General features: G+C 61.1%; 51 protein-coding genes and 3 pseudogenes (1 of these 54 only partly in view). 26 read left to right on the top strand and 28 right to left on the bottom strand.

The features are described 5' to 3' along the window. Positions 1-1,944: the 3' portion of a hybrid sensor histidine kinase/response regulator gene (locus tag HDE75_RS24960; RefSeq protein WP_183682268.1), read on the top strand. It extends 1,143 nt beyond the left edge of the window; the window shows 1,944 of its 3,087 coding nt (coding positions 1,144-3,087); its start codon lies off the left edge, out of view; the stop codon is at positions 1,942-1,944. Between the two features lie 8 nt (positions 1,945-1,952). Here HDE75_RS24960 and HDE75_RS24955 read toward each other — a convergent pair whose 3' ends face one another. Genes HDE75_RS24955 through modA form a run of 4 tightly spaced genes read right to left on the bottom strand, consistent with a single transcriptional unit; the run spans position 1,953 to position 4,907 of the window. After that, on the bottom strand, positions 1,953-2,774 hold the full coding sequence (locus tag HDE75_RS24955; RefSeq protein ID WP_221291996.1) for a TOBE domain-containing protein: 822 nt from the start codon (positions 2,772-2,774) through the stop codon (positions 1,953-1,955). Continuing rightward, positions 2,774-3,457: a sulfate/molybdate ABC transporter ATP-binding protein gene (locus HDE75_RS24950; protein WP_183682265.1), complete on the bottom strand. Its 684-nt coding sequence runs from the start codon at positions 3,455-3,457 to the stop codon at positions 2,774-2,776. The genes HDE75_RS24955 and HDE75_RS24950 overlap by 1 nt, the downstream gene beginning before the upstream one ends. 5 nt (positions 3,458-3,462) lie before the next feature. Next, positions 3,463-4,134: a molybdate ABC transporter permease subunit gene (gene modB, locus HDE75_RS24945; RefSeq protein ID WP_183682262.1), complete on the bottom strand. Its 672-nt coding sequence runs from the start codon at positions 4,132-4,134 to the stop codon at positions 3,463-3,465. Positions 4,135-4,148: 14 nt separating this feature from the next. Continuing rightward, positions 4,149-4,907, bottom strand: a complete 759-nt coding sequence (modA, locus tag HDE75_RS24940) for a molybdate ABC transporter substrate-binding protein (protein ID WP_183682259.1) — start codon at positions 4,905-4,907, stop codon at positions 4,149-4,151. Between the two features lie 152 nt (positions 4,908-5,059). Here modA and HDE75_RS24935 point away from each other — a divergent pair, with 152 nt between their 5' ends. After that, a complete protein-coding gene (locus tag HDE75_RS24935; RefSeq protein WP_183682257.1) occupies positions 5,060-6,292 on the top strand; it encodes a putative DNA modification/repair radical SAM protein in 1,233 nt (410 codons plus the stop codon). Between the two features lie 5 nt (positions 6,293-6,297). Next, a complete protein-coding gene (locus HDE75_RS24930) occupies positions 6,298-7,743 on the top strand; it encodes a UdgX family uracil-DNA binding protein (protein WP_183682443.1) in 1,446 nt (481 codons plus the stop codon). 55 nt (positions 7,744-7,798) lie between these two features. Here HDE75_RS24930 and HDE75_RS24925 read toward each other — a convergent pair whose 3' ends face one another. After that, positions 7,799-8,812, bottom strand: a complete 1,014-nt coding sequence (locus tag HDE75_RS24925) for a bile acid:sodium symporter family protein (protein ID WP_183682254.1) — start codon at positions 8,810-8,812, stop codon at positions 7,799-7,801. Positions 8,813-9,100: 288 nt separating this feature from the next. Between HDE75_RS24925 and HDE75_RS24920 the strand changes: the two genes are divergently transcribed. After that, positions 9,101-9,562, top strand: coding sequence for a hypothetical protein (locus HDE75_RS24920; protein ID WP_183682251.1), 462 nt, complete (start codon positions 9,101-9,103; stop codon positions 9,560-9,562). A gap of 106 nt (positions 9,563-9,668) precedes the next feature. On the opposite strand, the gene HDE75_RS24915 is transcribed toward HDE75_RS24920, so the two are convergent. After that, positions 9,669-10,592 carry an AraC family transcriptional regulator gene (locus HDE75_RS24915; protein WP_183682249.1) on the bottom strand — a complete coding sequence of 308 codons (924 nt, stop codon included), beginning with the start codon at positions 10,590-10,592 and terminating at the stop codon, positions 9,669-9,671. A gap of 121 nt (positions 10,593-10,713) precedes the next feature. Here HDE75_RS24915 and HDE75_RS24910 point away from each other — a divergent pair, with 121 nt between their 5' ends. Beyond that, the gene (locus HDE75_RS24910) at positions 10,714-11,682 is read left to right on the top strand and encodes an alpha/beta fold hydrolase (RefSeq protein ID WP_183682245.1); all 969 of its coding nucleotides are present in this window, start codon (positions 10,714-10,716) and stop codon (positions 11,680-11,682) included. Continuing rightward, positions 11,675-12,304: a LysE family translocator gene (locus HDE75_RS24905; RefSeq protein WP_183682243.1), complete on the top strand. Its 630-nt coding sequence runs from the start codon at positions 11,675-11,677 to the stop codon at positions 12,302-12,304. The genes HDE75_RS24910 and HDE75_RS24905 overlap by 8 nt, the downstream gene beginning before the upstream one ends. 73 nt (positions 12,305-12,377) lie before the next feature. Here HDE75_RS24905 and HDE75_RS24900 read toward each other — a convergent pair whose 3' ends face one another. The 4 genes from HDE75_RS24900 to HDE75_RS24885 form a co-directional block, all read right to left on the bottom strand. After that, on the bottom strand, positions 12,378-12,737 hold the full coding sequence (locus tag HDE75_RS24900; RefSeq protein ID WP_183682240.1) for a BON domain-containing protein: 360 nt from the start codon (positions 12,735-12,737) through the stop codon (positions 12,378-12,380). A 240-nt stretch (positions 12,738-12,977) separates the two neighbouring features. Continuing rightward, positions 12,978-14,345: a sigma 54-interacting transcriptional regulator gene (locus tag HDE75_RS24895; protein WP_183682238.1), complete on the bottom strand. Its 1,368-nt coding sequence runs from the start codon at positions 14,343-14,345 to the stop codon at positions 12,978-12,980. After that, positions 14,342-14,887 carry a hypothetical protein gene (locus HDE75_RS24890; RefSeq protein ID WP_260174366.1) on the bottom strand — a complete coding sequence of 182 codons (546 nt, stop codon included), beginning with the start codon at positions 14,885-14,887 and terminating at the stop codon, positions 14,342-14,344. Before HDE75_RS24890 ends, HDE75_RS24895 begins: the two co-directional genes overlap by 4 nt. After that, positions 14,884-16,296 (bottom strand): HAMP domain-containing sensor histidine kinase, encoded by a 1,413-nt coding sequence (locus HDE75_RS24885; protein WP_183682235.1) that lies wholly within the window; start codon positions 16,294-16,296, stop codon positions 14,884-14,886. The genes HDE75_RS24890 and HDE75_RS24885 overlap by 4 nt, the downstream gene beginning before the upstream one ends. A 290-nt stretch (positions 16,297-16,586) precedes the next feature. On the opposite strand from HDE75_RS24885, the gene HDE75_RS24880 reads away from it, so the two are divergent. After that, entirely contained in the window at positions 16,587-19,457 is a 2,871-nt protein-coding gene (locus HDE75_RS24880; RefSeq protein ID WP_183682232.1) for an insulinase family protein, read from the top strand. On the opposite strand, the gene HDE75_RS24875 is transcribed toward HDE75_RS24880, so the two are convergent. Further along, positions 19,454-20,353, bottom strand: coding sequence for a LysR family transcriptional regulator (locus HDE75_RS24875; protein WP_183682228.1), 900 nt, complete (start codon positions 20,351-20,353; stop codon positions 19,454-19,456). The two genes, HDE75_RS24880 and HDE75_RS24875, sit on opposite strands and share 4 nt — an antisense overlap. A 138-nt stretch (positions 20,354-20,491) precedes the next feature. Here HDE75_RS24875 and HDE75_RS24870 point away from each other — a divergent pair, with 138 nt between their 5' ends. Then, entirely contained in the window at positions 20,492-21,235 is a 744-nt protein-coding gene (locus HDE75_RS24870) for an SDR family oxidoreductase (RefSeq protein WP_183682202.1), read from the top strand. On the opposite strand, the gene HDE75_RS24865 is transcribed toward HDE75_RS24870, so the two are convergent. Then, positions 21,232-22,125 (bottom strand): LysR substrate-binding domain-containing protein, encoded by an 894-nt coding sequence (locus tag HDE75_RS24865; protein ID WP_183682199.1) that lies wholly within the window; start codon positions 22,123-22,125, stop codon positions 21,232-21,234. The genes HDE75_RS24870 and HDE75_RS24865 overlap by 4 nt on opposite strands. A gap of 117 nt (positions 22,126-22,242) precedes the next feature. Here HDE75_RS24865 and HDE75_RS24860 point away from each other — a divergent pair, with 117 nt between their 5' ends. Beyond that, positions 22,243-23,502, top strand: a complete 1,260-nt coding sequence (locus HDE75_RS24860; protein WP_183682196.1) for an MFS transporter — start codon at positions 22,243-22,245, stop codon at positions 23,500-23,502. Here the strand turns inward: HDE75_RS24860 and HDE75_RS24855 are convergent. Then, positions 23,499-24,158, bottom strand: coding sequence for a helix-turn-helix transcriptional regulator (locus HDE75_RS24855; protein ID WP_183682192.1), 660 nt, complete (start codon positions 24,156-24,158; stop codon positions 23,499-23,501). The genes HDE75_RS24860 and HDE75_RS24855 overlap by 4 nt on opposite strands. A 124-nt stretch (positions 24,159-24,282) precedes the next feature. Here HDE75_RS24855 and HDE75_RS24850 point away from each other — a divergent pair, with 124 nt between their 5' ends. Genes HDE75_RS24850 through HDE75_RS24830 form a run of 5 tightly spaced genes read left to right on the top strand, consistent with a single transcriptional unit; the run spans position 24,283 to position 31,005 of the window. Further along, on the top strand, positions 24,283-24,756 hold the full coding sequence (locus HDE75_RS24850) for a DUF2165 family protein (RefSeq protein WP_183682189.1): 474 nt from the start codon (positions 24,283-24,285) through the stop codon (positions 24,754-24,756). Positions 24,757-24,767: 11 nt separating this feature from the next. Continuing rightward, entirely contained in the window at positions 24,768-25,886 is a 1,119-nt protein-coding gene (locus tag HDE75_RS24845; protein ID WP_183682187.1) for an efflux RND transporter periplasmic adaptor subunit, read from the top strand. A 12-nt stretch (positions 25,887-25,898) separates the two neighbouring features. After that, a complete protein-coding gene (locus tag HDE75_RS24840; protein WP_183682184.1) occupies positions 25,899-29,000 on the top strand; it encodes a MexW/MexI family multidrug efflux RND transporter permease subunit in 3,102 nt (1,033 codons plus the stop codon). A gap of 9 nt (positions 29,001-29,009) precedes the next feature. Further along, on the top strand, positions 29,010-30,404 hold the full coding sequence (locus HDE75_RS24835; protein WP_183682181.1) for an efflux transporter outer membrane subunit: 1,395 nt from the start codon (positions 29,010-29,012) through the stop codon (positions 30,402-30,404). 25 nt (positions 30,405-30,429) lie between these two features. Continuing rightward, the gene (locus HDE75_RS24830; RefSeq protein WP_183682177.1) at positions 30,430-31,005 is read left to right on the top strand and encodes a DUF1349 domain-containing protein; all 576 of its coding nucleotides are present in this window, start codon (positions 30,430-30,432) and stop codon (positions 31,003-31,005) included. 13 nt (positions 31,006-31,018) lie between these two features. Here HDE75_RS24830 and HDE75_RS24825 read toward each other — a convergent pair whose 3' ends face one another. Both HDE75_RS24825 and HDE75_RS24820 read right to left on the bottom strand, forming a co-directional pair. After that, complete coding sequence (locus HDE75_RS24825) at positions 31,019-31,384, bottom strand: hypothetical protein (RefSeq protein WP_221291994.1); 366 nt, start codon at positions 31,382-31,384, stop codon at positions 31,019-31,021. A gap of 29 nt (positions 31,385-31,413) precedes the next feature. Continuing rightward, the gene (locus tag HDE75_RS24820; RefSeq protein ID WP_183682172.1) at positions 31,414-32,823 is read right to left on the bottom strand and encodes an MFS transporter; all 1,410 of its coding nucleotides are present in this window, start codon (positions 32,821-32,823) and stop codon (positions 31,414-31,416) included. A 116-nt stretch (positions 32,824-32,939) separates the two neighbouring features. Here HDE75_RS24820 and HDE75_RS24815 point away from each other — a divergent pair, with 116 nt between their 5' ends. The 4 genes from HDE75_RS24815 (at position 32,940) to HDE75_RS24800 (ending at position 36,870) form a co-directional block, all read left to right on the top strand. Beyond that, positions 32,940-33,935 carry a LysR family transcriptional regulator gene (locus tag HDE75_RS24815; RefSeq protein WP_183682168.1) on the top strand — a complete coding sequence of 332 codons (996 nt, stop codon included), beginning with the start codon at positions 32,940-32,942 and terminating at the stop codon, positions 33,933-33,935. After that, positions 33,914-34,831, top strand: coding sequence for a transcriptional regulator GcvA (gcvA, locus tag HDE75_RS24810; RefSeq protein WP_183682165.1), 918 nt, complete (start codon positions 33,914-33,916; stop codon positions 34,829-34,831). Before HDE75_RS24815 ends, gcvA begins: the two co-directional genes overlap by 22 nt. A 120-nt stretch (positions 34,832-34,951) precedes the next feature. Then, a complete protein-coding gene (locus HDE75_RS24805) occupies positions 34,952-35,842 on the top strand; it encodes an alpha/beta fold hydrolase (RefSeq protein WP_183682162.1) in 891 nt (296 codons plus the stop codon). 161 nt (positions 35,843-36,003) lie between these two features. Further along, complete coding sequence (locus HDE75_RS24800) at positions 36,004-36,870, top strand: hypothetical protein (RefSeq protein ID WP_183682159.1); 867 nt, start codon at positions 36,004-36,006, stop codon at positions 36,868-36,870. 7 nt (positions 36,871-36,877) lie between these two features. Here the strand turns inward: HDE75_RS24800 and HDE75_RS24795 are convergent, their stop codons facing one another. From HDE75_RS24795 to HDE75_RS24780, 4 genes and pseudogenes are all read right to left on the bottom strand, one after another. Beyond that, the gene (locus HDE75_RS24795) at positions 36,878-37,933 is read right to left on the bottom strand and encodes a bifunctional nicotinamide-nucleotide adenylyltransferase/Nudix hydroxylase (RefSeq protein WP_183682156.1); all 1,056 of its coding nucleotides are present in this window, start codon (positions 37,931-37,933) and stop codon (positions 36,878-36,880) included. Further along, positions 37,930-39,645, bottom strand: a complete 1,716-nt coding sequence (locus HDE75_RS24790; RefSeq protein ID WP_183682153.1) for an NAD+ synthase — start codon at positions 39,643-39,645, stop codon at positions 37,930-37,932. Before HDE75_RS24790 ends, HDE75_RS24795 begins: the two co-directional genes overlap by 4 nt. Before the next feature lie 110 nt (positions 39,646-39,755). Further along, positions 39,756-40,686 (bottom strand): annotated as a pseudogene (locus tag HDE75_RS24785) (alpha/beta fold hydrolase). A gap of 228 nt (positions 40,687-40,914) precedes the next feature. After that, entirely contained in the window at positions 40,915-41,568 is a 654-nt protein-coding gene (locus HDE75_RS24780; protein WP_311735162.1) for an ArsR/SmtB family transcription factor, read from the bottom strand. A 53-nt stretch (positions 41,569-41,621) separates the two neighbouring features. Between HDE75_RS24780 and HDE75_RS24775 the strand changes: the two genes are divergently transcribed. Next, positions 41,622-42,119: a DUF2938 domain-containing protein gene (locus tag HDE75_RS24775; protein WP_260174362.1), complete on the top strand. Its 498-nt coding sequence runs from the start codon at positions 41,622-41,624 to the stop codon at positions 42,117-42,119. On the opposite strand, the gene HDE75_RS24770 is transcribed toward HDE75_RS24775, so the two are convergent. Continuing rightward, on the bottom strand, positions 42,116-44,575 hold the full coding sequence (locus HDE75_RS24770; protein ID WP_183682150.1) for a DUF3772 domain-containing protein: 2,460 nt from the start codon (positions 44,573-44,575) through the stop codon (positions 42,116-42,118). The genes HDE75_RS24775 and HDE75_RS24770 overlap by 4 nt on opposite strands. Positions 44,576-44,677: 102 nt before the next feature. Beyond that, positions 44,678-45,319, bottom strand: coding sequence for an NAD(P)H oxidoreductase (locus HDE75_RS24765; protein ID WP_183682148.1), 642 nt, complete (start codon positions 45,317-45,319; stop codon positions 44,678-44,680). A gap of 104 nt (positions 45,320-45,423) precedes the next feature. Here HDE75_RS24765 and HDE75_RS24760 point away from each other — a divergent pair, with 104 nt between their 5' ends. Further along, positions 45,424-46,344: a LysR family transcriptional regulator gene (locus HDE75_RS24760; RefSeq protein ID WP_183682145.1), complete on the top strand. Its 921-nt coding sequence runs from the start codon at positions 45,424-45,426 to the stop codon at positions 46,342-46,344. A gap of 3 nt (positions 46,345-46,347) precedes the next feature. Here HDE75_RS24760 and HDE75_RS24755 read toward each other — a convergent pair whose 3' ends face one another. Both HDE75_RS24755 and HDE75_RS24750 read right to left on the bottom strand, forming a co-directional pair. Further along, positions 46,348-46,992 carry an NAD-dependent epimerase/dehydratase family protein gene (locus HDE75_RS24755; RefSeq protein ID WP_183682142.1) on the bottom strand — a complete coding sequence of 215 codons (645 nt, stop codon included), beginning with the start codon at positions 46,990-46,992 and terminating at the stop codon, positions 46,348-46,350. 30 nt (positions 46,993-47,022) lie between these two features. Continuing rightward, a complete protein-coding gene (locus tag HDE75_RS24750) occupies positions 47,023-47,184 on the bottom strand; it encodes a hypothetical protein (RefSeq protein WP_183682139.1) in 162 nt (53 codons plus the stop codon). Here HDE75_RS24750 and HDE75_RS24745 point away from each other — a divergent pair. The 3 genes from HDE75_RS24745 to HDE75_RS24735 all read left to right on the top strand — a co-directional run bounded on the left by HDE75_RS24745 (position 47,183) and on the right by HDE75_RS24735 (position 49,130). Further along, a complete protein-coding gene (locus HDE75_RS24745) occupies positions 47,183-48,100 on the top strand; it encodes an alpha/beta fold hydrolase (RefSeq protein ID WP_183682136.1) in 918 nt (305 codons plus the stop codon). The two genes, HDE75_RS24750 and HDE75_RS24745, sit on opposite strands and share 2 nt — an antisense overlap. A 131-nt stretch (positions 48,101-48,231) precedes the next feature. Next, positions 48,232-48,750, top strand: a complete 519-nt coding sequence (locus tag HDE75_RS24740; RefSeq protein WP_183682132.1) for a phospholipase D family nuclease — start codon at positions 48,232-48,234, stop codon at positions 48,748-48,750. 29 nt (positions 48,751-48,779) lie between these two features. Next, entirely contained in the window at positions 48,780-49,130 is a 351-nt protein-coding gene (locus tag HDE75_RS24735; protein WP_183682129.1) for an immunity protein Imm33 domain-containing protein, read from the top strand. Positions 49,131-49,143: 13 nt separating this feature from the next. Here HDE75_RS24735 and HDE75_RS24730 read toward each other — a convergent pair whose 3' ends face one another. Then, on the bottom strand, positions 49,144-49,446 hold the full coding sequence (locus HDE75_RS24730; RefSeq protein ID WP_183682126.1) for a helix-turn-helix domain-containing protein: 303 nt from the start codon (positions 49,444-49,446) through the stop codon (positions 49,144-49,146). Continuing rightward, positions 49,446-50,732 (bottom strand): type II toxin-antitoxin system HipA family toxin, encoded by a 1,287-nt coding sequence (locus tag HDE75_RS24725; protein ID WP_183682124.1) that lies wholly within the window; start codon positions 50,730-50,732, stop codon positions 49,446-49,448. The genes HDE75_RS24730 and HDE75_RS24725 overlap by 1 nt, the downstream gene beginning before the upstream one ends. A 274-nt stretch (positions 50,733-51,006) precedes the next feature. On the opposite strand from HDE75_RS24725, the gene HDE75_RS24720 reads away from it, so the two are divergent. The 3 genes and pseudogenes from HDE75_RS24720 to HDE75_RS24710 all read left to right on the top strand — a co-directional run bounded on the left by HDE75_RS24720 (position 51,007) and on the right by HDE75_RS24710 (position 54,119). Continuing rightward, positions 51,007-53,211 carry an OsmC domain/YcaO domain-containing protein gene (locus HDE75_RS24720; protein ID WP_183682121.1) on the top strand — a complete coding sequence of 735 codons (2,205 nt, stop codon included), beginning with the start codon at positions 51,007-51,009 and terminating at the stop codon, positions 53,209-53,211. 73 nt (positions 53,212-53,284) lie between these two features. Continuing rightward, positions 53,285-53,611: pseudogene (locus HDE75_RS24715) on the top strand (integrase core domain-containing protein); the annotation flags it as partial. A gap of 25 nt (positions 53,612-53,636) precedes the next feature. Continuing rightward, on the top strand, positions 53,637-54,119 hold the full coding sequence (locus tag HDE75_RS24710; protein ID WP_311735161.1) for a TnsD family Tn7-like transposition protein: 483 nt from the start codon (positions 53,637-53,639) through the stop codon (positions 54,117-54,119). On the opposite strand, the pseudogene HDE75_RS26890 reads toward HDE75_RS24710, so the two are convergent. From HDE75_RS26890 to HDE75_RS24700, 3 genes and pseudogenes are all read right to left on the bottom strand, one after another. Further along, a pseudogene (locus HDE75_RS26890) lies at positions 54,111-54,233 on the bottom strand (arsenical resistance protein ArsH); the annotation flags it as partial. The gene HDE75_RS24710 and the pseudogene HDE75_RS26890 overlap by 9 nt on opposite strands. Continuing rightward, positions 54,224-55,618 (bottom strand): reverse transcriptase domain-containing protein, encoded by a 1,395-nt coding sequence (locus tag HDE75_RS24705; RefSeq protein ID WP_183682115.1) that lies wholly within the window; start codon positions 55,616-55,618, stop codon positions 54,224-54,226. The gene HDE75_RS24705 and the pseudogene HDE75_RS26890, both read right to left, overlap by 10 nt. Next, the coding region (locus tag HDE75_RS24700) for a hypothetical protein (RefSeq protein ID WP_221291993.1) at positions 55,615-55,992 on the bottom strand (378 nt) is incomplete at its 5' end. The genes HDE75_RS24700 and HDE75_RS24705, both read right to left, overlap by 4 nt.

The raw sequence follows: 55,992 nt of genomic DNA, 5'->3' as shown, positions 1-55,992 counted from the left end.
GCCAAGAGCGATTTCGTGGCCAATATGAGCCATGAGATCCGCACGCCCCTGAATGCCGTGCTGGGCATGGTGTATTTGCTGGGCAATACCAGGCTCGATACGGAACAGCGCAAATACCTGACCATGGTGCGCGTAGCAGGCCAGTCGCTGCTGGGCATCCTGAACGACGTACTCGATTTCTCGAAGATCGAGGCGCGCCGCATGGACTTGTCGCCGATCGAATTCGACCTCGATGAGCTGATGAATACCCTGGCCACCACCATGACCATGAATGCGGGCGAAAAGGAGCTGGAGCTGGCGATTGCCGTCGAACCGGACGTGCCGCGCCGCCTGGTGGGCGATGCCCAACGGCTGCAACAGATCCTCGTCAACCTGGCCGGCAACGCCATCAAATTTACGGAAAGCGGCGAAGTGGTGGTGGCCGTCAGCCTGGCGCAGGACGAACCGGGCCAGCAAAACCGTTCATGGCTGCGCTTCGAAGTACGCGACACGGGCATCGGCATGACGGCGCAGCAGCAGGAACAATTGTTCACCGCTTTCTCGCAGGGCGACCAGAGCATCACCCGCCGCTTCGGCGGCACTGGCCTGGGCCTGGCCATCAGCAAGCACCTGATCCACATGATGGGTGGCGAGATTGCCGTCACCAGCAGCGAAGGCAAGGGCAGCCGCTTCTGGTTCAGCGTACCGTTCGAGGTGCTGGCCCAGCCCGAAGCCGAACGGCGCACACCGGCGCTGGGACAGTTGCGCGTGCTGGTGGCCGACGACAACCGCACCAGCCGCGAACTGATCGTCAAGCTGATCGAGGCGTGGGGCTGGAATGCCGACCAGGTCGATTCCGGTTTCGCCGCCATCGCGCTGTACCGCGAAAGGCTGGCCCAACAAGAACCCTACGATGTAGTGCTGGCCGACTGGCATATGCCGGTGATGGATGGCCTGGCCACGGCCAAGGCCATCCGCGAGGCCGCGACGGGTCAGCGCCAGCCCATCGTGGTAATGGTCAATGCCTTTGCCCGCAACCACCTGGAAGAAATCTCCAGCGCCGCCGAAGCAGACGTGGTGCTGATGAAGCCGATCACCGGTTCCAGCCTGTTCGACGCCCTGCACCAGGCCTTGAGCGCCAAAGGCGACGACGGCGAAGCGCGCCTGCATGCGCAGCCGGCCGGCACGGCGCTGGCTGGCGTGCACTTTTTGCTGGTCGAGGACAATCATTTGAACCAGGCGGTGGCGCGCGGCATCCTGGAACACATGGGCGCGACGCTGGACGTGGTGGGCGATGGCTTGCAGGCGGTGGAGCAGCTGCGCGTGGAAGCACAACGCTATGACATCGTGCTGATGGACATGCAGATGCCCGTCATGGACGGCTTCAGCGCCACCCACATCATCCGCACGGAGCTGCGGCTGACGCTTCCCGTGATCGCCATGACGGCGGGCGTGCTGGCCTCCGAGCGCGAGCGCTGCATGACGGCCGGTATCACGGACTTCATCGCCAAGCCGGTGGTGGTGGAAGAGATGATGGAAGTGATCACGCGCCACCTGCCGGAACGTCCGCATGCGCCCGCCATGGAAAAAACTGCGGCGGCGCCGGCGGATGAAGAGGTGTTTTCCATGGCGCCCTTGATGCGCGTGATGGGACACGACGCCAAGGGCAGGGGCGTCTTGCGGCGCATGGTGGAAGATGCACTGCACAAAGGCATGGCGCCCGTGCGCGATGCCGAGACTGCCTTGCAGGAAAACCGCCACAGCGACGCTGCGCGCCTCCTGCATGGCTTGCGCGGCTCCGTCGGCACCCTGGGCACCAAGCGTCTCATCCGCGCGGCCTTTGCTGCCGAAGAAGCCATCCATACGGAACGCGTCGATGAAGTGCCAGTACTGCTGGCCAGTGTGAGGGAAGAACTGGAACGGGTGCTGGTGGCGGGACGGGAGTGGCTAAGCCGCCTGGATTAAAACCAGGCTTAAGCAGGTACGCCTAAAATTACACTCGACGCCTTGAAAATCGCCGTCAGCTTGCCGCCTTCGGTAATTCCCAGGTCGCTGCTGCTTTGATTGGTGACGATGGCGGCGATGGTGCCACCACCGGGCAGGTCCAGCACTACTTCCGTATTCACGGCGCCCGTCTGCACGCGCGTGACGCTGCCAATCAGCTGGTTGCGGGCGGAGAAGCGGGCGCCTTCGCTGTCGGCGACCAGGATCACCGAGGACGCCTTGATCAGCGCGAACGCTTCCACGCCCACCGCCAGGCCCAGGCTCTCGCTGCTGCCCTGCGTGACGATGGCGACGATGTGCTGGCCACCCGGCAGTTCCAGGATCACTTCATCGTTGACGGCGCCCGTCTTGAGCTGGGCGACCTTGCCCAGGAATTGATTGCGCGCGGTAGTTTTCATGGCCATTCTCCGTATGAGTAAAAGATCGTCGGCGATGCCTTCCGCCTGGCTGCCCAGCTGGCGCAGATAGCGTGCATGCTCGCGTTCGATGATACGGAAATTATCGACCAACTGTCGCCCGCGCTGCGTCAGGTGCGTGCCGCCACCGCCCTTGCCGCCCGTCAGGCGCTCGACCAGCGGTTCCCCGGCCAGGTTGTTCATGGCGTCGATCGCGTCCCAGGCCGCCTTGTAGCTCATCTTGACGGCCTTGGCCGCCTGCGTGATGGAGCCATGTTCGGCGATGGCGCCCAGCAGTTCCACCCGGCCCGTACCGCCCAGGTTCTCGCCGCCTACCGTCATCCATACCGAGCCTTGCAGGCCGATTTCCGCTGTCTTGTTTTCTATATCCGCCATCAGGCCGCCTTATTTTCTGCACTGTCGATCTGGCCGTCGCGCAGGTAAAGCACATGTTCGCCCAGGATGCGCGCGTCTTCCGGATCGTGGGTGATCAGGATGATAGGCACTTCCAGGCGCTGCTGCCACTGGCTCAGCTCCAGGCGCATTTTGACACGCAAGGCAGGGTCGAGGGCGGCAAACGGTTCATCGAGCAGCAGCGCTGCCGGATCGGACACCAATGCCCGCGCCAGCGCCACCCTTTGGCGCTGGCCGCCAGACAACTCGTCGGGATACTGGTGCGCCAGTTCCTGCAAGTGAAACGCATCGAGCCACTGGTCGACTTTTTCCAGCCGGGTGCGCGCATGCGGATTGAACCAGCCCCGGCGCAGGCCGAAACCCACGTTCTGGCGCACCGTCAAATGAGGGAACAGCGCGTAATCCTGGAACAGGTACGCCACGTTACGCTGCTGCGGCGCCAGGTTGATGCCGGCGGCGGAATCGAACAGGGTGCGGCCATTCAAGCGGATATGGCCTTCGCTGGGCGTAAACAAGCCGGCGATCGCCTTTAAGGTCATGCTCTTGCCGGCGCCGGACGGGCCAAAGACGGCGATGCGCTGGCTGCTGGACGTGCATTGCACGTGCAGGTTGAAACTACGTTTGCCGGAGCGCAGGGTGGCGCGGATGTCGAGGTCGAGTTGCATAGGCTTTATTTGTGTACGATGCGCCCCGGCGCCAATCGGCCTGCCGCCAGCAGCACCACGATGCAGACGGCAGACGTGATCAGCACCAGCATATTGGCGGCATCATCCTGGCCCGCCTGCACCGCTTCATACACGGCCACCGACAGGGTTTGCGTCTTGCCGGGGATGCTGCCAGCGACCATCAGGGTGGCGCCGAATTCTCCAAGCGCGCGCACGAAACCGAGCAGCACGCCGGCCAAAATACCGCGCCAGGCCAGCGGTAACGTCACGCGGAAAAAGATGCCCATTTCAGAGATGCCCAGCACGCGGGCCGCCTGTTCCAGCTGCCCATCGACCGCTTCAAACGCAGCGCGCGCCGGCTTGAAGACCAGCGGAAAAGCCACCACCGTGGAAGCGATCACGGCGCCCTGCCAGGTGAAGATCAGGTTAATGCCGAAGTGTTCCTGCAGCCAGATGCCCAGGGTGCCGCGCCGGCCCAGCAGCACCAGCAGATAGTAGCCCAGCACCGTGGGCGGCATCACCATAGGCAGGGTCAGTAGGGCGTCGAGCAAGTCGCGCCCCGGGAAGCGGGCGCGCGCCAGCAGATAGCCGGTGCCGATGCCCAGCAATAAATTAAGCGCCGTGGCCCACGCCGCCACCTTCAGCGACAGGGCCAGCGCGGTCCAGGCGATATCCATGCAGAGTATCTAGATTATGGTTTCTTGAAGCCGTATTTTGCCAGGATGGCCTGTGCTTGCGCCGTTTGCAGATAGCTGACAAAACGCTTGGCTTCGGCCGCGTTGGCGCTGCCCTTGATGGTGGCGATAGGGTAGGTCACGGGCGTGTCCAGCGGGATTTCCAGCACCACCTTGACCTTGTCTTTGACGATGGCGGCATCGGTGCCGTACACGAAGCCTGCATCGACTTCGCCGCGCGCCACATAGTCCAGCGACTGGCGCACGTTTTGCGTGCTGATGGCCTTGGGCTGCACGCTGTCCCACAGGTTCACCTTCTTCAGCGCGCCTTCCGAATAGCGGCCCACGGGCACGCTGGCCGGATTGGCAATCGCCACGCGCGTCACGCCTTTTTGCGCCAGGTCGTCCAGGCGCTTGATATCGAGCTTGCTATCGTGCGGCACGATCAGCACCAGGCTGTTACCGACGAAATCGTGGCGGTCGGCAGCCAGCACCAGCCCCTGCTTTTGCGCCGCATCCATGGTCTCCTGGTCGGCCGAGGCAAACACGTCGACCGGCGCCCCCTTGACGATCTGCTGCAGCAGCACGCCCGAGGCGGCAAAGTTCAAGGACACTTTACTGCCCGGATACTGCGCCTCATAACTCTGTGCGGCATCCTTGAATGCATTCGTCAGGCTGGCGGCAGCCGACACCACCACTTCACCGGCAAAAGCCGACGAGGCGGCAGTGGCAAGCAGGGCGGCACTGAGGAAGGTAGCAAGAGTCTTGAGGCGCATGGTCGTATCCCTTTTTAGATGAAGAACAGGAGCGTAATATACACTGATATATAGCGTTGCTGTTATTGCAGCAGACATCAGCGATTACCGGATGGCGTGCGCAGTGCCAGTTTGCTGATATACTGTATAAAAACACAGTATGTGGGCGAGCTATGGAATTGACGGACAAGCTGGAGATCCTGGCCGATGCGGCCAAATACGACGCTTCCTGCGCCAGCAGCGGCGCGCCCAAACGCGACTCGATCGGCAAGGACGGTTTTGGGGCCACCACTGGCATGGGCATCTGCCACAGCTACACGCCCGATGGCCGCTGCGTCTCGCTGCTCAAGATACTGCTGACGAATTACTGCCTGTACGATTGCCAGTATTGCGTCAACCGCCGCACCTCCAACGTGCCGCGCGCCCGCTTCACGGTCGCCGAAGTGGTGAAGCTGACCACCGATTTTTACCTGCGCAATTACATCGATGGCCTGTTCCTCAGTTCCGGCATCATCCAGTCGGCCGATTACACCATGGAGCAGCTGGTGCAAGTGGCGCGCGAACTGCGCGAAGTGCACCAGTTCCGCGGCTATATCCACCTCAAGACCATACCCGACGCCGACCCGGCCCTGATCGCCCAGGCGGGCCGCTATGCCGACCGGCTCAGCGTCAATATCGAGCTGCCCACGCAAGACAGCGTACAAAAACTGGCGCCTGAAAAGAGCGTCCATACCATCAAGCTGGCGATGGGCTCCATCCGCCGCAAGCTCGATGAAAAGGCAGAAGAACCGAAGTCGCCACGCTTTGCACCGGCCGGCCAGAGCACGCAGATGATTGTCGGAGCGGACGCCAGCGACGACCAGAAAATCCTGTCCACCGCTGAAACGCTGTACAGCAGCTACAAGCTCAAACGCGTGTACTACTCGGCCTTCAGCCCGATTCCGGACAGCCCGAAAAGCGTGCCCTTGGCGCCGCCTCCCATGCTGCGCGAACATCGCTTGTACCAAGCCGATTTCCTGCTGCGCAGCTATGGATTCCAGGCCAGCGAATTGCTGCCGGCAGAAGGCGGCAACCTGGCGCTGGACATCGATCCCAAGCTGGCCTGGGCGCTGGCGCACCGCGAACATTTTCCGCTGGACCTGAACCGCGCCGCACCCCATATGATCGCCCGCGTGCCCGGCATCGGCTTGCGCAATGCGCAGCGCATCGTCGACCTGCGGCGTTTGCGCCAGGTGCGTTATGCCGACCTGTCACGGCTACGCTGCAGCATGAAAAAAATCGCCCCCTTCATCATCACGGCCGATTATTTTCCCTCGCGCGATAGCTGCCCGTCCGACCAGCTGCGGCGCGCCATGGCAGACGCGCCGCAGCAGATGAACCTGTGGCCGGAACTGCAGGCAGCGTGAAGAACATGATCGTGCGCCGGGTACAATCGTTTGAGGAGTGGCGCGTCGCAGCGCGCGGCTTGATCGCCAGCGGCGTGCCGCCCGCAGCGGTGCAATGGCAATCGGCAGCGCATGATGGCGATCTGTTTTCAAGCGCGATGGAAGAGGTGAGTGATGATGCGCCAGCTGATGCACCGGCCTTGCGCCTGCCGCGCCAGCTGGTTGAATTGCTGGAATGCGCCGCCTGCTATAGCGCCGTCGACCGCTGGGCTTTTTTATACCAGGTACTGTGGCGCTGGCAGCGTGGTGAACACGATGTGATCTCGCCTGCCGACCCCGATGGCGCGCGCCTGCACGGCATGGTCAAGGCCGTCCACCGCGAAGAACACGATATGCATGCCTATGTGCGTTTCAGGGAACGCAAAGAGGCCGACACTGATGATGCGCCGCGCTTTGTCGCCTGGTTCGAACCCACCCATGACGTACTGCCGCAAGTGGCCCGCCACTTCGCGCGCCGCATGGGCGCCATCAGCTGGATGATCGCCACGCCGACGGCCACCATGCTGTGGGATGGCGCCACCCTGCACGCCGGCCCTGCACTGCTCAAGGGCGCAGCCGATATCGATGATCACGGCGAAGCGCTGTGGCTGACCTACTACCGCAGCATCTTCAACCCCGCGCGCGTGAATGCCGGCCTGCTGCGCAGCCATATCCCTTCACGCTTCTGGAAAAACCTGCCCGAAGGCGCCATTGTGCCCGCCATGATCACGGGCGCGACCAATGGCGAACGGCGCACCGGACAAACGGCCACCGTCGGGCAGCGCAGCGGCGCAACCACCATCCCCATCCGCCCCGAACGGGCTTTGCCCCAGCGCGAAACCTTGACCACGCTGCAGCAATGCCGTCGCTGCGCACTCTGGCAACATGCCACGCAAGCCGTGCCGGGCAGCGGACCACAACCAGCGTCCATCATGCTGCTCGGAGAACAGCCGGGCGACCAGGAAGACCTGGCCGGCCTGCCCTTCGTCGGCCCGGCCGGCGCCGTGCTGGAGCAGGCCATGGCAGAGGCCAAGCTGTCACGCGACAGCGTCTACCTCACCAACGCCGTCAAACACTTCAAGTGGGAACCACGCGGCAAGCGCCGCCTGCACAAAACCCCCGCCCAGCGCGAAATCGCCGCCTGCCATGCCTGGCTGGAAGAAGAGCTGGAGCGCGTGCAGCCTGAAGTCATCGTCGCGCTGGGCAGTACCGCCTTGAAGTCATTGCTACAAGACGGCACAGCCACCCTGCAGTCCGTACTGGGGACACCGTTCCAGCATCAGGGCCGCTGGATAGTCGCCGTGTACCACCCGTCGTATGTCTTGCGGGCGCCGGATGAAACGGGCCGGCGGGAGGCTTATGCGGTGATGGTTGAGGGGTTGCGGCAGGCGATAAAGCTGCTTGAAGATGGGCAGCACAATCGGGTTTCATAGACAAAAAAATACCGCGCAGGGCGCGGTATTCCTTACATCGATCTGAACGATGTACTCAAGCCGTCGTCACCGGCGCCTCTTGCCCCTCAGTCCGCTGCGCATAGCGCTGCGCGATGACGGCGCAGATCATCAGCTGGATCTGGTGGAACAGCATCAGCGGCAGGATCACCATGCCCAACTCACGGGCGGAGAACAGCACCTTGGCCATCGGCACGCCGCTGGCCAGGCTTTTCTTGGAGCCGCAAAAGACGATGGTGATTTCATCTTCCTTGGAAAAGCCCAGGCGGCGGCTGACGAAAGTGCCGATGCCCAAGACCAGCGCCAGCAGCAGCAGGTTGACCAGGGCCAGCGCCACCAAAGTTTCCACCGACAGGGTATGCCACAGCCCTTCACCGACGGCTTCGCTGAAGGCGGTGTAGACCACCAGCAAGATCGAACCCTGGTCGACGTATTTCAGCACGGCCTTGTTGCGGTCGACCCAGCGGCCTATCCAGCGGCGCAGGAATTGGCCGGCCAGGAAAGGCAGCAGCAATTGCATGACGATCGACAGCACGGCGTCGAGCGACGATTTGCTGGCCGCGCCTTTGGCTACCAGCAAGCCCACCAGGATGGGGGCGAGAAAGATGCCGATGAAGTTCGAGGCCGAGGCGCTGCAGATGGCGGCTGGCACATTGCCGCGCGCCATGGCCGTCATGGCGATCGACGATTGCACAGTGGACGGCAGCGCGCACAGGAACAAGATGCCTACGTACAGCTCAGGCGTGAGGAAGGTCAGCGCCAGCGGACGCAGCGCCAGGCCCAGCAGGGGGAACATGACAAAGGTGCTGGCCAGTACCAGCAAATGCAAGCGCCAGTGCATCACGCCCGCCATGACGGCTTCCTTGGACAGCTTGGCGCCGTGCAGGAAGAACAGGGCGCCGATGGCGACGGTGGTGATGTTGCCGAAGACCACCGCGGTCGTGCCGGTGCAGGGCAGGAAGCTGGCCAGCGCCACGGTACATAGCAGGGCAATGGTGAAGTTATCAGGTTTCAACTTGCGCAACAGCGCCAGGGGAGAGGAAGAGGACATGCGATAGCCTGGTAGTGGCCCAGCCTTGCAACACAACGCTGTGCCAGGGATGACAAAAGCGCCAGAAGTGGCGCCATTGCTGGGTATTTTACCGCCGAACCCGTTTTCTCTTCCTTACAAAAGTGAAAGCCAGCCCCTGCCCCTGCACAGCAATCGAAGCCATAGGTCAATATATTAGTCAAAAAAGAAACAAAAAGTACTCAGAAGAAAATATTATTCTAGCAAAATATATGATGTCCATTTAAACTTAATGGTTTTGAAAATTACAACAATACTCTAGGGCTAAGAATGTATAAGTTATCTATCCTGATGGCAATGCTGGTTTTGACAGGTTGCGCCTCCGTCGCGGGTGAAAAATTCCAACCGGTTTCCATCCAGACTATTCATGAAAACAAGGAAGTATCAGGCATAGGCTGTAACCTGAGCAATGATGCGGGCAATTGGTTTGTGACCAGTCCCGGTAGTGTTATGGTGCATAAAAGTACTGGCGACCTGATTATCGATTGCAAAAAGGGCAGCCTGGCCGGCAATAACACCTTGGTATCGAAATCCAATGGCGCAGTGTGGGGCAATATCCTGCTGGGCGGCGGTATCGGCTACATCGTTGATCGCAATACAGGCGCTGGATTCGACTATCCGAATACCACTACGGTGCTGATGCGTGAAACAGCTTTGGGGCCGGTCACTCCGGTGCCACCGCAGGCCGCGGCAGATTCGTCTAAAAGCACACCACTTCCCGCAGCACAATAATCAAGTTCAATGCAATTGTGAGGCAGAATGCTGGCTAAGCGTGGAGCGGCCGGTCTCGGGAGGGAAGTCAGGCGACGGCTTCCTGAACTTCACAATAGCAAGAACGCTATTCACACGCGGCGCCAGCGCCATGGCTGTTTGCTGCATACCGTACAGGTGGGCAACCTACGCTGCGCGTGAACGCGGTACTGAACGCGCTGGCTGAGTTGTAACCACAGGCAAATGCAACCTGCTCGACACGCGCATCTTTCAGGCGCAGCGCGTCTTTGGCCAAGGCCATTCTCCAATGCAATAGATACGCCATGGGCGACACCCCCACCACCCGCGTAAAGCGCTCGGCGAAAGCGGAACGCGATGCCCCCGCGACCGCCGCCAGTTTCGATACGCTCCAGCCATGACGCACATCTGCATGCATGGCTGTTAGCGCCAGCGCAAGCTGCTTGTCGGCGAGGCCCGCCACAAGGCCTGGATGCGGCATGCCATGCGGTCCGGCACTATGCCGTATCGCTTCGACCAGCATGATCTCCAGCAATCGATTCAACACCAGCTCGCGCCCCGGTTGATACGAGGCCGTCTCCTCGGCAATATGGTTGAGCACGCCATGGAATCGGGGTGCATTCGATGCGTTTGCAGCGATGATCAACACCGGTGGCAACAGGCTTTGAAGCAACGCCATATTGATTTCGTCAAAGCTGAAGTGTCCGCCAAGCAGCCGCGTCATATTGGGGGATGGACCTGCCTTGTATTTGCCCTGATCGGCCAGCGCATCTTTGATGCGCACCGCGGCGGCCGGGCCGCCGTTGCTCAAGGTCCAGACAGGTGGCGCCGCCAGCAACAGGAAGTCGCCCTGCTGCACTCGCCAGCTACGCCCGTCGGGCAAATCCAGGCGGCAACTGCCAGCGCTTGCCAGGCAAAACGCCAGGCCGGCGGTACTGGGAAACTCCAGCGCCCAGTCACCAAAGAGTTCCCCTTGCTTCCAGGAAAAACCGCGCGGACGCAACAGCGTCAAGAATTGCGACAGGGGATCCATTTGGATGAATTGTAATGATAATCAGAGTTCTAAGTATAGATCATCCGGGCTTGACGATCTATATTGTGCTCTTGATATACACCGCGTCAGCGGTAAAAACGCAGAAGCAGAAAGGCTCGCCATGATCAATTGGACTATGCTTGAAATCGGATTCACAGGCTTGGCGCTGATAGCGCTCGGCAGCGTCAGCGCGCATGCATGGACACAAGATATTGCCCTCGATCAGTTAAAAGTACGATGGGCCAAAGCGCCATCGAAATTCATCGAACTGGACGGCATGCAGGTACATTACCGCGATGAAGGACCGCGGGACGACCCTGCACCCATCCTGCTGCTGCACGGTACTGGCAACAGTCTGCACACCTGGGACGCCTGGGCAGAGCAATTGAAAGGCAAGCACCGCGTCATCCGCTTTGACCGGCCAGGATTTGGACTGACAGGGCCAAATCCGACGGGCGACTACAGCATGGTCTACTTCGCCGATTTCACCCAGCGCTTCCTCGATGCGCTGCAGGTCCGGAAGGTGATTGTCGCCGGAAATTCAGCAGGCGGCCGCGTTGCCTTGTACCTGGCCAGCCGCCATCCCGAGCGCGTCGAAAAGCTGGTGCTGATCGCTTCGGCGGGCTACCCACGCAACACGCCATCGCAGTTCGCGTTCAGGCTCATGACCTCAAGATGGCTGGCCCCCATCCTGACGCGTATACTGCCAAGAGGGCAAGTGGAAGCCAATGTCAGGAACACCTACGGTGATCCTGCCAAAGTCAGCCAGGAAGTTCTCGATCGCAGTTATGAACTGACGCTACGCGAGGGCAACAGAGGCGCGCTTGGCGACAATTTGCGTCAGGCACAGGATGTGAATGATCAGGCACTGATCAAGGCAATCAAGGTGCCGACCCTGATCATGTGGGGTAGCAATGACCATGTGATTTCCATGATGCCCGATGCCGGGAATTTTCATCGGGATATTGCCGCAAGTCAGTTGGTCATTTTTGAAGGCAGCGGCCATATGCCACAGGAAGAATCCCCTGCCGAGACTGTTGCAGCGCTCAGGCAATTCCTTGATCCATTTTTCTGGAGTAACGATGTTTGAACTAGCCACCCTCGCATCTTTTACCGCCGTCGTCCTTGGCTTGTTTCTGATCCCAGGGCCAGCGGTGCTGCTAGTCTTCACGCGCACGGCACAAGGCGGACGTTCTGTCGGTATCATGACGGGCCTGGGCATCGCCTGCGGCGACTTTATCCACGCAATGGCGGCCGCGGTGGGACTGTCGACGATCCTGATGACGTCGGCACTGGCGTTCAACATCGTCAAGCTTGTCGGTGCGGCTTATCTGCTGTGGCTGGGCGTACAAGCGTTCCGCGAAAAGACCGGTGATGCCGAAGCGGGCCCAGCATCGCCCGCCATCACCGCAACACAAGCCTTTCTGCAAGCAGTGCCTGCCGAGGTGTTCAATCCCAAGACGGCGCTATTCTTTCTCGCCTTTATGCCGCAGTTCGTGCATCCGGAACGCGGATCGGTTTTCGTACAGTTCACCGTGCTGGGCCTGATATTCGTCTTGCTGAGCGCGCTCTATTCAGGCTTGCTGGTAATGTGCGTGCGTCCACTGGGCCACATGCTGGGCAGGCTAGCGTGGCTGAGTCGCTGGAAGGGCAAGATCGTTGGCACCATCTTCATCGGGCTTGGCCTGAAAGTGGCTGTCCAGCAGCATTGATGCGCCAGAACCATGCAAAAAAATGCCCTGTCCGTAGACAGGGCGACCCGGAGTGTTACAGCACGAACGGCGATTAGCCGGCGGCTTTGACTTTCAGTTCGTTCTTGATTTCTTTGACGCCGCTGACGGAAGCGACGATCTGGACTACGCGGTCACCGGCTTCTGCGCTCGGCACGTCGCCCGACAGGACGACCACGCCTTGCTTGGTCGCTACGTTGACTGGCAGGCTAGCGGCTTGAGCGTCGGCGCCCAGGGCGGCTTTGGCCGAGGAAGTGATGGTTTCATCAGGCACGGCGGCAGCGGCATTGGCAGCGACGACGGTGTCGGCAGCAGGTGCTTTTTGTGCGGAGTCAGCTGCATGCGAAGCGGTAATCGAAGCACCCGACAGCAGGGCGGCGGCAACCAGAGTATTGAACAGTTTCGATGTTTGCATGGTAGTTCCTCTCAATATGAAGTTAAAGCAACACTTTGAAGCGTCACATCTACCCATACAGCAAAGGCCGTGCCAGCTTTTATAAAACCTTATAAATCAATGACTTGGAATAAACACCGATTTTTTCAGCCTGGCACGGCCCGAAAAAGCGGGCTTTTTGTCGCCTGCCAGCGACAGCTTATGGCAAGCCTATCAATGTTTCACGCCAAGTCACTGATTCTAAAGTATTTATTCTTGTCGCTAATCAGCGACAGGCTCGCCATCGCCCCTGAACAAGGCTGGCGTCAGCTCGTATTTCTGCAGCAAACGATAAAACTCCGTGCGGTTGCGGTCGGCCAGGCGGGCGGCGTCGGCTACATTGCCATCGGTCAGGCGCAGCAGCTGGACCAGGTAGTCGCGCTCGAAACGCTGCTTGGCTTCGTTGTAGCTGAGCGCTTCCAGCGATGGCACGCGCAAGGCGCGCTGCACCAGGGTCAAGGGCACCAGCGGCGCCGTCGCCAGCGCGCACACTTGCTCGACGACATTGAATAGCTGGCGCACATTGCCGGGCCAGGGCGCGCCCACCAGCGCCGTCAAGGCGTCGGGGGCGAAACCGTTCAAAGGCTTTTGGTACTTGGCAGCCACTTTTTGCAGGAAGTGATTGGCCAGCAGGGCGATATCTTCGCGGCGCTCGGCCAGCGGCGGCAAGACCAGCGTCACCACGTTCAGGCGGTAATACAAATCTTCGCGGAATTGCCCTTCAGCCATGGCGGTATCGAGGTCGCGGTGCGTGGCCGACAGCAACCGCACATCGACCGGCTGGGTGCGGTCGGCGCCGACGGGGCGCACGGCCCGCTCTTGCAGCACGCGCAGCAATTTCACTTGCAGCGGCAGCGGCATGTCGCCGATCTCGTCCAGGAACAGGGTGCCGCCATCGGCGGCCTGGAACAAGCCTTCGCGGTTGGCCACCGCGCCCGTAAACGAGCCTTTCACGTGGCCAAACAATTCCGATTCCAGCAGTTGCTCGGGGATCGCGCCACAGTTGACGGCGATAAACGGCGCCTTGGCGCGGCGGCTGGCATTGTGCAGCGCGCGCGCCAGCAATTCCTTGCCGGTGCCGCTGGCGCCGCGTATCAAGATGCTGGCGTCGGAACCGGCCACCAGCCGCGCTTCGGCCAGCAATTCGGCCATCGGCGCGCTGCGGCTGATCAGCTCGGCGCGCCAGCTTTCATCGCTCGATGCGGGTGTCGGCATGACGGTGGACAGGTTGACGGCGTAGGCCACTTTTTCCATGAGCAACTTGCCGTCGAACGGTTTCGTCAGGTAAGCAAACGCGCCGCGCGCGGTGGCGTCGACGGCGTCGGGAATGGTGCCGTGGGCAGTCAGCAAGATGACGGGCAGGGCCGAATGCTGGCGGCGGATATCGTCGAACAGCGCCAGGCCGTCGCGGCCCGGCAATTGCACGTCGGTAATGACCAACGCCGGCAATTCGACCGCCAGCCGGGCCAGAGCCGCTTCCGCGCTGCCCACGGCCGTGACCCGGTAATTGCCCGCCTTCAGACGTATCGTCAGCAGCCGCAGCAGGTCGGGATCGTCGTCCACTAACAGGATGTGCGCTTGATCGCTCATTTTTGCGCTCCTGCGGCAGGGCGCACGGACAGGCTGCGCTCGATGTTTTTCAAGCCTTCGAGTTTTTCATTCAATTGATCATTGCGGCGCTGGGCGTCGCGCAGCTGGCCATTGAGTTTCTCGATGGCTTCATCCTGGCGCCGCGTTTCCGCATAATGGGCGGCCAGCAATTGCGCCAGCGGCGCCAGCATCTGCTCATCCTTGCCGGTGCTCTGGATAATCGGTTCCAGCAGTGCCTGAGCGCGGACCAGGTCGCCCGTACCGTGCACGGTGGCGGCCAGCATGGCGCGGCGCAGATTGTTTTTGGCAGACGCATCTGCCGCAGCCATATCCTGCTGGGCCTTGGCCAGTTCGGACGGCGTCATCAGGCGCACGCTGGCATGATAGGCCAGCAATTCGGCCACGCTGGGGTCGGGCACTAGAATCACGCGCGGCGGCGTCTGCACCAGCACGGGCGTCTGTTTCACGGGTGTGGCAGCGCAGGCAGCCAGCAGCATGGCACACAGTACAAGACCGGCGCGGGAAGCAAGAGGTGTCATCATAAGGGCAGTTCTATCCGAAAATGGGCGCCGGCCGGGCGCGGTAAAAGAGCGACGCTGCCTTCGTGGGCGGCAATATATTCGCGCACGATGGACAGGCCGATGCCATTGCCATTGCGCGCGCTGGCCGCCTGGCGCACTCCCTGGTAAAACGGTTCAAAAATACGCTCCACATCTTCCGGCGCCACACCGCTCCCCTCGTCGATACAATCGATACGGGCCCGCTTGCCCTCGGCAGCCAAGGTGAACTGCACGATACCGCCTTCTGGACTGAAGCGCACGGCGTTCGACAGGATATTGGCCAGCGCCGTGGCCAGCTTGTCGCGGTCCGCCTGCACGATCAAGGACTCGCCCTGCACCTCCACCGTCAGGCGGCGCGCCTGCCATTGCAGCCGCTGCCCGGCTACCACGGCCTGCAGCAAAACCAGCAAATCGACCTTGCTGCAAGCTAAGTGCTGGGCGTCAAAAGCGGCGGTATTGTAGCGCAGCAAGTCTTCGATCTGGTTTTGCAAGGAAGCCGTATTTTGCTGCAAGATGCCGGCGATTTCACGCTGGCCATCGCTGAGCTTACCCGCCACTTCATCTTCCAGCAAGGCCACGCCTTCACGCAGGGCGGCCAGCGGCGTTTTCAATTCATGCGAAATATGGCGCAGGAAACGTTCCTTGTCCGCATCGAGATCGCGCAAGCGCTGGCGCAGCCAGTCGAGCTGCTGGCCCAGGCGGCGCGTATCGGCCGGACCGCCCACCACGATGGGCTGGTCATAGCGTTTATCGCCGAGCCGTTCGATGGCTGTCTCGATGCGGCGCAGCGGGCGCGACAGCAGAAAACCAAAGCAGGTGGCCAGCACGGCGGCCAAGACCACGGCGCCGATTACCAGCGCCCCCAGCAAACGGCGCTGGCGTTCCAGTTCCACCAGCAGCGCATCGTTGCGGCTGCCGATTTCCGTCTTGCTGTCGCGCGCCAGGCTGTCATTGATTTGCGCCATGCGGGCAAACGCGCGATACACGACGGCGTGGCCATCGCGTTTGCGTCGCTTGCCTGCCTGCAACACTTGCCATGCGGCTTCCGCTTGCGCCGTCCACTCGTCAGCCAATTGCTGCGCGAAGCCGGGTGTGGCGCGGTTCAATACTTTCAGCGAAGCCGCCGCTTCTTCCCGCGCGCTGGCATAGCGGTCGCGGAACACCGGGTCATCCAGCACCAGGAACTGGCGCGCGCTGCGCTCCATTGCCAGCGTGCGCTCGGACAGCCGCTGCGACTGCTCCGTCAAGGTGATCGCCTGCGCCGCCGTTTCGCGGCCCAGCCGCGCCAGATGTTCCAGGGTCAGCAAGGCTTGCACGGACGTGGCCGTCAAAATGCCTGCCGTCAGGATGAAGGCGGCAAATAACAATTGGCGAAAGGAAAGTCTGGACACGCTGAAACCTTGTAAGGGCGATGGGAAAAAGAGCATGGTACGCTAAGCGCCCATTGGAAGACGCCGCCTACCCTGAAGCAATCAGAATAACAACGTTGTTGGATTGCACCTCAGCAGGAATCAAGTGAGGGTGGGCCAGCGCGGGCGGCGAATAGTCCTAGTACAATAGGGAAAAACTTCATACAGGCATCAAAGTCGCCCGCAGGCTCTGGCTTTTCGCCGCTTTGGCCCCAACTATGATGCACGGCCACCGAATTCCCGAATCACTTACCGCAGAGATCCCACACCGCATGAGCACATTTGAAAAAGTCAGCAGTAACTTCATTCCAGTCTTGCAGGCAACCATCGAGCAATACGTCGAGCCCGCATCGGGCATGCGTCATATCCATATGCATACCGAGCAGGCTGAGATGGTGTTCCTGGTGGCTTTTCCCACGGTGCCTGAAGTGAGCGATGGCCGCGCCCACATCCTGGAACACCTGGCCCTGTGCGGTTCGTCCCGCTACCCGGTGCGCGACCCGTTCTTTTCGATGCTGCGCCGCTCCACAGCCACCTTCATGAATGCGATGACCTACCCGGACCGCACCGTGTACCCGTTTGCCAGCACCGACCGCAAGGATTTCTTCAACCTGCTCGACGTGTACCTGGATGCGGCCTTCTTCCCGAATCTCGATTATCTGAATTTCCGCCAGGAAGGTTGGCGCCATGCCTTCGAAGGCGACAAGCTGGTGTACCAGGGCATCGTTTTCAATGAAATGAAGGGTGCGTTCAATAGCCCCATGCGCGCGCTCGATAGCGGCATCGCCAGCACCTTGCTCAAAGGCACGACGTATGAAGTGGAGTCGGGCGGCGATCCGCTCGATATCCCGGACTTGACGCATGACATGCTGAAAGAATTCCACGCCAGCCACTATCACCCATCGCAAGCGATCATCATGACGGCCGGCAATATCGAAGCGTCGGCCGTGCAGGAACAAGTGGCCGAACGCGTGCTGTCCAAACTCAGCGGTTTCAGCCCGCGCCGTTTGCCGCAACTGGCGCCAAGCTGGAGCGCACCGCAAGAAAACACCGTCAAGATTCCTTCGCAAGAAGCACGCGACGATGAATTCGGCTTGCAGTTTGCCTGGCTGATGGGTGAATCGTCCGATCCGCTGGCGTTTTACCACGCCCATCTGCTGTCGGCAGGCCTGCTCGGTGAATCGTCGGCGCCCGTCATGCGCGCCATGGAATCGGCTGGTTATGGCCGCCCATCGGACATGAATGGCCGCGATGCGGGCACGCGCCAGATGGTATTCCACATCGGCATGGAAGGCTTGACGCAAGAACAGATCGCCGACGCCCACAGCCGCATCTGGAGCGCGCTGGAAGAGACGGCAAAAGAAGGCATTCCAGCTGCCGTATTGCACGCCGCCTTGCGCGACATCAAGTACAGCCAGCGCGAAATCAGCAGCGGCCGCATGCCTTACGGCCTGGGCCGTTTGCTGCACGCCTTGCCGCTGGCCATGTATGGCGGCGACGTCATGCATGCCTTCGACAATGCAGCTATTTTGGAAACGCTGGAAAAACAAGTCGACGATCCGGAATTCTTCAAGCAACTGGTGCGTGACCTGATCGCCAACCCGACCCGCTTGACCACGCGTGTAGTGCCCGACAGCGCCTTCTTTACAAGCCGCGCGGCACAGGAAGAGGCCAAGCTGGCGGCCCTGCAAGCGAGTTTGACGGACGCGCAGCGCGAACACATCGTGGCCGAGTCGGCCGCACTGGAAGCGCACCAGCAATTGCCGTCGAACTCGGAAGTGTTGCCGCGCATCCGCCCTGGCGACGTCAGCGTCCATCCGCGTCCTGCCCTGCCGATTCCTGCCGCCGTGAATGGCGCGGTGGCGTTTTCCATCGCCTCGAACGGCATCAGCTACGCCAATGTGCTGTACGACGTGTCGCACTTGCCGGAAGCGGCCTGGCCATGGCTGCGTTTGTACACGGATCTGGCGCCGGAACTGGGTGTCGGTGAATTGTCGTTTGATGACGCCAGCGCCTGGCGCCAGAGCATGGTGCCATCGTTCCATATCGGTCTGGAAGCCATCCCGCGCCCGCAACAGGCGATGCGCGTGGAACTGTCGTTCTCGGCCAGCGGCTTGCGTGAAGAACATGCGGCAATTGCCGCCGTGCTGTCGGCCTGGATCGCCAAGCCACGTTTCGATGAAGAAGAGCGTCTGGCGTTCCTGATCGAAAGCCTGGTGCAAGACAAATTGAGCAGCCTGGCCGAATCGGGTGGCCGCTACGCCATGCTGGCCGCTGCTGCGCCGCTGTCTGCCATGCGCCGTTTCGACGACATCGTCGGTGGCCCGTCCGCCTTGCCGTTCTACCGCCGTCTGCAGCAATTGAGCAAAACTTCGGAAGGCTTGCAGGAAATCGCCCGCGAACTCGATACCTTGCACGCGCAAATCATCGCGCAAGTACCGACCGTGCTGTGCGCCGGCCTGGAACAGGATGGCTTGAGCCTGGCTGGCCTGCTCGACTTGCCAGCGCCATCGGCAAGCGCAGCAAGCACTGCACCAGTTGCTGAGGCAGCAGCATTGCCGCTGGCCAATACGGCCCTGCATGCGACCAGCCAGATCAACCATTGCTACGTGGCCTGGCCCGTGCCAGGCGTGCATAGCCCGGATGCGGCGGCGCTGGCCGTCGCCGCCGAGCTGATGACCAACCAGGTGCTGCATACGGCCCTGCGTGAAAAAGGCGGCGCCTATGGCGGCAGCGCCAGCTATGCGGCCGGCGCCGGCACCTTCACCTTGAGCTCTTACCGCGATCCGCGCCTGGCCGGCACCTATGCCGACTTTGGCGGCACCTTGGAACAGATCCTCGATGGCGATTTTTCGCAAGAGCAAGTCGAAGAAGCGATCATTTGCGTGATCAAGGGACTCGACAAGCCGCACTCGCCGTACGCGGAAGCGCTGACGGCGTGGAATATGCAGCAGCGTGGCACGACGGAAGCCGTGCGCCAGCAATTCCGCAGCGGCGTGCTGAACTGCACCCTGGCGCAGATCAAGGCTGTCACGCGCACCTGGCTGAAGGATGGCCAGGCTAGCCGCGCCGCGTTTGCGGGCAATACGGCGCAAGACCTGGCAGGACTGGAAGTGGTCGACCTGCTGGCGCTGGCGTCCTAAACGGGCAGTTGCGCCAGCGCATCGCCCAGAGCGTCATAGACGATACGAAAGCGGCGCGCCAGCGGGCCGCGCTGGGGGCGGTAGATGTAGATGTCCCATGGGGTCGCCTCGGCGTCGCGCATGACGGCGACCAGGCGGCCGCTGGCCAGGTGTTCGCGCGCCAGGAAGTCTGGCACCTGGCCATAGGCCAGGCCCGCCAGCACGGCAGACAATTCCGCTTCGGCATCATTGCACATGAAGCGCGCGCCTGCCGGGTACAGACGCTGGCCATCGGCAAACATCCACGGCCAGGCGCGGCCCGTGCTGCTGTCATACATGGCGGTGGTCGGCAAGCGGTGCAAATCATCAAAACTGAGGGGCTCGCCATGCTGCGCGATGCAGTCCGGCGTCGCCACCACGAATAGCTGCGTCCCGGCTACCTTGCGCACCACGAAACGGTTATCGCGCGGCAAGCCGATCCGCACGCCGATATCGATTTTTTCATTGACCACGTCAGCCAGCGCATCGCTGAGGCGCAAATCGATATCGATTTTCGGATAACGCCTGGCGATCGCCGTCAGCGCCGGCAAGATCACGGTACGCGACAGGGCGGCCGGCGCCGTCAGGCGCACCATGCCTGCGGCTTCCTCAACCTCATCGTTTTCCTCGTGCTCGAACACGGTATCGATCTGCTCGACAGCCAGCCGCGCTCGCTCGGCCAGGGCGGCGCCAAACTCACTCAGTTGCACTTGCCGCGTGTTACGGTGAAACAGCAATTCGCCTTGCAAGCGCTCCAGTTCCTGCACCGCGCGCGTGACGGCCTGCGGCGAAATACCCAGCCGCGTGGCCGCTTCCTTGAAGCTGCCCAGTTTGGCGGCGGTGCAAAAAATGCGCAGCATTTCGAGTCGGTTCAACATGCGATGTCCTTTTGCAATTTCAATAACTATTCCACAATTTGGAATTTTGAAATCGTATCATTTCCATTGTTTGGCAGCGTCAACACCCCGATACTGGTTTCATCAGCAGCACTGTGCTGCTCACACAAGGAAACCATCATGTCACAAGCTATCGCAGGAAAAGTCGTCGTTATCACCGGCGCCAGCAGCGGTCTGGGCGCCGCCACCGCCCGCCACTTGGGCGCACTGGGCGCGTCCGTGGTGCTGGGCGCGCGCCGCACCGAGCAACTGAACAGCATCGCTGCCGACATCGCGGCCGCTGGCGGCAAGGCTACCGTGGTGCAGACGGACGTCACCGTCGCTGCCGACGTGCAGCGCCTGGTCGACACGGCCATCACCACCTTCGGCAAGATCGATGTGCTGATCAATAACGCGGGCCTGATGGCCATCGCCCCGCTGGACGCGCTGAAAGTGGACGAATGGGAACGCATGATCGACATCAACATCAAAGGCGTGCTGTACGGCATCGCTGCCGCCTTGCCACATTTCCGCACCCAAGGCAGCGGCCACTTCATCAATGTGTCGTCGGTGGCTGGCCATAAAGTCATCAGCCCGGGCGGCACCGTCTACAGCGGCACCAAGTTTGCCGTGCGCGCCATCTCGGAAGGCTTGCGCCATGAAGTGGGCGGCGCCATCCGCACCACCGTCATTTCGCCAGGCGCGGTGGATACGGAATTGCAGTCCGGCAGCAGCCACGCGCAAAGCGCCGCCCACCTGAAAGAGTTTTACAAGATCGCCATTCCGGCCGAGACCGTAGCGCGCGCCGTGGCCTATGCCATCGAACAGCCGGACGGCGTGGACCTCAACGAAATCGTGCTGCGTCCTACCTTGCAGGATTTTTAAGCGATCACGTTTGCCTGCAACGATTCGGCGATCAGGCCCGCCAGCCGGTCGACAGGCGGCCTGGCCGTGGACGCGCCCTGCAGCAATTCCAGCGATAGCGCGGGCAGGGCGGGCAAACCGGCTACCTGCGCATCGAGCGCACGCACGGAAGCGGGCAAGCCATAACAAGTACGCACCGTCACGCCTAGCCCGGCAGCGGCCGCTGCCCACAAGCCGGACAGGCTAGGGCTGGTAAACGCCGTGCGCCAGGCGATACCGGCCCGGTCCAGCGCCTGCGTGGCGCAGCGCTGGAACAGGCATTCGCGGTCAAAGGTAATCAAGGGCAAAGGTTCGCCTGACTCGGGCTGCCATGCCAGGCTGGCTGAGGCGATCCAGCGCATGGCAGGCGCGGCCAGGGTCTGGCGCTGGGCAGCGGGCCAGGCCAGAGTGTCGGGCAGGGCCGCGCCACCCCACAGCAGGGCCAGATCCAGCTGGCCTGTGGACAAGCGTTCCAGCAAGGCCGTGTTGCGCGACACATGCGCTTCGATGCGCACTTTCGGATGGGCGCGGGCAAACCGCCCCAACACATCGGGCAGCAGCACTTCGCCAAAATCCTCCTGCAAACCCAGCTTGACCCAGCCTTCCAGTTCCACGCCGTGCAAGGCGACGAACGCTTCATCGTTCAGTTCGACCATGCGGCGCGCATAGGCCAGCAAAACTTCGCCACCATCGGTCAGCGCCAGGCCCCGTCCATCCTTGCGAAACAGGGGCAGACCCGCCTGCTCTTCCAGTTTTTTCAGCTGCGCACTGACGGCCGAAGTGGAACGGCCTACTTTATCGGCCGCTCGCGCGTAGCTGCCCAGGTCCACACCGGCCACATAGCTGCGCAAAAAGGCGATATCGAAATTCATCTGTCTGCTTCCTTGTTGACCATCCTATTTTTCAGGACGATAGCTTCAATACTTTCTGATATTCAGAATGATCGTACTGCGCAACACTGTGCAGGTCAATCACAACCTGCCGCTATCATGTCCACCGCTTGCACGCCTGTTTCCCTTCCCCTTGAAAGTCCTGTCCGGGGCGCCGGCCACCGTTGGAAGGTGCTAGGCGTCGGCGTAGCCGCCAATGCCAGCTTTTCGGCCGCCGCCGCTGGTTTGCCCACCACCGCCATCTGGCTGCGCAGCGGCTATCAGCTAAGCAATGCCGAACTGGGGATCGCCCTGGGCGCCATGGGCCTGGGCGTGGCCTTGTCGGAACTGCCGTGGGGTATGGCGACCGACCGCTGGGGCGACCGGCCCGTGCTGCTGTGGGGCTTGCTGGGCACCATGCTGTCCTTGCTGTCCTTACTGCTGTGGATAACACCGGTCCATGGCGCCGTGCCCTCCCTGTTTTCACTGGCGGCGGGCCTGGCGCTGGTGGGTGTCTTGGGCGGCAGCGTGAACGGTTCCAGCGGCCGCGCCGTGATGCGCTGGTTCGGTCCCGGTGAACGGGGGTTTGCCATGAGCATCCGCCAGACGGCCGTGCCGCTCGGTGGCGCACTGGGCGCACTGATCTTGCCTACCCTGGCAGCCCGCTATGGCTTTGCAATGGTGTTTGGCGCGCTGGCCTTCGCATGCGCCCTATCGGCCGCGTTCGCCTGGAGGTGGATGCATGAGCCAGATTTTTCTGTCGAGGCCGCCAAGGCCCCGCAAAACGTCTCTGCGGGGCTGTTATCGGCACAGGAAGCTCCGCCATTGCGCAATGGCCGCATCTGGCGCATGGTGGGCGCCATCGCACTGCTGTGCGCGCCACAATCGGCTATCCTCAGCTACGCCACGATTTTTTTGCACGACCAGGGCAAGCTGGGCCTGGCCGCCGTCACCACGGTAATGGTGTCGCTGCAGGCCGGCGCCATGGTGATGCGCATCTGGAGCGGGCGCCACACGGACCGCCACGCCAACCGTCCCGCCTATCTGCGCGGCTGCGTGCTGGTGGCAACTATGGCATTCCTGCTGCTGGGTATCGTTGCCTCGATCAATGCACCAGGCTGGATGCTGATGGTCGCCATCGTGCTGGCCGGCATTGCCGTCTCCTCCTGGCATGGCGTCGGCTACACGGAACTGGCGACCGTGGCCGGCAGCAACCATGCGGGCACGGCGCTGGGCATGGCCAACACGGCCGTGTATGTGAGCTTTTTCCTCACGCCGGTGCTGATACCTCATTTGCTGGACCTGGTCGCCTGGCGTGGCGTGTGGTGCGTATCGGCGGTGGTGGCGCTGGCAGCGTGGCCGCTGTTTCCCAAGCGCTAGGATGCAACTTTGATGCGGTAGACGCAGCGCATCGCGTCGCTCAATAAATGCTGTTCGCGCACTACGCTGCCCGCCGGTCCCACCACTTCCTGGAATAGCTGCAATTCGGAGCGGCAAAATCCCTGGCAGGTGCGGGCGGCGGCGCAGATCGGGCAATGGTCTTCGATCAGCAGCCAGTCGTCGCCATCGGCTTCCACCCTGGCCATATAACCCTCTTCATCGCGGATCGCCGCCAGCTGCTGCAAGCGCGTCGGCAAGTCAGCTGCCTTACAGACCTGCGCATACGCGGCGCGGCTTTCCTCTTCGCGCTGGCCGATCAATTTATCGAGACCTGCCTCGCCAAACAATTCGCGCACGGAGCCGATCAGCTTGATCGTCAGCTGCGCATGCGTGTCGGGAAAACGCGCATTGCCCGCCTCCGTCAAGATCCAGTTCTGGCGCGGCCGGCCAGCGCCCGTTTGCGGCTCTTGCCGCCCCTCGATCAAGCCCGCCGCCACCAGCTTTTGCACTTGCTGGCGCGCCGCCTCGCCCGTCATTTCCAGGGTCTTCGCCAAGGCCGCCGTGGAGACGGGCCCCTTGGTCTTGATGAAATACAGGATGCGCTCCGTCGTTTGCGGAGTCTCGGCATTATCCAAACGTTTACTTGTGTAATTCATTTCGCTCAACTATCATGGGCCTAGTTAACCAACTAATTGCTTGCATAATAGGCCGGTAGCTCCCCGCTGTCGAGGAATTTCCACGCCTGCACGCTGGCAAGACCTTCTTTTTGACGGGGAAACCATGCAATTGCATCACTCCATCTGGCTGTTTCACGCCATTCTCGGCTGCGGCCTGGCAGCCTGGCTGAGCCTGGCTGCCATCAACAATCTGCACGCCTTCCACGGTTCCGTCTGGGCCATCGGCAACACCATGCGCATGGACCCGCTGCGGCAAGACCCCACCTTGCAAAGTCCGCTGCTGCGCCGCGCACTCACATCACTGTCCTTGCACCGTCTGGCCCTGATCGTGGTGCTGGTGCTGCAACTGGTCGCCAGCATCGCCGCCTGGACCGGCGTGCTGTTCTTTTTCGCCAGCGGCCTGCCCGCTGCGCTGCCCTGGCTGAACCTGGCCCTGTGCGCCATGGCCGCCTTTTTGCTGCTGATGCATCTGGGCGGACTGTGGTTCGCCTACTGGATCGCGCAGGAAGGCTTGCAGACGACGCATCTGGTGCTGCTGCTATGGACCATGGCGCTGTTCGCCGTCTTTAACTTTTGAAAGACTTCACCATGAATACGAAAATCGCCGGCGCTTCCGCGCTGGCCATCACACTCGCCGTCGCCGGCGTCAGCCTGTATCCGCGCGCCGCCTCGCATGCCGCCGATGCAGCTGCCAACCCAGCCACCAAGGTGGCGCTGGTGCCCGTGGTCGCTGGCACGCAGCAACGCTTCTTCAACGGCGTAGGCGAACTCGAAGCGGTCCGCCAAGTGCAGGTCGCCGCCGAGACTGGCGGAAGAGTGACCCACATCGCCTTTGAATCGGGACAAAAAGTGGCGGCCGGCGCCGTGCTGGTGCAGCTCAATGACGCGCCAGAACAGGCGGCGCTGCTGCGCCTGCGCGCGCAGTGGAAAAACGCGGAAAGCAGCTACGTCCGCACGCGCCAGCTGCTGGCCGACAAGGTCGCCACGCAAGAGCAGCTGGACGCTGCCCTGGCCACGCGCGACGCGGCCCTGGGTGAAGTACGCCAGACGGAAGCGCTGATCGCGCAAAAGAGCATCCGCGCGCCATTCGCAGGGCAGCTGGGCATACGCCGCGTGCATGCGGGCCAGTACCTCAATCCCGCTGATACTGTCGCCAGCCTGATCGACACCCAGTCGCTGCTGGTGAACTTTGCGCTCGATGAACAAAGCAGCGCGGCGCTGACGCCGGGGCAAGCCGTGCAAGTGCTGGTGGACGCTTATCCCGAGCGCGTCTTCACGGCGAAGATCAAGGCGATCGACCCGCTGATTGCCAGCTCGCGCATGGTGCAGGTGCAGGCGGCGCTGGATAATCCGGCGGGAGCACTGAAGGCAGGCATGTACGCCAATGTGCGGGTGGCGCGCAAGCTGGACAAGGCCACCCAGTTGACGGTGCCGGAAACAGCCGTCACCTACAGCGCGTATGGCGACACAGTCTTTGTCGCGCAGCAGGATGGCAAACAGGGGCTGACCGTCAAGCGCGTGGCAGTCACTTTGGGAGAGCGGGCAGATGGCAAGGTGGTGATCGCCAAAGGGTTGCAGGCAGGCCAGCGCGTGGTCGCCTCGGGCCAGTTGCGGCTGGCCGATGGCATGGCCGTGCAGGCAGTGCCCAATACGCTGGACGAAGCACAGCAAACTCAGGCCCCGGCGTCAGCCCCCGCCGGCAGCTAAGGAAAATCAACCATGAAATTTACCGATCTGTTCGTGCGCCGCCCCGTGCTGGCGCTGGTGATCAGCGCCCTGATTTTGATGCTGGGCCTGTTCGCCATCAAGCAGTTGCCGATCCGCGAATATCCACTGCTCGAATCGTCCACCATCACCATTGCCACCACCTATCCTGGCGCCTCGGCGGAACTGATGCAGGGCTTTGTCACGCAGCCGATTGCACAAGCCGTATCGTCGGTGGAAGGCATCGATTACCTGACCTCATCGTCGGTGCAGGGCAGCAGCAATGTCACCGTGCGCATGGAACTGAACCGCGATTCCACGCAGGCGCTCACCGAAGTCATGGCCAAGGTCAACCAGATACGCTACAAGCTGCCGGAAGGCGCTTTCGACCCCGTCATCGAGCGCTCGGCAGGCGACACTTCGGCCGTTGCGTATGTGGGGTTTTCCAGCGACAGCGTACCGGCCGCGCAACTGACCGACTACCTGGCGCGGGTAGTGCAGCCGATGTTTTCCACCATCGACGGCGTGGCGAAAATCACCGTCTTCGGCGGCCAGCAGCTGGCCATGCGCCTGTGGATCGACCCTGCCAGACTGGCTGCGCGGGGCTTGACGGCGTCCGACGTAGCCGACGCCGTGCGGCGCAATAACTACCAGGCGGCGCCCGGTAAAATCAAAGGGCAATTCGTCGTCTCCAATATCAGCATCGATACCGACCTGGTCAGCGTGGCGCAATTTCGCGAGATGGTGATCCGCAAGGGCAGCGAAAAAGACAGCGCTTCGCTGGTGCGCCTGAAGGATGTGGGCACGGTGGAACTGGGCGCCGCCGCGATGGAAACCAGCGCCACCATGGATGGCGTGCCAGCCGTGCATCTGGGCTTGTCCGCCACGCCGGGCGGCAATCCACTGGTGATCGTGGCAGCCATCAAGAAGCTGCTGCCCGAAATCAAAAAAACCCTGCCGCCCGGCGTGAAAGTTGCCCTGGCATTCGAGACAGCGCGCTTTATCAACGCCTCCATCAGCGAGGTGGTGCACACCCTGCTGGAGGCGCTGGTGATCGTCGTGCTGGTCATCTATCTGTGCATGGGTTCCTTGCGCTCGGTGCTGATCCCCATCGTGACCATACCGCTGTCGATGCTCGGGGCGGCGGCGCTGATGCTGGCCTTCGGTTTCAGCATCAATTTGCTGACCTTGCTGGCGGTGGTGCTGGCCGTAGGCCTGGTGGTCGACGACGCCATCGTGGTGGTGGAAAACGTACACCGCCATATCGAAGACGGCAAGACGCCGGTGGCGGCCGCCCTGATCGGCGCGCGTGAAGTTGCCGGTCCCGTGATCGCCATGACCATCACCCTGGCCGCCGTATATGCGCCGATCGGTATGATGGGAGGCTTGACGGGCGCGCTGTTCAAGGAATTCGCGCTGACCCTGGCCGGCGCCGTGGTGGTGTCGGGCGTGGTGGCGCTGACTTTATCGCCCGTGATGAGTTCCTACCTGCTGCAATCGAAGCAAACGGAGGGACGCATGGCACGCGCCGCCGAACACTTTTTTGCCGGCCTCACCAGCCGCTATGCACGCCTGCTGGACCGCTCGCTGCAGCATCGCTGGATCAGCGGCGGCTTTGCCCTGCTGGTGATGGCCAGCCTGCCATTTTTATACCTGATGCCGCAGCGCGAACTGGCGCCGGTGGAAGACAAGGCCAGCGTGCAGACGGCCATCAAGGCGCCGCAGCACGCCAACCTCGATTACGTGGAACGCTTTTCAAAAAAGCTCGATGAAGTGTATCAGCGCTCGCCCGAAACCGAGTCGCGCTGGATCATCAACGGCACCGACGGCCCGGCCAACAGCTTCGGTGGCATCAATCTGTCGTCGTGGGAAAAACGCAAGCGCAATGCCGCCGAAGTACAAGCGCAATTGCAGGATGCCGTGGGCGACGTGGAGGGCATGAGTATCTTCGCCTTCCAGGATGCGCCCCTGCCCGGATCGAGCGGCGGTTTGCCCGTGCAAATGGTCTTGCGCAGCGCGCAGGACTACGCCACCCTGTTCCGCACCATGGAAGACGTCAAGCAGCGCGCTCGTGCCAGCGGTCTGTTCGCCGTGGTCGATAGCGACCTCGATTACAACAACCCCGTGGTACAGGTGCACGTGGACCGTTCAAAAGCCGCCAGCCTGGGCCTGAGCATGCAGGACATAGGCGAATCGCTGGCCGTGCTGGTCGGTGAAAATTATCTGAACCGTTTCGGTATGGAAGGCCGCGCTTATGACGTGATCGCGCAAAGTCCGCGTGAGCAGCGCTTGACGCCGCAAGCGCTGGCGCAGCAGTACGTGCGTGCCGACAATGGCAGCCTGCTGCCGCTGTCTAGCGTGGTATCGGTCACGGAAAAGATCGAACCGAACCAGCTGACCCAGTTCAACCAGCAAAATGCGGCCACCTTCCAGGGCGTGCCGGCACCGGGCGTGACCCTGGGCGACGCCGTGGCCTTCCTCGATGGCGTGGCAAAGACCTTGCCGCCCGGCTTCAGCTACGACTGGCAATCCGATGCGCGCCAGTTCGCCACCGAAGGCAATGCACTGCTGATGGCCTTCCTGGCCGCCGTGGTGGTGATCTACCTGGTGCTGGCGGCCCAGTATGAAAGCCTGACCGATCCACTGATCATCCTGATCACGGTGCCGCTGTCGATTTGCGGCGCCCTGATACCGCTGGCGCTGGGCTACGCCACCGTCAATATCTACACGCAGATCGGCCTGGTGACCCTGATCGGCTTGATCAGCAAGCACGGTATCCTGATGGTGGAATTTGCCAATGAATTGCAGGTGCATGAACAGCTGGACCGCTCAAGCGCGATCCGCAAGGCAGCGCAAATCCGTTTGCGCCCCATCCTGATGACGACGGCCGCCATGGTGGTGGGCCTGGTGCCGCTGCTGTTCGCTTCCGGCGCCGGCGCCAACAGCCGTTTCGGCCTGGGCCTGGTGATCGTCTCGGGCATGCTGATCGGGACTTTCTTCACCCTCTTCGTGCTGCCTACCGTGTACTCGTTCGTGGCCCGCAGCCATGCAAAAGACCAGAGCACGCCGCGCACCCAGGATTTATCGCAAGCGCTGGCGCAAGCCGAAGCGCAGTAAGGAAGCACCATGAAAAATTACCGCTACTTTTTATCCGGTTTTACCTCCTGCCTTCCCGTGCTGCTGGCTGGCTGCGCCCTTACACCTGCTTATGTCACGCCAGCCACGCCGGCCATTACACTGGCCAGCCCCCAGCAAGCGCAGTTTTCAGCAGTCGCCAACGCCGACAACTGGTGGACGTTTTTTGACGACCCGCGCCTGTCGCAACTGATCGCCAGCGCGCTTGAACACAACCGCGATATCGCCCAGGCGCAAGCGAACCTGCTGGCCGCGCGCGCCGTCTTCGACGAGCGCCGGCTCGATGAACTACCCACCGTCACGGCGCAGGCGGGATGGCAGCGCTCGGTGCAACAGGATACGCCAGCCAGCCGCGCTTCCAGCAGCAGCACGCGCGCCGGTTTCGATGCACAATGGGAGCTCGACCTGTTCGGCCGCCTGGCCCATATCACGCGCTCGGCACAGGCGCAGGCCGACGCCGCGCAGGCCGATCTGCAGCAGCTGCAACTGACGATTGCGGCCGACGTGGCGCGCAATTATTACGAGGCGCTGGGCCACCAGCAAAACCTGCTGTTGACGCAGGCGCAGGTACAAAGCTGGCGCGATACGGTGGCGCTGATCGATGCGCGCATCCGCGCCGGCAGCGGCTTGCCGGAAGAGCGGCAAAATGCGTTGGCCAACCTGACGCGCAGCGAAGCCGCGCTGCCGCCGCTGCAAGCCGCTTTGCGCCAGGCGCAGTACCGGCTCGATGTGCTGAGCGGCCGGGCGCCGGGCGCCATCGCGCTGGCGACGTCAGCGCGCCAGCAGGCGCCGCTGGCGAGTCAACTGCCCTTGGGCGACGTGAATCAGCTGATCAAGCATCGGCCCGACGTGGTGCGCGCCGAACGCTTGCTGGCCGCTTCCAGCGAGGACGTGGGCGCAGCCACGGCCGAGCTGTATCCGCGTATCAGTCTTGGCGGATTCCTGGGCTTTTTTGCGCTGCGCGGCAGCAGCGTGTTTGACGGCGGCGCGCGCGCCTTTGAGCTTGCACCGACCGTCAATTACCCGGCCTTCCGCCTGGGCAGCACCCGGGCCAGGGTACGCGGCACGCAAGCGCTGGCGCAAGGGGCGCTGGCCCGCTATGAACAAACAATTTTATTGGCCCAGGAAGACGTGGAAAACGCTGTCACGCAACTGGTGGAAAACCAGTCGCGACTGGCCTCTCTGCTGCAATCTGCACGCCACGGCAGCGCGGCGCTCGATATCGCCAGCACGCGCTACCAGGGCGGCGCCGGCAGCTACCAGGCAGTACTGGAAAACCAGCGCGCCTTATACGATATCCGCCGCGATGCGCTGCAGGCTGAAACGGCGTCCTACGTCGATGCGATTGCCCTGTACAAGGCGCTGGGATGGGGGCAAACTATGTAAAATTTTCGTACTCAAAAAGGACACGATGTTTACTCAAGGCAGCTGGCTCAATCCACCCAAAAAACAGGCGGTACACGCATCGCAATTACACGTGACGACGGACGCGCATACCGATTTCTGGCGCAGGACGCAGTATGGTTTTATCCGCGACAGCGGGCATTTTTTGGGTCTGCCTGCAGACGGTGATTTCACGGCGCAAATTCACGTCGCCGCGCAGTATTCTTCGCTATACGATCAAGCCGGTTTGATGGTGCGTATCGACGAGAAAAACTGGATCAAGTTCGGCGTCGAATTTTCCGACGAACAGCTGCTGCTAAGCAGTGTGCTGACGGTGGAAAATTCGGACTGGGCCGTCAGCGTGGCGCCCGCCATGCCACACGGATTCTGGCTGCGCGTCACGGTGTCTGCAGGCGTCATCCGCGTGCAGTATTCCACCGATGGACAGCGCTGGCCTTTGCTGCGCCTGGCGCCGTTTCCAGTGGCTGCTCGCTACCTGGTGGGCCCCATGTGCTGCACGCCGGAACGCGGTGGCCTGGAAGTCGTTTTTTCGCAATTTTCCTGCGGTCCGGCGCTGCAAAAAGACTTGCATGATCTGAGCTGAAAAAGCGTGGTTTTTACGCCGCCCATGTCTCGTGCAGATGGCGCCACAGCAGGGCGCCATCTGCCATTTTTTCATAGACGACAGTCGAAAAACGCTCAGTGCTTTCAGCACCTGGCAGCGACTGGATTTCGCGGTAAGAGACCGTCGCGCCAGCGGCACTTTGCTGTATCAGGCGCAGATCCTTAATCTCCATTTTCAGGCCCGGACGGCTGCCGCCAGCGGCGCTGAAAAACGCCGTGAGGCTGGTCTGATCGAGCTGCTTGCCGCTTGTTGTCACCATCGAATAATCGGGTGAAAAACGCGCCAGCAAATCACTACACAATGCGGGCTCCGTGACCTCGCCGCCCAGCCATTGGCGGATCAGGACATGGGTCGCCATTACATCATCAAAATAGGGGTTTTTAGCGTTCATTTTTTGCTTTCTTGAGGGTGAAATACGAGCTTTAATACGGCGCGATTATCGATGCGCAAACACAGGACCAGCGGCAGCAGACACGAGGCGGCGGCCAGCGCAAAACACCAGTGAAAAACGGTGCTTGCGCGAGGGTCTTCCAGGCTGCCAATGCCGTGCAGCGCCAGCAGGAAATTGAGCAGCACGCCGAGCACCGCGACACCGAGGCAAAAGCCGATCTGGCGGTTGATATTCCACACGGCGCTGGCCTGGCTCAGCTGCCCATCAGGGATGCGCAAGAATGCCGTACTTTGCGCCGTGCTGCTGCACAAGGCCCCGCCAAAACCCATCACCGCATAGGCGCCAGACAGCCATGCGATCTGGCTGGCAGCATCGACGCGCAGCAGCATCAGCATGCCGGCTGCCTGCAGCAGCGCACCGGCGATAAACAGGGGCTGCGGACCCACGCGGCGATAACTTTTCCCGGTCAGCGAAATGGCCGCAAAAGAAGCGATCGCCCACGGCAGCATCAGGCTGCCCGCCATCGACGCCGTCATGCCCAGCACGCCTTGCAAGTAGAGCATGGCCAGCAGGCTCACGCCCATGAATACACCGGGCACCAGCAGATACATCAGCATGGAAATGCGCAGCAGCGGTTCGGCCACCAGCCGCAGATTAAGCAGCGGCGCGGATTTTTTCAAGGCACCGCGCACGTAGACGACGGCGCACACTGCCCCCAGCGCCAGCACGGCCGCACCAGCTGGCCAGTCGCCCGGTGAACCCAGCATGGTCAAGCCCAGCAACAGCAAGCTTATCGCCGTGCTGCCTGCCAGCAGGCCGCGCATATCGAGTGGCGGCGGCGCGATACGCGCTGGCTCGGCGCGCAGCCAGCGGGCCGCCAGCAGCAAGGCCAGCGCGGCAAGCGGCAGGTTCAAATAAAAGATGGCGCGCCACGACAGGCTGTCGACGATCAGGCCACCCAGGGCCGGCGACAGGGCGGGCGCCAGCAAGCCCACCAGCATGATGATGGACGACAGGCCGGGGCGCTCGGCGGGTGCGTACAGTTGATACGTCATGCTTTGTCCCAGCGGGATCAGCAAGCCGCCGCCCAGGCCTTGCAGCAAGCGCCAGGCGATCAGTGCTGCTATCGATTGCGCCAGGCCGGCGCCAGCACTGGCGCACAAAAAGATCAGCAAAGAAGTTATAAACACGGTTTTGCTGCCATAATAAGCAGCAAGCCATGCGCTGGCGGGGATCACGATGGTCAAACCGAGGATGTAGGCGGTGCTGATCCAGGCCAGCTGCGGCACCGACGCGCCGAACGCGTGGCCGATGCCGGGGTAGGCGACATTGGTGATGAACATATTGACCAGGTCGACGAAAAACCCCAGCAGATAGATGGCCGCGACTTTTTTGCGATATTCCATGGTGCTTCCGATGGCAAACAGCCAGCTTAAGCGCCACACACCATTTGCGTAAGTAGGCAGCCCCGATTACACTGTCAAAAATATTTTGACAAAGACTAGCCGCCTTTTCTACCGCCATGATCAGTCTCGACCGCCTCGGAATTTTCATCGCCATCGTTGATACCGGCTCGCTGACGGCCGCCGCCGCCGTGCTGGGCCAGAGCAAGGCCGTGGTCAGTTTCAATTTAAAACAGCTGGAAGCGGAACTGGGCGTATCGCTGCTGACCCGCAGCACGCGCAGCCTGGCCCTGACAGACGTAGGCCGCCGCTTTTATGAAGACTGCCAGCGCGTGCTGGGCGAGGCGCACGGCGCCATCGAGACGGCGCGCCAGGGCCACCAGGGCTTGCGCGGCACCCTGCGCATCACGACCACCGTCGAATACGGCAGCCGCACGGTGGTACCCGCGCTGATCGCGTTTGCCGCTGCCAACCCGCAGTTGCAGATCCAGCATTCTTCCTCATCCTCGCACGAAGACCTGATCTCGGGGCGCTACGACGTGGCCATCCGCATGGGTTCATTAAACGATTCGAGCTACCGCGCCTCGCTGGTGGAGCACTATGCCATCTGGCCCGTCGCCTCGCCCGCTTTTCTAGCCAGCCGCCCTGGCCGGGACATCGCCACGCTCGACGAGCTGCAGCAGGCGCGCTGGCTGGCCCACAGCCGGCTGCCATCCCCCTTGCGCTGGGACGTGCAGACGCCCACCGGCCCCGCCGTTTTCGCCGCGCAGGAAGAAGCGGTGATGCAATCGGATTCCGCCTCGGCGCTGCTGGGCTTTGCCCTCGGTGGTTGCGGCGTGGCGCTGCTGCCCGACTGGCAGGTGGCGGGCGAAGTACGGGCCGGCCGCTTGCGCCGTCTGTTGCCCGAGGTGGTGTTTCCGCAGCAGGGCGTGTACGCCGTGTATCCGAACACCCAGCATATCCCTGAAAAAGTGCGCGCCTTTATCGATTTCTTGCGCGCCTTCGTCGTGAACCGGCAGGCGAGGGCGGTTGACGCAGTCCCGGCCAGCTGCCATCATCGCCTGACCCTCACCACGCCAGCCATACATCGACCATGCGCGCACCGAATCACCTGAATGCCTTGCGCGCTTTTGAGGCGGCGGCCCGCCACCGCAGCTATGTGCGTGCGGCCGAAGAATTGCATGTCACGCCGGCCGCCGTCGGCCAGCTGGTGCGCAGCCTGGAACAGGCGCTCGATACGCCCTTGTTCCTGCGCTCGCAAAGCGGCACCGCGCGCCTGGAATTGACGCCGCAAGCCAGCCTGATGCTGCCTGATCTGCAGGCAGGCTTCGACTTGCTGTCGGCCGCCGTCGCGCGTGTAAAAAGCGGCGCCGAACATGGCAGCATCGCCCTGACGGTGCCGCCCTCATTTGCCGACAAATGGCTGCTGGCCAGGCTGGAACGCTTTCAAGCCAGTTATCCACAGTACGATCTGCTGGTCGACACGAATGGCCGCCTGGTCGATTTCAACAGTGGCCAGGTCGATGTTGGCATCCGCTATGGCAGCGGACGCTGGGACGGCCTGCAGGCCACGCGCCTGGCGGGCGACAATTTCTTCCCCATCTGCAGCCCGGCCCTGCTGGCGGGCGAGCACCCGCTGCGCAGCGTGGCCGATCTGCGCCACCATGCGCTGATCCACGATGTCTCGATGCGCGGCAATCCCATCTACCCCAGCTGGCGCAGCTGGCTGGCCTATGCGGGCGTGGACAGCAGCGCCATCGATGCGGAGCGCGGCTTGCAGATCAACGATTCGGCCGCCGTCATGCAGGCCGCCATCGCCGGCAGCGGCGTGGCGCTGGGACGCAGCATGCTGGTGGAAAAAGACCTGGCCGATGGCCGCCTGGTGCGCCCGTTTGGCCCGGCGCTGCCTTGCGAATTCGCCTATTACATCGTGGCCCGCGCCGACACTTTTGAGCGTCCCGCCATCGCCGCCTTCCGCGACTGGCTGCTGGCCGAAGTGGCGCCTGCCTGATACCGGCATAGTTTTTCTATGGCGGCGGCGCAAATCATCTGATTTGCCGCGGCCATCCCCGGCGACGATAGTGCGCTCATGGGCAGCGCAGCCGCGCCGCCATCATTCCGGGAACACGCCATGTCCACTACACAAGTATCGTTCCACACCATCCGCGCCGATGGCGTCGATGTCTTTTACCGCGCCGCCGGCCCGCTCGACGCCCCCGTCGTCCTGCTGCTGCACGGCTTTCCCTCGTCCTCGCATATGTACCGCGACCTGATCCCGCAACTGGCCACGCGCTACCGCGTGATCGCGCCAGACTTGCCCGGTTTCGGCTTTACCACCGTGCCGCCCGAACGCGAGTATGTCTACCGTTTCGACGCGCTGGCGGCCACCATGGAAGCGTTCGTGCAAGCGCTGTCGCTGAGCAGCTACGCGCTGTACGTCTTCGATTACGGCGCGCCCGTGGGCTTGCGCCTGGCAGCGAACGCACCGCAGCGCGTGACGGCTTTCGTGTCGCAAAACGGCAATGCCTACCTGGAAGGGCTGGGCGAGGCATGGGAACCGATCCGCCGCTACTGGGCCGACCCCAGCGTGGCCAACCGCGACGCCATCCGACCATTCCTGGAACTGGAGGCCACCCGCTGGCAATACACGCATGGCGCGCCCGACGCCAGCCTGGTAGCGCCGGAGGCATATCACCTCGATGCGGCCCTGATGGCGCGGCCGGGTAATGCCGATATCCAGCTCGACCTGTTTCTCGACTATGCGTCCAACCTGGAACTGTATCCCCGCTTCCAGCAGTTTTTCCGCGACTGGCAGCCGCCGACCCTGGTAATCTGGGGCCGCCACGATCCCTTCTTTATTCCGCCTGGCGCGCATGCATTCCAGCGCGACAATCCGCAGGCCGAAGTGCGCCTGCTCGATACGGGACACTTCGCGCTGGAAACCCATGCGCAGGAGATAGCCACGGCCATGCTGGTCCTGCTCGATAAAGCCTTGTCAGATGAAACAGTAGCAGAGAAGTGAAACGATTTCCCAGGGCAAACGAACGACAGAGAGACGTTTCTCGTCCTAGACTAAGGCCATGAACCGCAGACCTTGCCCGCCACGCCAGCGTGCGCGCCGGGCAGGCTGCGGCCTCAGCGAATGATGCTTGCAACTCAATCTTTCAATGATCGGAGAACATCATGGCACACACACTAGCGGCAGTATTCGACAACCGGGAATCAGCTGAAAAAGCGCGCCAGAAACTCATCAGTTCAGGCTATGCCAGCGACAGGATCCGCCTCAACGATACATCCAGCGACTACAGCGGTGCGCCGTCGTCCAGCACGATCGACACCAGCCGCAACGACGATGGTTTTGTCGCCAGCATCAAGCATTTCTTTACCGATATGTTCGGCAGCCATGAAGACCGCCACGTGTATGCAGAAGCCGTCGCGCGCGGCCATGTGGTGCTGACCCTGTCTGGCGCCAGCGACGCCGACATCGACCGCGCCACCGATATCGTGGAAGACTTCGGCCCCATCAATATCGATGAGCAGGGTGAACAGTGGCGAACCGGGGTAGGGGCCGGCAGCAGCCTCAGCGGTGGTGTAGGCAGCAGCGCCAGTCTGCAATCGCAATCATCGTCGTCCTCGCTATCGGGCAGCCTGTCGCAGCCGCCGCTGGGCGCTGCTCCCCAGGAAGGCAATCTGAGCGGCGCTTCACAGCAGTTCGCCCGCGACGACAGCAGCGCCTCGGGCATACCACGTGCCAGCAACGTGCGCAGTTACCCACGCGCCGATAACCTGCCTGGCAGCAATGACGGCGATGAGCAGTATTACCGCAGCCACTGGGACGTCAGCTATGGCAGCACCGGCGCACGCTTCGAAGACTACGACCCCGCCTACCGCTATGGCCATTCGATGGCCGGCAGCGATAGCTACCGGGGCCGTCCGTGGGACGAGGTGGAGCCTGAATTACGTTCCACGTGGGAACATACCTATCCCCAATCCACCTGGGAAAATTTCAAGGCAGCCGTGCGCCATGGCTGGGAAAGGGTAACATCCTGACCTTGCTCTAGCTGGCAGCCGCTTCCTGGGTCAGTTGCAGGAAGTGGTTGAGGATATGAAAATGGTCCTCGAAAAACTGCTCTTCCATCGCTGGCAGGGACGCTACCGGCACCCATTGCGCCAGCGCCGCATCGTCGGCCGCCGTCACAGCCGGCAGTTGCGTGGTTTGCAGATCGAAATAGTGCGCGTGGGTGATGGTGCGCCCGCGCTGGCTGCGGTCGGGGTGGTCGAACACGGCCACGCCCACCAGTGCCTCGACCAGGGTAGGCGCCAGCACGCCCAGCTGCGTCTCTTCGGCCAGTTCGCGCAGCGCACCCTGCAACAAGCGTTCACGCGGTTCCAAAAAGCCGCCGGGCAAGGCCCATAAATCCTTGCCCGGATAACCGCCGCGCCGCACCAGCAGCACGTGGCCAGCCGTCTGCACCAGCGCATCCACCGTGCAAAAGATGGGCGCATATGGCGCGCTCTTCCAGCGAGTTTTATACGCTTCGATGGCGCGGTGTTCCAGCACCAGCGGTCCGTACCAGGGCAATAAAGTCCAGGCGCGCAAATACTGGCTGATGGCAGGCGGCAGCAGTTGCGCCACGGCCCCCAGCGAGACATCGATATTTTCCGCTTCGAACAGCACGTTGCGAATCGCCGTCGCGCCTATCGGCGCGCCTGCATCGACTTCCTGATTCAGCAACTGCCAGTGGGGAAAGTGGCGCAGATAATAGCTGGTGGCATCCTTGAAGCACGCCACCAGGGTCACGCGCTGGACCTTCGGCACACTGCCCGCCACGGCGCGGCACACGGCATCGGCCCACAAGCCATCATCGTAATAATCACGCACGGCAACATAGCGCACACGTTCGCGCTGCGCTTCGGGCAGGGTGGCGGCGATCATGGCGGCGCGTTCCTGCCACGTAAAAGGGTTCTTGGGGCTGCGCGCATGGAAGGCCGAGCCCAGCACCACCACCACCGTCGAGGCGGTCGCCAGCGCCGCCTGCAGCAAGCCCGCATGGCCATTGTGGAATGGCTGGAAGCGGCCGATCAGGATGGCTGCGTCAAAGGCGTCTTTCATGCTTGCTCTCCGCTAGGGTAGTGGGCGGCGATCGGCATTTGCCGGCCGCTGCCGAAAGCGCGTGAACGCACGCGGATGATGGGCGCCGCCTGGCGCCGCTTGTATTCGTTGCGGGCCACCAGGCCAAGGATGCGCGTCACCAGACGGCGGCCATCATCCGTCTCGCGCAGCTGGTCGACAAAGCACAGCGCTTGTCCGCTTTCGGCAGCTGGCAGGCGCGCGCCTTCGATATGCCATTTGAGGATTTCATCGAGCACCGGATAGGGCGGCAAGCTGTCGGTGTCGCGCTGGCCCGGCGCCAGTTCGGCCGATGGTGGCTTGTCCAGCACGGCGACCGGGATCAGTTCGCGCCCGGCGCTGTCATTGAGATGGCGCGACAGGCTAAACACTTCCGTCTTGTACAGGTCGCCGATCAGGCCCAGGCCGCCATTCGTGTCGCCATACAGGGTGCAATAGCCCACCGAGATTTCACTCTTGTTGCCGGTGGTGAGCAGCAGGGCGCCAAAGGCATTCGAGTATTCCATCAGGATCGTGCCACGCACCCTTGCCTGCAGGTTTTCCAGCGGCAGCCCTTGCAGCTTGCCATCGAAGGCGGCTGCATAGCCGGCTTCATACTGGGCCACGATGTCGCGGATCGGGTGGGTATAAAGCGCGATGCCCAGGTTGGCGCACAGGGCCACGGAATCGGTGACGGAGCCGGCGCTGGAAAACACGGACGGCATGGTGATGCCCACCACGTTGTCAGCGCCCAGCGCTTCGACGGCCAGCGCCAGGGTCAGCGCCGAATCGATGCCGCCCGAGCAGCCGACGACCACTTTTTTGAAACCGCAGCGGCGCGCATAGTCGCGCAGGCCCAGCACGATCTGGCGGCGCGCAAATTCGACGGCGGGGATGCCGGCCGGGTCGGGCACGGGAAACGGCTGGCCATCGGTGCGGCTAAAACGGCCATCGCCAAAGCGCAGCAGCTGGAAGTCTTCGACGAAACGGGCTGCCTCAAATTGCAGGCCCTGTTGCGGCGAGATGGCGAACGAGGCGCCGTCGAACACCAGCTGGTCCTGGCCGCCTACCTGGTTGACGAATAGCAGCGGCAAGTTTTGGTGCGCGCAGGCGGCGCCAAACACGGCGTGGCGCAAGGCCCGCTTGCCGATGTCGGAGGGACTGGCGTTGATACTGACGATCAGATCGGGGCGCGCCGCGTGCAAAGCCTCAAACGGATTGACGGTGTAGTCGCGGCCGCTGTCATTCCAGCCATCTTCGCAAATCATGAAACCCACCCTGGTGCCAGCCACGTCTAAGGTGCAGGCAGTCGCTGGTCCCGGCTCGAAATGGCGGCCTTCGTCGAAGATGCCGTAGGTGGGCAGCAGCTGCTTGTAGTATTCGGCCACGATGCGCCCGTCTTGGATCGCCAGCAGCGCATTATGCAGCGGCTTGCCGGGACCGTGATTGCGGCGCGCCGTACCCAGTACCGTCACCAGCGCCGGCCAGCGTTTTGACGCCTGCAGCACGGTATCCAGCGCCTGTTCCAGCCCATACAAGAAGGCGGCATCTTCGAACAGGTCGCCCGGGTAATACGCGCACAGCGACAATTCGGAAAACACCACCATCTGCGCGCCGCCCTCGCTGGCACGGCCCATGCGGTCGATGATGGCGGCGGCGTTGCCGTCAAAATCGCCGACGGTGACGTTGAGTTGGGCGATGGCAATATCCAGCATGGTGTTTCCTTCTTCAGCAAGTGGCACAAGTTGCTATCCTGCCTGAAAAACGCCATGCGTGTAGTGATGCTATCGTGCAATACCCGTGCAGTACCTTCGTGTATCTTCCCTCAGGGCTTCAGGAAATCTTGCACCGCCTTCACGGTTTCGGCAGGCGCTTCTTCCATCAGCCAGTGGCCCGCGCCCGGAATGATCACTTCCGTGACATCGCTTGCCGCATTACGCATCTGCACCGCCTGGCTGGCGCCAAAAGACTTTTCAGCCCCGACCGCAAGCACGGGCATCGTCAGCCTGGTCTTTACCCATTGCGCGTTGTCTTCGGTATCCTTGCGCACTGACTGGAATTGGGCGAAAGCAGCCTGCATGGCCCCCGGACGGGCATACAGCTTTGCGTAGTGGGCGCGCGTGGCTTCATCGATCTTGCGGGGATCACCGGCAAAATCATTCCAGAAACGGTCCAGATAAATGCGTTCACGGCCATGCACCAGGCGCAGCGCATCCTTGCCGCCGAAATCAAAATGCCACAGCACGGGCAGGCGCACGATGTCATTCCAGGGCGGGGATACCTGGCACGGGGCCATCGATCACCACCAGTTTCGTGGTCTTGTCGGGATAGCGGGCCGCATAGGCATACGCGACCATGGTGCCGATGTCATGGCCCACGATATCGGCCTGGTCAATGCCCAACTGGTCCAGGATGGCGCGGATATCGCCTGCCTGCGTCTTTTTGTCATAGCCGCCGTCAGGCTTGGAAGACAGGCCCATACCGCGCAGGTCCGGCACGATCACCCGATGGTCTTTGGCCAGCGCGACCGCCAGCGGCGTCCACATGTCACCCGTGTCGCCAAAGCCATGGATCAGCACGACGGCAGGTCCGTTGCCGCCTACACGCACATACAGTCTGGCGCCATCGGCGTTGACGATATCGGTCTTGAAACTGGCAGGATAGGGAATCGGCTGGGCCAGTGCCGGCACGCCGGTGCTCAGGGCGGCAGTCGCGATCAGGCCCGCGCACACGGCGCGTTTGAATCTGTCAAACATGGTCAGGCGCGCCAGTGCGGGAGGCGACGCTGTGTTTTGCTGCTGGTGCATGGTGAATTCCCAAGGATAGGTTTCAGTGAGATCCGGTCTTGCATGAAGTCCCTGTCGATGTGAATCCGTCACTCTACGTTCAGCATGGCGGCCGATAAAGACCGCGCCCAGCATTACTGGTATTACACGATGTAATCAATTTTCCCCGAAGGTTTCACGTGAAACCTTCCGGGAAATTCACACTTGCTGTGCCACCGGCAAACCCGATGCTAACCAGCCATCAAAACCACTGTCGAGCCGGCGCGCGGGCAAGCCATGCTGGCGCAGGGCAGCCACCGCCTGCACGGACAAGACGCAATAGGGACCACGGCAGTACGCGGCGATATCCTGGTCTGGCGGCAATTCGGCCAGGCGGCGCTGCAATTCTTCGGCGGGGATATTAATCGCGCCAGGCACATGGCCGGCGGCAAATTCCTGCGCAGGCCGCACATCGAGCACGGTGATGCTGCTCTCGCGGATGCGCTGCAGCAGCTCGTCGCGCGCAATCGCTTCCACATGATCGCCCCGGCTCAAGGCTTGCAACTCGCTGCGCTGGTGCTGCGCATACAGGGTCAAGGCATCGAGCAAGGGGACGATGGGGCCACTGCCCAGCCGGTACAGTACACGCTTGCCATCGCGCCGTGCCTGCACGAAACCAGCCTTGCGTAATTGCTGCAGATGCTGCGAGGCATTCGCCACGGACAGGCCAGATAAGTCCACCAATTGCTCCACCGCATATTCTCCCTGGCCGAGATGGTCGAGCAGCAGCAGGCGTGGCGGGCTACCCAGGATGCGGGCAAAGTCGGCGGGGGTGGTCAGCAATTCGGTATCGGCATTCTTCATTGACACCATGCTAGCATCCCTATAACATTCAAGCAATCTATTGAATGTTATAGGAAGTACACATGCAGACTGGATGGCAACTGACAGCCGATGCGATGGCAATCGGCATAGGCGCAACGGCCGTGATGGATCTGTGGGCGGCTGCTTTAAAACGTTACTGGTGCCTGCCTTCGCTGAACTATGCGATGGTGGGCCGGTGGATCGGCCACTTGCCGCGCGGCGTCTTCACGCATGCATCGATAGCCCAGGCTGCGCCCGTGCGCGATGAAGCCGTGCTGGGCTGGACCGCCCATTACGCCATCGGCGTGCTGTTTGCGGCAATCGTGCTGGCGCTGCTGGGGCCGCAATGGGCGGCGCAGCCCAGCTTGTTTCCGGCGCTATTGATGGGCGTGCTCAGCGTGGCGGCGCCGTTTTTCATCTTGCAGCCCGGCATGGGAGCCGGCATCGCTGCCAGCAAGACGCCCCATCCGGGCGCTGCCCGCCTGCGCAGCCTGATGGCCCACGCCGTGTTCGGTATCGGCCTGTACCTGGCGGCGCTGCTATGGGCTACTGTGCGCTAGCTAGTCAACGGCGGCACAGGCGGGGCGGCCGGTGCAGGCGCTGGTGCAAGTTCGGGCGCAACAGCCGAAGTGGCCGGCACGGTACTGAGCACCATGGTGCTGGGCTTGGAAATCGGCATGTCCGCCGCGCGCAGGCGCTTGAGCAACTCGAACAGCAGGCTGCTGCGGATGCCATAGGTCAAACGCGGCGACGATGCATAGCCGGTGGCATTGAACGTCAAATAGCTATTGTCGATGCCGTCCAGCTGCACGCTGGGCGCCGGCGTATCGAGTATGTCGGGGTTATCGACAAATGTTGCCAGGATCAGTGCACGTGCCGCTTCCGCATCGGTAGACAGCGGCAAGGGCAGCTTGATCTGCACCAGGCCCAGCGGGCTGGCCAGCGTGACGTTGCGCACTGTCTTGGTAATGAATTCCGAATTCGGCACGATCACCGTGGAACGGTCGCCCATCTGGATTTCCGTGGCGCGCACATTGATGCGGCGGATATCGCCTTCCACGCCTCCCAGCGAGACCCAGTCACCCACCTTCACGGGCCGCTCGGCCAGCAGGATCAAGCCCGAGACAAAGTTTTGCACCACCGCCTGCAAGCCAAAACCGATACCCACCGACAAGGCTGACGCCACCCACGCAATGCGTTCCAGGCCAATACCAGCTGCCGACAGGGCCAGCGCCACGGCAGTCACGCCACCGGCATAACCGAACAGGGTCAAAAAGGACACTTGCATGCCCGCATCGAGGCTGGTGGTCGGCAAATAACTGTTTTGCAGCCAGCGCTTGAACAGGCCGATGCCGACGTACGCCAGCACCAGTACCAGCAGTGCCTGGATCACGGCGGCCGGGCGGATCGCCACTTCGCCGATGGCCAGGCCATCCTGCAGCTTGCCGACGCGGTGGAACAATTCGCCAGGCCCTTCACCGAACGGCGCCAGCAACAGCATCAGCGCCAGCAAAACAGTGATGGCACGGCCTATGCCCGACAACAACACTGCCGCCTGGTCGCGCGCCTTGGGCGTGGCCAGCACGGGATGCTCGGCGTCGGGTGGTGGCGGAGTCGATGCCAGCAACATGCAGATATCATCGATCAGCACCGTCAGCAAATACGTGCTGCAGACCACCACGATGACCCAGGCAATTTGCTTGGCGACAAAGCTGCCGAACGCTACATAGCCGACCAGCAGGCTGATCAGGCTAGCTGCCAGAGTCAGCCACAGCACCAGCACCACGCCGCGCAGCCACAAGGGCGTGACGGGTGCAGCCGGATCAGCTGCTTGCACACGGCGCCAGCAGCGCTCGGCGCGCAGCAAGCCGAACGCCACGGTCAGGCCCAGCAGCAGGGCCACGATGCAATTGACGGCCACCGCCGTCGACAGCCCGGCATTGATGACGATGGTGATGCGTTCCGTGGCCCAGACGATCACCACCACGAAAGCAAACACGCCCGGATACCGGCGCATGCGCAGCGCCAGCGCATCGGATAGCGGCAGCAGCCGCCACGAAGCGCGCTTGGCCGACAGCAGCGCGTGGCCCAGTCCGGCCGTGAAACCGGCAAAGCAGATGATGCCGACCAGGCTGCTGATGAAAGCATCGGTCTTGTCGGACAAATGGTCATTCCAGCGCAAGCCCAGCGCCAGCAATTCAGCGATCAGGCCCGGCGTGGCCAGCGCCAGTAAAATCACGGCCAGCGCATGCAGCGAACGGCGCAAGCGGCCATGCGGCACGCGGGTGGCCGTGATCACCAGCAAATAACGCGAAGCCCACAGGCTGGCAACGATCACCAGCACCATGCCGGCCAGGATGCCGCCCCAGGCGGGCAGCGGCGTCTGGTGCGCCGCATCGCTCAATTCCTTACCCAGGGTTTGCAGGCGCTGCAAGTTCTGCGGCAATTCTGCATGCAACTGCGTCCAGAAGGAACCGGCCAAAATGGATGCGGTGCGCTCGCCCAGGCGCGCCTGCAATTGGGCGCGGCGCACCGTTGACACTTGCTCCGACGCCTGCGTGGCCTCGACCGACAACAAGCGCGCCAGCTTTACCTGCGCATCGAGCGCGCTGCTGGCCTTGTCCAGCTGGCTGCGCTGGGCAGCAACGTCGGGCGCATCCTTGGTTCCCGCCGCCGGCGTGCCCAGCTCGGCCAGGCGCGCCTTCACGCTGGCCAGGTCGGGCGCCAGCGACGCGGCCAGCTTGTCCGCCTCGGCACTGGCCGCCAGCGCATCGGCCTTCATTTGCGACAGGGCCGCATCGGGCACGTCGGCATCGCCGTCCAGCGTTTTTTGGATCGTCGTAATCTGCTTGCGCAAGACATCGAGACTCTGGTCGGCCGAAGCGGCGTCATCCGTCGGCTGGGACCAGCCAGGCGGGGCTGCCGAGGCCAGCATCATCATCAGTGACAAGGTCAGCAGCACGCCACGCCAGGACCAGCGTATGGAGGGGGAAGGGGGATTACGGAAAGGAATCATGCAGTTCTATCGCCAGATCAATAAGCGACAGACTAGCGCACTCCTGCTTCACACGATAGAGCTTTTCGTGCGGCAATCTTTCCACGCCCCTGGACCACTATCTCAAGCAGGCGCAATAGCAGGCTCAAGCATGCGCACCATCGCCGCGCGGGCCTGGGCGATCAGTGCGGCATAGTGGTCCGCCGCATCGCTACCTTCTTCCGGTCCGATGGTGTTGTACATAAATTCGATCTCGGCATCCTTGACGCCGCCATAACCGGCAATCGAACCGTTGAGCAAATGGCGCATATTGTCAGGATTGCCCCAGCCTTCGAATTCCTGCTGCCCACCACCGACCAGGGTGATCCAGCGCAATTTCGAAAAGGGCAAAGTACGGCCGGCGCCATAGGTAAGGCCATAGTTCCAGACGCGGTCCAGATAACCCTTGAGCATGGCGGGCATGCCATACCACCACAGGGGAAACACGACGATGCCAAAGTCCGAGCCCTTTAGCTCAGCAGCCAGTTCCATGACTTGCTCGCTGTAACGCTTGTCAGGGTTGGCCCAGTCAGGCTCATCTTCTTCCCCCAGCACGGGATTGAAGCCGTGGCGGTACAAGTCGAGCTCCGCCACTTCCACATCATGCTGCTGCAGCTCTTGCTTGATACCGGCGACCACTTGGGCAGTGAGCGAATCGGCGCGCGGATGAGTCCAGATCAGGTAGGCGCGGCGCTTTGTTTTCGGGCTATCTTGTGTGGACAACATATTGCGTTCCTTTCAAAACAATCACGGAGAAGCTGCAGAATAGCGCTTGAGGATTGTATTGATAAGACCGATAATTTGTTTTCATAAATGAACGATGCTCAACAATGAAACCCAGCCTTGCCGACCTGGCCACCTTTGTTTCCATCGCCCGGCACCGCAGTTTCAAGCAGGCCAGCGTCGAGCTGGGCGTATCGCCCTCGGCCGTCAGCCATGCCCTGTGCCAGCTGGAATCGCGGCTGGGACTCAAGCTGGTCAACCGCACCACGCGCAGCGTCTCGCTGACGGAGGCGGGCGCGCAATTGCATGCGCAGCTGGGCACGCTGATCGGCCAGATCGACCACGCCGTGGAATCGGTGCAGCCATTCCGCGATCAAGCCGTGGGCACCTTGCGCATCAGTGCCGCGCGGCAAGGCGCGCGCCTGGCGCTGGCGCCGCTGGTGGCCGAATTCCTGCGGCTGCACCCCTGCATGCGGATTGAAATCCACGCAGAAGACCGCCTCGCCAATCTGGTAGAAGACGGTTTTGACGCCGGTGTGCGCCTGGGAGAGTTCGTGTCGGAAAACATGGTGGCCGTGCCGCTGTCGGGCAAGGTGCGCTTTGCCGTGGCCGGTTCGCCGGAATACTTCCGCCGCCATGCACCACCCCGGCATCCGCAAGAGCTGCTGGAGCATGACTGCGTCGCCTACCGCTTTCCCACCCAGGACAGGCCGTATGCCTGGGAATTCGAGAAAGACGGGCAAGCGCTGGAAATCGGCGTCAATGCGCGTTTTTCGGCCGACGATATGGACGTACTGCATGATGTGGCGCTGCACGGCGGCGGCCTCGGCTATCTGTACCACGAACAAATCCGCGAACAGGTGGCCGACGGCCGTTTGAGACTGGTGCTGGAAGACTGGCTACCCGAAAAATCGGGCTTCTTCCTGTATTACCCCCGCATCCGCAACCCTTCGTTTGGCTTTCGCGCATTCCTGGACTTTTTACGGGACAAGCATGGCAGGCCAGTCGCACCATCGCAGCCGGTGTAAAACTCACACCTGCCAGGCCCGGATTGCACGGTTTTCCAGTACGCTGGCATTGCTGCCGTGTTGTGCAACGCCTAGCAGGCAACGCGCCAATTGGTCGCAGTCCACGCTGAAGTCTTTGCTGAGCAGGGAAAGCAGGGTGCCGATCGGCGTGAAGAAACGCGCGAAGTCCTTGCGCGGCCCGCTCAGCGCGGTGGGGCGGATATACGCGGGACGGAAGAAAAAGGCCGGGCGGCCCAGCTCGGCCAGCTGGCGCTCGGCACGGCCCTTGATGCGGGCAAACAGCGCTTTTTGCTGTTCCTCGGGGTCGGCGCTGCGCCCGCTGAGAAAACAGAAGCGCAGCTGCGGATTGGCCGCATACATGGCGCGCGCGGCAGCCAGCGTATAGTCCAGGGTGATGCGGATATATTCGGCTTCGCGCACCTGCGTTTGCGAGATACCCAGGCACCAGATGCAGGCGTCGTGGCCGCTCAGGTCCACGCTGGAATAATCGAGAAAATCGCTGACGATCAGCTCTTTCAGTTTCGCATGGGACAGGCCCAGCGTACGCCGCGTGAGCACCGTCACCTGCGTGATGGCTGGATCCAGCAGCGCCTGGCGCAACACTTCGCCGCCGGCAAATCCGGTGGCGCCGGTCAAGATGATTTTCATGGGCTCACTCCTTTTTGCGCAGTATAACTATCATTGGCCAAGGTCGCTGATGGCGTGCCCCGTGCGCACCATGGCATCGAACATGGGCTTCATTCCGGGGAACGATTCCAGCCAGTTGTTGACCAACATTACTTTCGCATTCAGGGCAACGACAAGCCAGGCTGCGGCTTCACCAACCATGGAGTGATTCATGCATCGATACGTACAGGTATTGCGCAACACCTTGCTGGCCGTCGTCATGACGAGCTTGTCTACGACGGCCATGGCGGCCGACAAGCATTACAACGTCACCGCGCCAGACGGCGTGGCCATCGCCGTGCAAGAGTTGGGCGACCCCAACGGCCCTGCCATCGTCTTTATCCACGGCTTGCTCGGTAGCCGCCTCAACTGGGAAAAGCAAACCGCCAGTCCCGACCTGCAACGCTACCGCATGATCACCTACGATATGCGCGGCCATGGCCTGTCCGGCAAACCGGACGATGCGGCCGCGTACCGCGATGGCCGCCGCTACGCCGACGACCTCGCCGCGGTGCTCAAGGCAAGCCATGCCCAGCGCCCCGTGCTGGTGGGCTGGTCGCTGGGCGGGCTCATCATGTCGAGCTATCTGGCGGCCTATGGCGACACCGCCATCAGCGGCGCCATCTACGTCGACGGCGTGATCGAACTCGACCCTGCCCTGATCACGCCCCATCCGCCGGTCTACGCCGCCCTGGCTTCCGACGATCTGAAGATCCACCTCGACGCAGTACGCAGCTTCCTCGGCCTGTGTTTCCACACCCAGCCCGACAGCGCCACCTTCGAGCGCCTGCTCTCGAATGCAGCCATGGCGTCGTGGACCATGACGCGCACCATCCCATCGATGACAGCCGCCGTCACCGAGGGCTTGCCCAAGGCGCGCGTGCCTGTGCTGGTCCTGTACGGCAGCCAGGATGCACTGGTCCAGGTAAAGCCCAGCATCGCCCGCGCCAGACAGCTTAATCCCCGCATCCGGACCATGCTGTACGATGATTCGGGCCACGCTCCGTTCCTGGAAGAAGCGCAGCGTTTTAACCGTGACCTGGCCACCTTTGTGGATCAGGCGCTACAGGCGCACGGAACGCTACCCTGAGCAGCATAGCTACGCAGAATGGGGAACTGGCCCGTTATAATCGCCATATCTTCTTACCCGCCCAAGCCATGTCTACGTCCATGAGAAAACTCCTGACCTGCTTCACGATGTGCATCGCAGCGGCTACGGCCATGCCAGCATCGCCCGCGCTTGCCGTCTCCATGAGCGAGGTCGATGCACCCATTGCAGCGGCGTCGATAGAGCATGCGTTTTCCCCTGACGATGGCGCCGAAGCGCTGGTATTAAAGGTGATCAACACCTCCGCTTCCAGCATCCGGCTGGCCGCCTATTCATTCAATTCGCCCACCATCGTGGCAGCCTTGCTCGCTGCAAAAAAACGCGGCGTGGACATCAAGGTGCTGGCCGATGCAAAGCGCAATGAGCGGCGCAACAGCATGAGCGCGTTGAACGCGCTGGTGCAAGCCGGCATTCCCGTCCGGACCATTTCGGTGTACGCCATGCACCACGATAAATACATCGTGGCCGATGGAGACACCGTGCAAAATGGCAGCTTCAATTACAGCAAGGATGCGGCTACCTCGAATAGCGAAAATGTGATCGTGCTATGGCATCAGCCGCCACTGGCGGCATCGTTTCTGCAACATTGGGAAGACCGCTGGAAGAAGGGTGTTGCATATCCTTCCCGCTAAAGCTGCCAGGAAAGAGACTGACTATCCCCATGACTATATCTGACAAACAACGCGCTATCTGCCAGCGATTTGACGCCGGCTACCTGCCTCCCGGCATGGAACAGATGGTAGGCATCGCCCTCGATACACTGGATAAATTGCCGCTGTATGCGACCAGGATCCCGCCGGAAAACGGCACTTGCGGCTGGTATATCTATGGCGGCGATTATTCGTCCGATCTCGGTTTTTACCAGGCGCTGCACGCAGCGCACCTGGAAGAAGTTTGCCCAGGAATCATGCCCTACCTGGCCTTGCCGCCAGGATGGTGCGTGATCCTGGCGCCGGACTATGAAGATGTCTGGTTTGACGAGAAGTTTTCAAAGGGCCCGCGTGAAGGCTGATCAGTAGCTAGCCTCAGGCCGTGCTTTTTCCCGGCTGCACCGCCAATACGGCGCCGGCCCGCATGCCTATCGGCCGCAACAGCTTGTCTACCGTATCGAGCGTAGGACTGGACACGCCGCGCTCGATATCTTGCAAGGTGCGTGCGGAAACATTGCAGATCTTTGCATATTCCGGCATCGTGAAACGCAAGGTCTTGCGGATATCGCGTATCACCTGGGGAATCGGCAGCTCCGGTGTCGCCGCCAGCCGCTCCATCAAATCGCGGCGCAACTGATTTTGCTCTGATGCAGTCAACGTGACATAACGCTTGTCCATCAGAGCCTCCGCAGCTGGTTCAGATTATTCTCAATCGTCATGCGTTTGACCTCGATCATTTCGCCGATACCTAGCGCATAGGCATCATCCATCAAGCTGCCCAGCGGCGCTATCATCTCTTTGACTGCCGCACTGAGGTCTTCTGCATCCATGGCGCCGGTCTGTACAGCTTGCTCGATCACGCTCGCCCATTGCGGTGCCCCGCCATCGTCAAATTCCCACCGCATGCGCCGCGCAATGCCATCGGGATGCATGAACATGGGGGCAAAATCGAACAGGGGCGTCAGGCCGATATGGCCATCGTCGCGGCGCTGGATGGCCGTATTGCGGGCATGGTTGTCGGTGTTTCCCAGCACCACATTGGCAATGTCGCGCTTGACGTATTCGATAGTTTCCCTGGCTATATCAGAAGCAACGAACATGAAATCGGACAGGAATTTATTATGGCTAGGAACCTCGCCAAACTGGCTCAACCCGCAAACGGAAGCGACACTTTCCTGCCCATGACGTCTGACCCGGCCATCGATCACCTCACGGTCAAAACGGGGAATAAACAATGCCCGGTCACGCAACAGCAAATCATCGTGGACACGTAAACCCAGCTTGCGCGCCAGCTGCATGTACGGTGCCTCACATGTCAGAATATTGGCCAGCGCCTGGTTTTCACCGCGGCCAAACTTGACAATGTAGTGCCTGGCGGCCTGCTCGTCGGGAAGGGCATGGTCGAGATAAAACAGTCCGTCGTGCGCGCGCGTCAGCAATATCTTTGGCCACTCCCCCTGCACCCCGGAAGAGCCAGCAAGAAAGAGGCCATGCTGCGCCAGATATTCATTGAAATCTCCCGCACGCTCCACGACCTCCTCCATGGTAAATCCATGTCCTTGCCCACGAGTACGCTCGCTCACCCAGGCATGCGCTTCCTTGACGCGGATATTGCCTATCGGGTTGCCTGCGCCGGCACACAGCAAATCCCAATCCGCTCCGGGCCCCGCATTCTCATCCCGGCGCAATTGATTCAGCAGTTCCTTGCACCCATAACCCTGCGGCAACAAATCGATCAGGAATGGCGGCCAGTTCGGTATATTGATGAGGGAAAGATCGACTTTGTGCATGGCAGACAGAGCGGCTGCATCCTCTCGGTAAAAGTGCTCAAGTGCATAACTGCCTTCATAGCTCAGGAAAGTTTGCGTTTTCACGCCGCGCAGTTGGTCACCCATGAGCGTGAGGGCGGCGGCATCGCGCCACACTCCGTCGATGAAGACTTGCAGTGTGCATTCTTTGGTCATATACACAGTTTAATATCGCATTAATGGACAGTCTGGCACATATAAATGATAGTTTAACGTGTCTTTGATGATTTTTTATATCGACACAGTGAAATAGCATGAATAGGGCAGCCTATTGCCATACTTCTGTTGCTTTACTGTGTAACTAAAAAAAGTGCATCCATCAGGAAGGTCGACGGTACTGCGCATGTTTCCTGGCCATTCAAACCGCTAGCGGCCAAAAGAACGGATAATGGCGGCTAACTCATTTTAAGCACCAGTCTGGATTACTCTCATGGAAATTAAGGTCAACTTCCTCGATAAGCTTCGTCTTGAAGCCAAGTTCGATGATTTCACGGTCATCGCCGATCAGCCCATACGCTACAAGGGCGATGGCTCGGCGCCGGGCCCATTCGATTACTTTTTGGCTTCATCGGCCTTGTGCGCCGCTTATTTTGTAAAGTTATATTGCGAAACACGCAATATTCCAACCGAAAATATCCGCTTGTCGCAAAACAATATCGTTGATCCGGAAAACCGCTACCAGCAAATCTTCAAGATCCAGGTCGAGCTGCCGGCCGATATCTCGGCCAAGGACCGCCAAGGCATCTTGCGTTCGATCGACCGTTGCACGGTGAAAAAAGTCGTGCAGACCGGCCCCGAATTCGTGATTGAAGAAGTCGAGAACCTCGACGCCGATGCGCAAGCCTTGCTGACCTTGAATGCTGCGCCTGGCGCGAGCACCTTTATTGCCGGCAAGGACCTGCCGCTGGAACAAACCATCGCCAATATGTCGGGCCTGCTGGCTGGCCTGGGCATCAAGATTGAAATCGCTTCCTGGCGCAACATCATCCCCAATGTGTGGTCGCTGCATATCCGCGATGCGCACTCGCCAATGTGCTTTACCAACGGCAAGGGATCGACCAAGGAAAGCGCCCTGGCCTCGGCCTTGGGCGAGTACATCGAGCGCATCAGCAACAACCATTTCTATGCCGGTGCATACTGGGGCGAAGATATCGCCAACGCCGAGTTCGTGCATTATCCGAACGAGCGCTGGTTCAAGCCCGGCCGCAAGGATGCGCTGCCGAAAGAGATTCTCGATGACTACTGCCTGGACATCTACAACCCCGATGGCGAGTTGCGTGGTTCGCACCTGATCGACACCAACTCCGGCAATACCGAGCGCGGCATCTGCTCGCTGCCCTACGTGCGCCAGTCCGATGGCGAAACCGTATATTTTCCATCGAACCTGATCGAAAACCTGTACGTCAGCAACGGCATGAGCGCCGGCAATACGCTGGCAGAAGCGCAAGTGCAATGTCTGTCGGAAATTTTCGAACGGGCCGTGAAACGCGAAATCCTCGAGGGCGAAATCGCCTTACCCGACGTACCGCAGGAAGTGCTGGCGAAATACCCGGGCATCCTGGCCGGTATCGCCGGGCTTGAAGAGCAGGGCTTCCCCGTGCTGGTCAAAGATGCCTCGCTGGGCGGCACTTACCCTGTGATGTGCGTCACCCTGATGAACCCGCGCACGGGCGGCGTGTTCGCCTCGTTCGGCGCCCACCCGAGCCTGGAAGTGGCGCTGGAACGCAGCCTGACGGAATTGCTGCAAGGCCGCAGTTTCGAAGGCTTGAACGACTTGCCGCAGCCTACTTTTGCCAGCGAAGCCGTCACCGAACCGAATAACTTCGTCGAACACTTCATCGATTCGAGCGGCATCGTCTCGTGGCGCTTCTTCAGCGCCAGGGCAGACTACGATTTTGTCGAATGGGATTTCTCTGGCCAGGGCGACAACTCCAATGCCGAAGAAGCCGCCACCCTGTTCGGCATCCTCGCCGACATGGGCAAGGAAGTCTACACAGCCGTCTACGACCAGCTGGGCGCGACCGCCTGCCGCATCCTGGTGCCTGGTTATTCGGAAGTGTACCCCGTCGAAGATTTAATCTGGGACAACACCAACAAGGCGCTGCTATTCCGCTCCGACATCTTGAACCTGCACCGCCTGGACAACGCCAGCCTGGAAGCCTTGCTCGACCGCCTGGAAAATAGCGAGCTGGACGAATACGGCGACATCGCCACCCTGATCGGCATCGAGTTTGACGAAAATACCGAATGGGGTCAGCTCACCGTGCTGGAACTCAAACTGCTGATCCAGCTGGCCTTGCAGCAATTCGAAGAAGCGCATGAACTGGTCGGCGCCTTTTTGCAATACAACGACAACACTGTCGAGCGAAAGCTGTTTTACCAGGCCATGAACGTGGTGCTGGAAGTGCTGCTCGACGACGAACTGGAACTGAACGACTACATCGTCAACTTCCGCCGCATGTATGGCAATGAGCGCATGGATGCCGTGACCGGTTCAGTCGACGGCAGCGTACGCTTCTTCGGCCTGACGCCAACCAGCATGAAACTGGAAGGCCTGGAACGCCACGAACGCCTGATCGACAGCTACAAGAAATTGCATGTGGCGCGGGGCAAGGCGGGGGCTAAAGCCAGCTAGGTTCTCGGCTGTGGCTGGATCTGCAAGAGTAATTTTTATCCCTGGCATGTGTTTTATGCCAGGGTGTCAGCCGCTCGACAGGATCATCGAATGGCGTGGTAAACCCCAGGTCATTCGCTGCGATAACGGCCCCGAGTACATCAGCGCCGTGACGCTGGCCTGGGCCGCCAAGCGCGACATACGCATCGACTTCATCCAGCCTGGCCAGCCGCAGCAGAATGCTTATGTCGAGCGCTATAACCGCACGGTGCGCTACGACTGGCTGGCCCATCACCTGTTTGAAACGCTCGATGAGATCCAGGATTTTGCAACCCGCTGGCTGTGGACTTACAATCACGACCGGCCCAACATGGCACTTGGCGGCATCACACCAAAACAGAAGCTTGCCTTGGCCGCTTAACCTCTACTTTTAGCGCGCTCTAAAAATGGGGGGATTACCGGATTACATGTGGCTCTACCGGAACGACTATCCATGGCTGAAGGAGGCGATCACACAGCATGCGCGCCCACCGAAACCAGCAATGCAAAAGGTGAAGTGGGAAGAGCGCGACCAGCTGCTTGCCGCGCAGGTCCGCGATCATGCTGCTTTGCTTTATCAAACCGATGTCAGCACGCGGATCTCCGCAACGTTGTTGGCTAGGGCAACAGGCAAACAAGCGTTGATTGAGAAGTTTTTCATGAAATTGCCCCTCACGACACGAACCATCCAGCTGCAGGAAGAGACCGTCGAAGCATTTCAATGCCGTCGCATAGGCCGAATCGTCGACAAAAGCCACGCCAGGGGGGAAGTACTCCCTCGCTGGCGTATCCCGCGAATTGCCGGACTGGTTCCGCCCTTGGCGCCTGCCGTGGAAGAGAAACTGACGGCACTACTTAAATCCTCACGATGTGACGATCGATCACTGTAAGGGCCGCTCATTGCGTTCGGTGTAGCGATCGGCCAGGTAATCGGAGCGCCCAGGCGTCAACAAGGTCATCTTGATTGGTTCTTTCATGACGTCGACCACGCAGTCTATCCACGCGATCCCCCCTGAATATCCTCCTCCATTTCAGATGTCTCACGCCTAATTTTGCGTTTAAACATCCGATCAATCATTACTTCCGTCATCGTAGTGACGTTATCAATCCCGTACATGGTCAAGATTTCACGCTTATAGGCCAGTGATGTCGTGTCGAAATTCAGGATGTAGCTTTGAGCGGCGTTCCCACGCTTGGCCTCATGGAAGGTTCTGGCGAATGATTTGACCTCTTTTACAGTGAGATCCAATCCAAAACGCCGCGCCAGCACTTGGAGAGTCTTATCCAGATGGTGCAGCTGCTTCAGCGCATCGTCGTCAATTTGAGAAAAATAGAAAACCCAGCCCTTTCTGACCCCTTCGGTGATACAACCTGTAGCACGGAGATTAAGGCGCCATAAGCAAATCTTTTTCGCTTTGTCCAGCAGATAAAGCTGTTTAAACGGGTTTATCTCTGCCTTGGCAGAGTCACATCGATACTTGTATGTAGTAAGTATTTTTGCGATAGACGCTTCCACGCGGCGAATCGAGTCGATTCTGACGGACGCAACACCAGCATTGAATTCGTATCCGAGGAAGTGAAATTGCTCGCATATTTCACCGACTGAGGACTTGCCTGTGTTCCCAATTTCATGCGTCTCGAGTAGGTACTTTTCCCACATGCGCGCACGAAATTTTTCGGCCAAAATAGTTGGGTCTTCTTTCGTCAGCACCAGGACATCATCGACGTAACGATGATAGACAACATCAGGCAAGGCCCGTGCCCACCCATCAAACTCAGAAAGATAAATCTCGGCAAGAATATTCGAGATGGATAATCCTTGGGGTACACCTTTTTTTTCGATGGGGCGCATACGATCCGGAAATGCGACAGTCGGAGATGTGATCGCTGCGCTGATGAGCGCGCGGATCTCAGGTTTGCGTATCTTACGATGGAGTAACCGCATCAAAACGGAGTGCTCAATTGTAGGATAAAATGTTTTCACGTCCAGTTTGATGAAGTGGGAAAACCCGCCATTCTTCAAGCACGTCCGAATCTCTGCGATAGTGTGCTGAGGTAGCTTGATACTCAGCTGTTCGGCGAAGGTGTATTTCAGTACATTGCACAGTGCCCTAAGCGTTAGCCGATCGCGAAAAGTTGGGATAGAAATGACCCTGGGAATCTTGTTGGCGCCCTTCGAGATCAGCTTTTCCTTGTACTGAGAGAATTTATATTTTCCCGCAGTTGCTTTCGTCGAAATCAAATCGATTTCTTTCTCAAGATTACTCTCGAAGATCGCCCTACTGAGTCGATCAACACCAATTGCCCCGGTCAATGATATATGGCTGCTGTACAGCAAGTTTAGCTGCTCTCGACTGTATTCCTTGGCGAACTGCTTTGCCGCCGTCATCGAAACGCAAACCACAGAACAGCTGCCACAGGCGCAGCATAGGCAATTGCAAGGCCGACTAGGCGCCAAGTGCGCCACCAGTAATAGCGTACGTAATCTTGGCTAGTAGGGTACCGTGAAGACAGTCCAGCGCGGGCTAACACGCGTGCACGAATATCGTCTAATTCGGCATGATTTTCAACGTCGCGAAGGATTTTATTGTAGTCATCTGTCAGCTTCATAAACTCCTGTTCGCTGCCTGGCCCGTCTTGCCTGCCGGCCAAGGATTTTAATTGGTCTTTGTAGTGGTTTAATGTACCCGGACACTGATTTAGGCGAGAATGCTCGCCATGGAGAGGTGTTTGATGAGCAAGCAAAGACGTACGTTTTCCCCT

Source organism: Janthinobacterium silvisoli, assembly GCF_014200725.1.
In the GTDB taxonomy this organism is placed as follows: domain Bacteria; phylum Pseudomonadota; class Gammaproteobacteria; order Burkholderiales; family Burkholderiaceae_D; genus Janthinobacterium.
The sequence above is the reverse complement of the archived record's forward strand: the minus strand, read 5'-3'. Positions and strand labels throughout refer to the sequence as shown.

What these genes read in the sequence shown, in the direction of transcription:
- HDE75_RS24955 (WP_221291996.1), bottom strand. Translation starts at nt 2,774, where the DNA reads ATGGCGGATATAGAAAACAAGACAGCGGAAATCGGCCTGCAAGGCTCG.
- HDE75_RS24950 (WP_183682265.1), bottom strand. Translation starts at nt 3,457, where the DNA reads ATGCAACTCGACCTCGACATCCGCGCCACCCTGCGCTCCGGCAAACGT.
- modB (WP_183682262.1), bottom strand. Translation starts at nt 4,134, where the DNA reads ATGGATATCGCCTGGACCGCGCTGGCCCTGTCGCTGAAGGTGGCGGCG.
- modA (WP_183682259.1), bottom strand. Translation starts at nt 4,907, where the DNA reads ATGCGCCTCAAGACTCTTGCTACCTTCCTCAGTGCCGCCCTGCTTGCC.
- HDE75_RS24935 (WP_183682257.1), top strand. Translation starts at nt 5,060, where the DNA reads ATGGAATTGACGGACAAGCTGGAGATCCTGGCCGATGCGGCCAAATAC.
- HDE75_RS24930 (WP_183682443.1), top strand. Translation starts at nt 6,298, where the DNA reads ATGATCGTGCGCCGGGTACAATCGTTTGAGGAGTGGCGCGTCGCAGCG.
- HDE75_RS24925 (WP_183682254.1), bottom strand. Translation starts at nt 8,812, where the DNA reads ATGTCCTCTTCCTCTCCCCTGGCGCTGTTGCGCAAGTTGAAACCTGAT.
- HDE75_RS24920 (WP_183682251.1), top strand. Translation starts at nt 9,101, where the DNA reads ATGTATAAGTTATCTATCCTGATGGCAATGCTGGTTTTGACAGGTTGC.
- HDE75_RS24915 (WP_183682249.1), bottom strand. Translation starts at nt 10,592, where the DNA reads ATGGATCCCCTGTCGCAATTCTTGACGCTGTTGCGTCCGCGCGGTTTT.
- HDE75_RS24910 (WP_183682245.1), top strand. Translation starts at nt 10,714, where the DNA reads ATGATCAATTGGACTATGCTTGAAATCGGATTCACAGGCTTGGCGCTG.
- HDE75_RS24905 (WP_183682243.1), top strand. Translation starts at nt 11,675, where the DNA reads ATGTTTGAACTAGCCACCCTCGCATCTTTTACCGCCGTCGTCCTTGGC.
- HDE75_RS24900 (WP_183682240.1), bottom strand. Translation starts at nt 12,737, where the DNA reads ATGCAAACATCGAAACTGTTCAATACTCTGGTTGCCGCCGCCCTGCTG.
- HDE75_RS24895 (WP_183682238.1), bottom strand. Translation starts at nt 14,345, where the DNA reads ATGAGCGATCAAGCGCACATCCTGTTAGTGGACGACGATCCCGACCTG.
- HDE75_RS24890 (WP_260174366.1), bottom strand. Translation starts at nt 14,887, where the DNA reads ATGATGACACCTCTTGCTTCCCGCGCCGGTCTTGTACTGTGTGCCATG.
- HDE75_RS24880 (WP_183682232.1), top strand. Translation starts at nt 16,587, where the DNA reads ATGAGCACATTTGAAAAAGTCAGCAGTAACTTCATTCCAGTCTTGCAG.
- HDE75_RS24875 (WP_183682228.1), bottom strand. Translation starts at nt 20,353, where the DNA reads ATGTTGAACCGACTCGAAATGCTGCGCATTTTTTGCACCGCCGCCAAA.
- HDE75_RS24870 (WP_183682202.1), top strand. Translation starts at nt 20,492, where the DNA reads ATGTCACAAGCTATCGCAGGAAAAGTCGTCGTTATCACCGGCGCCAGC.
- HDE75_RS24865 (WP_183682199.1), bottom strand. Translation starts at nt 22,125, where the DNA reads ATGAATTTCGATATCGCCTTTTTGCGCAGCTATGTGGCCGGTGTGGAC.
- HDE75_RS24860 (WP_183682196.1), top strand. Translation starts at nt 22,243, where the DNA reads ATGTCCACCGCTTGCACGCCTGTTTCCCTTCCCCTTGAAAGTCCTGTC.
- HDE75_RS24855 (WP_183682192.1), bottom strand. Translation starts at nt 24,158, where the DNA reads ATGAATTACACAAGTAAACGTTTGGATAATGCCGAGACTCCGCAAACG.
- HDE75_RS24850 (WP_183682189.1), top strand. Translation starts at nt 24,283, where the DNA reads ATGCAATTGCATCACTCCATCTGGCTGTTTCACGCCATTCTCGGCTGC.
- HDE75_RS24845 (WP_183682187.1), top strand. Translation starts at nt 24,768, where the DNA reads ATGAATACGAAAATCGCCGGCGCTTCCGCGCTGGCCATCACACTCGCC.
- HDE75_RS24840 (WP_183682184.1), top strand. Translation starts at nt 25,899, where the DNA reads ATGAAATTTACCGATCTGTTCGTGCGCCGCCCCGTGCTGGCGCTGGTG.
- HDE75_RS24835 (WP_183682181.1), top strand. Translation starts at nt 29,010, where the DNA reads ATGAAAAATTACCGCTACTTTTTATCCGGTTTTACCTCCTGCCTTCCC.
- HDE75_RS24830 (WP_183682177.1), top strand. Translation starts at nt 30,430, where the DNA reads ATGTTTACTCAAGGCAGCTGGCTCAATCCACCCAAAAAACAGGCGGTA.
- HDE75_RS24825 (WP_221291994.1), bottom strand. Translation starts at nt 31,384, where the DNA reads ATGGCGACCCATGTCCTGATCCGCCAATGGCTGGGCGGCGAGGTCACG.
- HDE75_RS24820 (WP_183682172.1), bottom strand. Translation starts at nt 32,823, where the DNA reads ATGGAATATCGCAAAAAAGTCGCGGCCATCTATCTGCTGGGGTTTTTC.
- HDE75_RS24815 (WP_183682168.1), top strand. Translation starts at nt 32,940, where the DNA reads ATGATCAGTCTCGACCGCCTCGGAATTTTCATCGCCATCGTTGATACC.
- gcvA (WP_183682165.1), top strand. Translation starts at nt 33,914, where the DNA reads ATGCGCGCACCGAATCACCTGAATGCCTTGCGCGCTTTTGAGGCGGCG.
- HDE75_RS24805 (WP_183682162.1), top strand. Translation starts at nt 34,952, where the DNA reads ATGTCCACTACACAAGTATCGTTCCACACCATCCGCGCCGATGGCGTC.
- HDE75_RS24800 (WP_183682159.1), top strand. Translation starts at nt 36,004, where the DNA reads ATGGCACACACACTAGCGGCAGTATTCGACAACCGGGAATCAGCTGAA.
- HDE75_RS24795 (WP_183682156.1), bottom strand. Translation starts at nt 37,933, where the DNA reads ATGAAAGACGCCTTTGACGCAGCCATCCTGATCGGCCGCTTCCAGCCA.
- HDE75_RS24790 (WP_183682153.1), bottom strand. Translation starts at nt 39,645, where the DNA reads ATGCTGGATATTGCCATCGCCCAACTCAACGTCACCGTCGGCGATTTT.
- HDE75_RS24780 (WP_311735162.1), bottom strand. Translation starts at nt 41,568, where the DNA reads ATGGTGTCAATGAAGAATGCCGATACCGAATTGCTGACCACCCCCGCC.
- HDE75_RS24775 (WP_260174362.1), top strand. Translation starts at nt 41,622, where the DNA reads ATGCAGACTGGATGGCAACTGACAGCCGATGCGATGGCAATCGGCATA.
- HDE75_RS24770 (WP_183682150.1), bottom strand. Translation starts at nt 44,575, where the DNA reads ATGATTCCTTTCCGTAATCCCCCTTCCCCCTCCATACGCTGGTCCTGG.
- HDE75_RS24765 (WP_183682148.1), bottom strand. Translation starts at nt 45,319, where the DNA reads ATGTTGTCCACACAAGATAGCCCGAAAACAAAGCGCCGCGCCTACCTG.
- HDE75_RS24760 (WP_183682145.1), top strand. Translation starts at nt 45,424, where the DNA reads ATGAAACCCAGCCTTGCCGACCTGGCCACCTTTGTTTCCATCGCCCGG.
- HDE75_RS24755 (WP_183682142.1), bottom strand. Translation starts at nt 46,992, where the DNA reads ATGAAAATCATCTTGACCGGCGCCACCGGATTTGCCGGCGGCGAAGTG.
- HDE75_RS24745 (WP_183682136.1), top strand. Translation starts at nt 47,183, where the DNA reads ATGCATCGATACGTACAGGTATTGCGCAACACCTTGCTGGCCGTCGTC.
- HDE75_RS24750 (WP_183682139.1), bottom strand. Translation starts at nt 47,184, where the DNA reads ATGAATCACTCCATGGTTGGTGAAGCCGCAGCCTGGCTTGTCGTTGCC.
- HDE75_RS24740 (WP_183682132.1), top strand. Translation starts at nt 48,232, where the DNA reads ATGCCAGCATCGCCCGCGCTTGCCGTCTCCATGAGCGAGGTCGATGCA.
- HDE75_RS24735 (WP_183682129.1), top strand. Translation starts at nt 48,780, where the DNA reads ATGACTATATCTGACAAACAACGCGCTATCTGCCAGCGATTTGACGCC.
- HDE75_RS24730 (WP_183682126.1), bottom strand. Translation starts at nt 49,446, where the DNA reads ATGGACAAGCGTTATGTCACGTTGACTGCATCAGAGCAAAATCAGTTG.
- HDE75_RS24725 (WP_183682124.1), bottom strand. Translation starts at nt 50,732, where the DNA reads ATGACCAAAGAATGCACACTGCAAGTCTTCATCGACGGAGTGTGGCGC.
- HDE75_RS24720 (WP_183682121.1), top strand. Translation starts at nt 51,007, where the DNA reads ATGGAAATTAAGGTCAACTTCCTCGATAAGCTTCGTCTTGAAGCCAAG.
- HDE75_RS24710 (WP_311735161.1), top strand. Translation starts at nt 53,637, where the DNA reads ATGGGGGGATTACCGGATTACATGTGGCTCTACCGGAACGACTATCCA.
- HDE75_RS24705 (WP_183682115.1), bottom strand. Translation starts at nt 55,618, where the DNA reads ATGACGGCGGCAAAGCAGTTCGCCAAGGAATACAGTCGAGAGCAGCTA.